The 57,671-nt window shown below is 40.2% G+C and carries 43 protein-coding genes and 1 tRNA gene (2 of these 44 running past the window's edge); 14 read left to right on the top strand and 30 right to left on the bottom strand.

All coding sequences use genetic code 11. The annotated features are described in order from the left end of the window. From ACKWB9_RS05835 to ACKWB9_RS05825, 3 genes are all read right to left on the bottom strand, one after another. A protein-coding gene (locus ACKWB9_RS05835) for a parallel beta-helix domain-containing protein (RefSeq protein WP_414002061.1) crosses the window boundary here: on the bottom strand, positions 1–505 show its 5' end (the start). 1,004 nt of this gene lie to the left of the window's left edge; 505 of the gene's 1,509 nt are visible here — the first part of the coding sequence; it begins with the start codon at positions 503–505; its stop codon lies beyond the left edge, outside the window. Positions 506–526: 21 nt separating this feature from the next. After that, positions 527–1,714, bottom strand: coding sequence for a cytochrome-c peroxidase (locus tag ACKWB9_RS05830; RefSeq protein WP_414002060.1), 1,188 nt, complete (start codon positions 1,712–1,714; stop codon positions 527–529). Positions 1,715–1,874: 160 nt separating this feature from the next. Further along, positions 1,875–2,723 carry a LytR/AlgR family response regulator transcription factor gene (locus ACKWB9_RS05825; RefSeq protein WP_414002059.1) on the bottom strand — a complete coding sequence of 283 codons (849 nt, stop codon included), beginning with the start codon at positions 2,721–2,723 and terminating at the stop codon, positions 1,875–1,877. Between the two features lie 481 nt (positions 2,724–3,204). On the opposite strand from ACKWB9_RS05825, the gene ilvD reads away from it, so the two are divergent. From ilvD to ACKWB9_RS05790, 7 genes are all read left to right on the top strand, one after another. Beyond that, positions 3,205–4,881, top strand: coding sequence for a dihydroxy-acid dehydratase (gene ilvD, locus ACKWB9_RS05820; protein ID WP_414002058.1), 1,677 nt, complete (start codon positions 3,205–3,207; stop codon positions 4,879–4,881). 96 nt (positions 4,882–4,977) lie between these two features. Continuing rightward, positions 4,978–6,711: a biosynthetic-type acetolactate synthase large subunit gene (gene ilvB, locus ACKWB9_RS05815; RefSeq protein ID WP_414002057.1), complete on the top strand. Its 1,734-nt coding sequence runs from the start codon at positions 4,978–4,980 to the stop codon at positions 6,709–6,711. A gap of 55 nt (positions 6,712–6,766) precedes the next feature. Further along, entirely contained in the window at positions 6,767–7,360 is a 594-nt protein-coding gene (locus tag ACKWB9_RS05810; protein WP_414002056.1) for an O-methyltransferase, read from the top strand. Between the two features lie 6 nt (positions 7,361–7,366). Continuing rightward, positions 7,367–7,894 carry an acetolactate synthase small subunit gene (ilvN, locus tag ACKWB9_RS05805; RefSeq protein WP_414002055.1) on the top strand — a complete coding sequence of 176 codons (528 nt, stop codon included), beginning with the start codon at positions 7,367–7,369 and terminating at the stop codon, positions 7,892–7,894. Between the two features lie 38 nt (positions 7,895–7,932). Then, on the top strand, positions 7,933–9,402 hold the full coding sequence (ilvC, locus tag ACKWB9_RS05800; protein WP_414002054.1) for a ketol-acid reductoisomerase: 1,470 nt from the start codon (positions 7,933–7,935) through the stop codon (positions 9,400–9,402). 41 nt (positions 9,403–9,443) lie between these two features. Then, the gene (gene ilvA / locus ACKWB9_RS05795) at positions 9,444–10,694 is read left to right on the top strand and encodes a threonine ammonia-lyase (protein ID WP_414002053.1); all 1,251 of its coding nucleotides are present in this window, start codon (positions 9,444–9,446) and stop codon (positions 10,692–10,694) included. Positions 10,695–10,703: 9 nt separating this feature from the next. After that, complete coding sequence (locus tag ACKWB9_RS05790) at positions 10,704–12,296, top strand: NADP-dependent glyceraldehyde-3-phosphate dehydrogenase (RefSeq protein ID WP_414002052.1); 1,593 nt, start codon at positions 10,704–10,706, stop codon at positions 12,294–12,296. A 9-nt stretch (positions 12,297–12,305) separates the two neighbouring features. On the opposite strand, the gene ACKWB9_RS05785 is transcribed toward ACKWB9_RS05790, so the two are convergent. The 7 genes from ACKWB9_RS05785 to recG form a co-directional block, all read right to left on the bottom strand. Then, the gene (locus ACKWB9_RS05785) at positions 12,306–14,093 is read right to left on the bottom strand and encodes a PAS domain-containing hybrid sensor histidine kinase/response regulator (protein WP_414002051.1); all 1,788 of its coding nucleotides are present in this window, start codon (positions 14,091–14,093) and stop codon (positions 12,306–12,308) included. Further along, on the bottom strand, positions 14,090–15,217 hold the full coding sequence (locus ACKWB9_RS05780) for an FIST signal transduction protein (protein WP_414002050.1): 1,128 nt from the start codon (positions 15,215–15,217) through the stop codon (positions 14,090–14,092). Before ACKWB9_RS05780 ends, ACKWB9_RS05785 begins: the two co-directional genes overlap by 4 nt. 197 nt (positions 15,218–15,414) lie before the next feature. Next, the gene (gene leuB / locus ACKWB9_RS05775; RefSeq protein WP_414002049.1) at positions 15,415–16,470 is read right to left on the bottom strand and encodes a 3-isopropylmalate dehydrogenase; all 1,056 of its coding nucleotides are present in this window, start codon (positions 16,468–16,470) and stop codon (positions 15,415–15,417) included. A 100-nt stretch (positions 16,471–16,570) separates the two neighbouring features. After that, the gene (locus ACKWB9_RS05770) at positions 16,571–18,094 is read right to left on the bottom strand and encodes an alpha-isopropylmalate synthase regulatory domain-containing protein (protein WP_414002048.1); all 1,524 of its coding nucleotides are present in this window, start codon (positions 18,092–18,094) and stop codon (positions 16,571–16,573) included. A gap of 75 nt (positions 18,095–18,169) precedes the next feature. Beyond that, positions 18,170–18,766 carry a 3-isopropylmalate dehydratase small subunit gene (leuD, locus tag ACKWB9_RS05765; protein ID WP_414002047.1) on the bottom strand — a complete coding sequence of 199 codons (597 nt, stop codon included), beginning with the start codon at positions 18,764–18,766 and terminating at the stop codon, positions 18,170–18,172. A gap of 30 nt (positions 18,767–18,796) precedes the next feature. Then, positions 18,797–20,212 (bottom strand): 3-isopropylmalate dehydratase large subunit, encoded by a 1,416-nt coding sequence (gene leuC / locus ACKWB9_RS05760; RefSeq protein WP_414002046.1) that lies wholly within the window; start codon positions 20,210–20,212, stop codon positions 18,797–18,799. A 206-nt stretch (positions 20,213–20,418) separates the two neighbouring features. Continuing rightward, positions 20,419–22,524 (bottom strand): ATP-dependent DNA helicase RecG, encoded by a 2,106-nt coding sequence (gene recG, locus ACKWB9_RS05755; RefSeq protein ID WP_414002045.1) that lies wholly within the window; start codon positions 22,522–22,524, stop codon positions 20,419–20,421. An 81-nt stretch (positions 22,525–22,605) separates the two neighbouring features. On the opposite strand from recG, the gene ACKWB9_RS05750 reads away from it, so the two are divergent. Then, entirely contained in the window at positions 22,606–24,690 is a 2,085-nt protein-coding gene (locus ACKWB9_RS05750; RefSeq protein WP_414002044.1) for a M1 family metallopeptidase, read from the top strand. After that, positions 24,687–25,601: a patatin-like phospholipase family protein gene (locus tag ACKWB9_RS05745; protein ID WP_414002043.1), complete on the top strand. Its 915-nt coding sequence runs from the start codon at positions 24,687–24,689 to the stop codon at positions 25,599–25,601. Before ACKWB9_RS05750 ends, ACKWB9_RS05745 begins: the two co-directional genes overlap by 4 nt. 105 nt (positions 25,602–25,706) lie before the next feature. Here ACKWB9_RS05745 and ACKWB9_RS05740 read toward each other — a convergent pair whose 3' ends face one another. From ACKWB9_RS05740 to ACKWB9_RS05720, 5 genes are all read right to left on the bottom strand, one after another. Continuing rightward, complete coding sequence (locus ACKWB9_RS05740) at positions 25,707–26,225, bottom strand: DUF7935 family protein (RefSeq protein ID WP_414002042.1); 519 nt, start codon at positions 26,223–26,225, stop codon at positions 25,707–25,709. Between the two features lie 97 nt (positions 26,226–26,322). Further along, entirely contained in the window at positions 26,323–27,093 is a 771-nt protein-coding gene (locus ACKWB9_RS05735) for an OmpA family protein (protein ID WP_414002041.1), read from the bottom strand. A 182-nt stretch (positions 27,094–27,275) separates the two neighbouring features. Next, positions 27,276–30,347, bottom strand: coding sequence for a T9SS type B sorting domain-containing protein (locus ACKWB9_RS05730; RefSeq protein WP_414002040.1), 3,072 nt, complete (start codon positions 30,345–30,347; stop codon positions 27,276–27,278). Between the two features lie 188 nt (positions 30,348–30,535). Next, positions 30,536–32,116, bottom strand: a complete 1,581-nt coding sequence (locus tag ACKWB9_RS05725; RefSeq protein WP_414002039.1) for an FMN-binding glutamate synthase family protein — start codon at positions 32,114–32,116, stop codon at positions 30,536–30,538. A gap of 168 nt (positions 32,117–32,284) precedes the next feature. Then, the gene (locus tag ACKWB9_RS05720) at positions 32,285–33,559 is read right to left on the bottom strand and encodes an amidohydrolase (RefSeq protein WP_414002038.1); all 1,275 of its coding nucleotides are present in this window, start codon (positions 33,557–33,559) and stop codon (positions 32,285–32,287) included. Between the two features lie 250 nt (positions 33,560–33,809). Between ACKWB9_RS05720 and ACKWB9_RS05715 the strand changes: the two genes are divergently transcribed. Continuing rightward, positions 33,810–36,137, top strand: a complete 2,328-nt coding sequence (locus ACKWB9_RS05715) for an ATP-dependent helicase (RefSeq protein ID WP_414002037.1) — start codon at positions 33,810–33,812, stop codon at positions 36,135–36,137. Between the two features lie 87 nt (positions 36,138–36,224). Then, a complete protein-coding gene (locus ACKWB9_RS05710) occupies positions 36,225–36,845 on the top strand; it encodes an L-threonylcarbamoyladenylate synthase (protein ID WP_414002036.1) in 621 nt (206 codons plus the stop codon). Between the two features lie 97 nt (positions 36,846–36,942). Here the strand turns inward: ACKWB9_RS05710 and ACKWB9_RS05705 are convergent, their stop codons facing one another. The 3 genes from ACKWB9_RS05705 to ACKWB9_RS05695 all read right to left on the bottom strand — a co-directional run bounded on the left by ACKWB9_RS05705 (position 36,943) and on the right by ACKWB9_RS05695 (position 39,531). Beyond that, positions 36,943–37,803: an OmpA/MotB family protein gene (locus ACKWB9_RS05705; RefSeq protein WP_414002035.1), complete on the bottom strand. Its 861-nt coding sequence runs from the start codon at positions 37,801–37,803 to the stop codon at positions 36,943–36,945. Positions 37,804–37,897: 94 nt separating this feature from the next. After that, the gene (locus ACKWB9_RS05700) at positions 37,898–38,902 is read right to left on the bottom strand and encodes a glycosyltransferase family 2 protein (protein WP_414002034.1); all 1,005 of its coding nucleotides are present in this window, start codon (positions 38,900–38,902) and stop codon (positions 37,898–37,900) included. A gap of 182 nt (positions 38,903–39,084) precedes the next feature. Continuing rightward, positions 39,085–39,531, bottom strand: a complete 447-nt coding sequence (locus tag ACKWB9_RS05695) for a type I restriction enzyme HsdR N-terminal domain-containing protein (protein WP_414002033.1) — start codon at positions 39,529–39,531, stop codon at positions 39,085–39,087. A 26-nt stretch (positions 39,532–39,557) separates the two neighbouring features. Here ACKWB9_RS05695 and holA point away from each other — a divergent pair, with 26 nt between their 5' ends. Then, entirely contained in the window at positions 39,558–40,559 is a 1,002-nt protein-coding gene (gene holA / locus ACKWB9_RS05690; protein ID WP_414002032.1) for a DNA polymerase III subunit delta, read from the top strand. Here the strand turns inward: holA and ACKWB9_RS05685 are convergent, their stop codons facing one another. The 7 genes from ACKWB9_RS05685 to ACKWB9_RS05655 form a co-directional block, all read right to left on the bottom strand. After that, a complete protein-coding gene (locus ACKWB9_RS05685; protein ID WP_414002031.1) occupies positions 40,560–40,937 on the bottom strand; it encodes a DoxX family protein in 378 nt (125 codons plus the stop codon). It lies immediately after the preceding gene. 325 nt (positions 40,938–41,262) lie between these two features. Continuing rightward, positions 41,263–42,126 (bottom strand): hypothetical protein, encoded by an 864-nt coding sequence (locus tag ACKWB9_RS05680; protein WP_414002030.1) that lies wholly within the window; start codon positions 42,124–42,126, stop codon positions 41,263–41,265. A 96-nt stretch (positions 42,127–42,222) separates the two neighbouring features. Beyond that, positions 42,223–44,634 (bottom strand): alpha-ketoacid dehydrogenase subunit alpha/beta, encoded by a 2,412-nt coding sequence (locus ACKWB9_RS05675; protein WP_414002029.1) that lies wholly within the window; start codon positions 44,632–44,634, stop codon positions 42,223–42,225. A 329-nt stretch (positions 44,635–44,963) separates the two neighbouring features. After that, positions 44,964–47,804 carry a gluzincin family metallopeptidase gene (locus ACKWB9_RS05670; RefSeq protein ID WP_414002215.1) on the bottom strand — a complete coding sequence of 947 codons (2,841 nt, stop codon included), beginning with the start codon at positions 47,802–47,804 and terminating at the stop codon, positions 44,964–44,966. A 17-nt stretch (positions 47,805–47,821) separates the two neighbouring features. Further along, positions 47,822–48,508, bottom strand: coding sequence for an LOG family protein (locus tag ACKWB9_RS05665; protein WP_414002028.1), 687 nt, complete (start codon positions 48,506–48,508; stop codon positions 47,822–47,824). A gap of 65 nt (positions 48,509–48,573) precedes the next feature. Further along, positions 48,574–51,411: an excinuclease ABC subunit UvrA gene (gene uvrA / locus ACKWB9_RS05660; protein ID WP_414002027.1), complete on the bottom strand. Its 2,838-nt coding sequence runs from the start codon at positions 51,409–51,411 to the stop codon at positions 48,574–48,576. A 189-nt stretch (positions 51,412–51,600) separates the two neighbouring features. After that, a tRNA-Met gene (locus tag ACKWB9_RS05655) sits at positions 51,601–51,674 on the bottom strand. A gap of 219 nt (positions 51,675–51,893) precedes the next feature. On the opposite strand from ACKWB9_RS05655, the gene ACKWB9_RS05650 reads away from it, so the two are divergent. After that, positions 51,894–52,277 (top strand): START-like domain-containing protein, encoded by a 384-nt coding sequence (locus ACKWB9_RS05650; protein WP_414002026.1) that lies wholly within the window; start codon positions 51,894–51,896, stop codon positions 52,275–52,277. Positions 52,278–52,328: 51 nt separating this feature from the next. Beyond that, on the top strand, positions 52,329–53,177 hold the full coding sequence (locus ACKWB9_RS05645; RefSeq protein WP_414002025.1) for an aminotransferase class IV: 849 nt from the start codon (positions 52,329–52,331) through the stop codon (positions 53,175–53,177). 6 nt (positions 53,178–53,183) lie between these two features. Here ACKWB9_RS05645 and ACKWB9_RS05640 read toward each other — a convergent pair whose 3' ends face one another. From ACKWB9_RS05640 to ACKWB9_RS05620, 5 genes are all read right to left on the bottom strand, one after another. Next, positions 53,184–53,744 carry a YqgE/AlgH family protein gene (locus tag ACKWB9_RS05640; RefSeq protein ID WP_414002024.1) on the bottom strand — a complete coding sequence of 187 codons (561 nt, stop codon included), beginning with the start codon at positions 53,742–53,744 and terminating at the stop codon, positions 53,184–53,186. Between the two features lie 111 nt (positions 53,745–53,855). Next, complete coding sequence (locus tag ACKWB9_RS05635; RefSeq protein WP_414002023.1) at positions 53,856–54,128, bottom strand: HU family DNA-binding protein; 273 nt, start codon at positions 54,126–54,128, stop codon at positions 53,856–53,858. A 176-nt stretch (positions 54,129–54,304) separates the two neighbouring features. Beyond that, positions 54,305–55,252, bottom strand: a complete 948-nt coding sequence (gene fmt / locus ACKWB9_RS05630) for a methionyl-tRNA formyltransferase (protein ID WP_414002022.1) — start codon at positions 55,250–55,252, stop codon at positions 54,305–54,307. Positions 55,253–55,254: 2 nt separating this feature from the next. Further along, positions 55,255–57,153, bottom strand: a complete 1,899-nt coding sequence (locus ACKWB9_RS05625; protein WP_414002021.1) for a RecQ family ATP-dependent DNA helicase — start codon at positions 57,151–57,153, stop codon at positions 55,255–55,257. Beyond that, positions 57,150–57,671: the 3' portion of an AAA family ATPase gene (locus tag ACKWB9_RS05620; RefSeq protein WP_414002020.1), read on the bottom strand. The gene runs 42 nt beyond the window's last position; only the last 522 of its 564 coding nucleotides appear in the window; its start codon lies beyond the right edge, outside the window — the gene reads right to left on this strand; the stop codon is at positions 57,150–57,152. Before ACKWB9_RS05620 ends, ACKWB9_RS05625 begins: the two co-directional genes overlap by 4 nt.

The following is a 57,671-nucleotide window of genomic DNA, read 5'->3' as shown; positions in this document are numbered from 1 at the left end:
CTATGATCCAATTATTGCGGATGATAAAATTGTTACCTGCCTGCCCCATGACACCGTTTCCCTTATAATTGATGATTTTGAAATTTTCAATGAGGATATTATTTCCGGAATAAAGGAATGCGTCATTCAATTTTTTCCCTCCATCCAAGGTAGGCCACTCTCCATTGATTACGACCCCTTGTAGACTAATATTATCCTTGTCAATATATACCGTTTCAGCATAGGTTCCCGGATAGACTCGAATCAAATCCCCAGATTGGGCACTCTTGACAGCCTGTAGGATGGATCCTCCTTTTTTGACTTCAATGATGTTCCCATCAAATGTCGTTTCCTCCACGACATGGGTCGTATCATTTGAAATGCCTACATTCCTGTATTTCATAGTCGATGGCAGGGGTACGGTATCGGTATTTTTGCCAGAAAAGAAGTATTTTCCAATAAATATTCCAATACTCAATAACAGAAATAGTTTAAGAATTTTAATAAATACTGAGTTTTTCTTCATTATACTTTTAGGTTTTAGTTGTTAAACAGATGGCTTTAAACCAGAAGGTAATATTTTCGGTGTTTTAGGGATAAAAGATTCATCGGTCAGGGTTTTTAAAAAATCGACCAGTCGATCGAGCTCATCATCTGAAAGTTCTGGCTCCCAAATGTGCCAATGAATGATTAAATTCTCATCTTCCGGTACGGCATGCCCGCGGCCATCGGTATAGAACTGCACGGTTTCCCGTAAGGTCTTAAATTTCCCTGAATGCATATACGGGGCAGTTTTTTCAATATTTCTAAGACTGGGCACTTTAAAGCCACCTCTTAACGATCGATCGTTAAAAGGGACTTCGGCACCAGGATCCAGTGGAAGTCCATTCGGTTCCGGAGTGCCGATAATGGCAATTTGCTGATTTGTAAAAAGAGGGGGCGTATGGCATTCTGCACATCGTGCCACAAAGGATCGGAAAACGTTCATGCCAGCTATCTCCTTTTGGTTCAATGCTTCGTGGTACCCATGGGCGTAACGATCATATTTACTATTCAATGAGACAAGGGAAGCCTCAAAGGCCGTAATGGCCATATATACTTCTTCTAATTGTATGGGGCGTTGGGCATTTCTTTCGGGAAAGGCCTCCGCAAAAAGGTGCTTATAATTTTCAATAGAGTTTAAGGTGTTGATAAGGTTCTCTGGGGTATTGTTCATTTCATCTTTTGAGAATAAAGGTCCCTTCATTTGCTCTTCTAATGAGCTTGCCCTGCCATCCCAATAGAAAAGCCTTAAATAGGCAACGTTCCATAACGAAGGTGCAGCACGTTTTAATGGGTAGTTGCCCATACCAATACTTGTTGGCAAACCATCACTGAACCCCTTATTTGGATTATGACAAGTAGCACAGGAAATGGTTCCATCACCCGATAGAACAGGATCAAAAAACAAATACCTGCCCAAGTCGATTTTTTGTGGTGAAAACCCATCCCTTACCTTTGGAAGCCCAGTTTTTAACCCGCCAACACCCGGATTATTGGATGTGCTATATTGCATATACAGGTTTTGGGCAATACATTCATTTTGGGTATTCAGCATAAACCCGGGAGGGCAGTTACCGTTTAATTTCGGGATATTTTCATATAATACATCGTCTTGTATGGGATAGGCAAAAAGGAGAACACATAACAAAAGTCCTGAGATGCTCGATTTTAAAATGACGTTCCTTTTGACCATGATATAGATTGATTGTCCTAAACGCTATAATTTTTACTGGTGTTCTATCGAACTCTTTTAGTGAATAGCAGGATATCGATTACCAAGGCAATTAATATAAAATTGAAGTGTGAATGCCGGGTCTTTGGGCAGTTTGTGATAAAACGTTCCTATTTTGTGACTAATGGGACGTTTTTAACGTAAGTGCTTTTTCAAAACTATTCTTATAACTTGAAGAAACGGGCAGTTCGTCTGTGGTAATGTGATTAAGATTCACCATGTATCCTTTTCGTGTTCTTTTAAAAGATGAAATGTGTTTTTTATTGATGATATATGACCTGTGAATACGTATAATATCCGTATCCCTTATTAGGGTTCCCATTTCCTTTAAACTCATACGAACCAGTTCTTTAGACAATTTTTCGCCATGTAGGTAATAAATATCCAAATAGTTTCCCGAAGATTTAACATAGAGTAATTGGCGATACTCAATGGCCATGGTTATCTTATCGTTTTCCCCTTTTAAGATCATTAACTTATGACCTTCATTTGTGGAAGTCCCCACGGTATGATGTTCAATTTCCTTATAGGCCAATAGTTTATGTCTAAAGCTGAAATACCAAAAAAATACTATATAAGGAATAATAAGTATTAAGCTTATTTTACTGTATGCATCAAAGTATTCATAAAGTTTTTCGCCTGGGGTTTCCATGATAGGACTGTACATGAAATAATACCCGAACGAAACCAACGCTATTTCAAAAAGGCACCATAACAATAAACTGTATACTTTAAATTCTTTAAAGTTGAAGGCATAACGCAACACGAACTGACTCAACAAAAGAACCATACTGCCATAAAATATAAATTCGTGGTAATATTGTTTCGCCCAGTTATCAAGATTAAAAGGATTGTATAGCGATAGGAAAAATAGAGAATAGATAGCAATACATGCCACCAACAAGAGCTTATTCTTAGCGGTGTTCAGAAAGGGAACGGGTTGATTGAACATAGTGGTCGTTCGCTTCATTTAAAATATTATATAGCACTAGATAATGCCCAAACCTATCGGTGAGACAAATTATCAAATAGGCCTAAAGTAATCAAAAAAAGTAATGTGCCATTTAAAAGGTTTAATTTGGATATTTTTTGATGCCAGATTTTGTATATACAAACATTTTGATTAGAATTGTACCGATGAAAGTCAAGAACAACATATTCAATGTGGTCATTATTGTTCCTAATAGGGAATGATATAGATTTTTCATCGATTTAAAAAACCTGTATCCGACCCGTCCGATACAGGTTTTTTTATGCAATTCCGTTCTACGGACGTTTATTGAATATGATATAAGAAGAATGATTAAATAATTGATTATTAATGATTTGTGTTATTTTTTAAATAAATGACTTTGTATCTGTGGATTATGTTAAAATCCATAGGGTATTTAAACTTTTATCTTTGATTAAGAACCATTGCAAAATGAACATTTACGTATACTAGAACACACATGGAATTGAACAAGCACAGTAAGAATGTAACCCAAGATCCAACACAACCTGCGGCACAGGCCATGCTCCATGCCATTGGTTTAACGGAAGATGATTTAAAGAAACCCTTAATTGGTATAGGTAGTACGGGTTATGAAGGCAATCCTTGTAATATGCACCTTAACGATTTGGCGCAGGAAGTAAAAAAAGGAGTGAACGATGGCGGTGCGATAGGCTTGGTTTTCAATACCATTGGGGTGAGCGATGGAATTTCAATGGGAACGTATGGTATGCGTTATTCCTTACCATCCCGTGATATTATTGCAGATTCCATGGAGACCGTTGTACAGGCCATGAATTATGATGGCTTGGTAACCGTGGTAGGTTGCGATAAAAATATGCCGGGGGCATTAATGGCCATGATCAGGTTGAACAGGCCATCCGTGTTGGTATATGGTGGAACCATTGCCTCCGGGTGTTTCAAGGATAAAAAATTGGATGTAGTTTCCGCTTTTGAGGCATGGGGGGAAAAAGTAGCGGGAACCATGAACGAGGAAGATTATAAAGGGGTTATTCAAAACGCATGTCCCGGTGCGGGTGCCTGTGGCGGAATGTACACGGCCAATACCATGGCATCGGCTATTGAAGCTTTGGGCATGGCCATGCCGTACAATTCCTCAAATCCGGCAATAGGAAAACCAAAGCAGGAAGATGCCATTCGCTCCGGTAAGGCACTGCAGCATTTGTTGGAGAACGATATTAAACCAAGCGATATTATTACGAAAAGATCTTTGGAGAATGCGGTACGTTTATTAACGCTCTTGGGAGGTTCCACCAATGCCGTACTTCACTTTTTGGCCATAGCCAAAGCGGCCGAGATTGAGTTTACATTGGACGATTTTCAAAAAATAAGCGATTCCACGCCATTTTTAGCGGATTTAAAACCAAGTGGGAAATACTTGATGGAAGACTTGCACCGTGCCGGAGGAACCCCTGCGGTCATGAAATTTATGTTGGATAACGGGATGCTCCATGGTGATTGTCTTACCATAACGGGAAAAACAGTTGCCGAAAACCTGGCAGATCTACCCGCTTTAAAAGAAGGGCAACAGATTGTAAAACCATTGGACGCCCCTATAAAGGAAACCGGCCACCTTCGTATTCTTTATGGAAATTTAGCGGAAAAAGGAGCCGTGGCCAAGATTACGGGAAAAGAAGGATTGTATTTTTCAGGTCCTGCCAAAGTATATGATGATGAGTTTTTGGCCAATGCCGGAATAGGAAAAGGCGAAGTTAAAAAAGGGGATGTAGTGGTTATTCGATATGAAGGGCCCAAAGGTGGACCGGGGATGCCCGAAATGTTGAAACCAACGGCGGCGATTATGGGTGCCGGTCTGGGAAAAGATGTAGCCCTGATAACGGATGGACGTTTTTCGGGCGGAACACACGGCTTTGTTGTAGGCCACGTTTGTCCCGAAGCCCAGGAAGGCGGGTTGATAGGACTTGTAAAAGACGGGGATGTAATTACCATTGACGCAGAAAAGAATCAGATTTCAGTAGACCTGACGGCCGCTGAAATTTCCAAAAGAAAAGCCAGTTGGAAACAGCCGGATTTAAAAGTAAGGAAAGGAAGCTTGTATAAATATGCAAAAACGGTTTCACCCGCTTCAGAAGGTTGTGTTACCGATGAATTTTAAAATATAAATTATGGATTATTCCTTTGAGGCAATGTTCTTGACCTGCCTAAAGGGGACCAAAGGGTGTTTTTTTTAAACCTCTTAAATCTTGGAAAGATGGAAACAGTAAAAGAGAAACAAACAGGGAACGATACGAAATCGACCATTAAAATTTCCGGTGCGGAAGCGATTATACATTGTTTGCTCGCGGAAGGCGTGGATTTACTCTATGGCTATCCGGGAGGTGCCATTATGCCGGTCTATGACGAATTGTATAAATTTCAGGATAGGTTAACACATATTTTAACCCGCCATGAACAAGGTGCTACACATGCTGCACAGGGATATGCACGGATTTCCGGAAGGGTAGGGGTGGCGATGGCAACTTCGGGTCCCGGCGCCACAAACTTGGTTACGGGCTTGGCGGATGCGCAAATAGACTCTACCCCCATGGTGTGTATCACAGGTCAGGTACCCAGGCACTTATTGGGATCCGATGCTTTTCAAGAAACCGATATTATTGGGATTTCCACTCCGGTCACCAAATGGAACTATCAAGTAACCAAAGCCTCGGAAATTCCGGAAATCATGGCCAAGGCGTTTTATATTGCCAAATCCGGTCGTCCCGGTCCCGTATTGGTCGATATTACCAAAAATGCCCAATTTGACGAATTTGAGTTTTCCTATAAAAAATGCACGGGAGTACGAAGTTACAAACCGGCCTCCAAGCCAGATTTGAATGCTATTGAAGCTGCCGCAGAACTGATCAATGCCGCCAAAAAACCATTCATCGTTTGGGGCCAGGGCGTTATTTTAGGCAAAGCTGAAGAAGAACTGAAGACGCTTGTTGAAAAAGCGGGCATCCCGGCGGCCTGGACCATTATGGGAGCCTCGGCATTGGATACGGACCATCCGTTGAACGTGGGGATGGTGGGTATGCACGGAAACTATGGCCCTAATTTACTTACCAATGAATGTGATGTGCTTATTGCCATAGGAATGCGTTTTGATGACCGTGTTACGGGAAGATTGGAAGATTACGCCAAACAGGCCAAAGTAATCCACTTTGAAATAGACCCGGCAGAAATCGATAAAAATGTAAAGACGGATGTAGCGGTACTGGGCAATTCCAAAGAGACATTGGGGCTTTTATTGCCACATATCAATACAAACACCCATAAAGAGTGGCATGATGTATTCAAGGAAAAATACAGGATAGAATTTGATACGGTTATCGAGAATGATATCCACCCGACCAAGGAAGGATTGACCATGGGGGAAGTTATCGAAGAGATAAATATAGCCTCTCAACATAAAGCGGCCATAGTTACGGATGTTGGACAACATCAAATGATTGCCTGTAGGTATGCGAAGTTCAAGGAAACAAAGAGTAATATAACCTCAGGAGGTCTGGGAACCATGGGATTTGCGCTTCCGGCGGCCATTGGTGCCAAAATGGGGGCGATGGATCGGGAAGTTGTGGCCATTATAGGTGATGGGGGCTACCAGATGACCATTCAGGAGCTGGGCGTAATATTTCAACATAATGTTCCGGTAAAAATTGTAGTATTGAACAATGATCATTTAGGAATGGTGCGCCAATGGCAGGAATTGTTCTTTGATAGAAGGTACGCCTCTACGGTAATGGTAAACCCAGATTTTGTAAAGATTGCGGAAGGGTATCATATAGAGGCCAAGCGTGTAAGTGAACGTAAAGATTTAAAGGCGGCTGTTCAGGAAATGATCGCTTCGGACAAGCCGTATTTCCTGGAGGTAAAAGTGGAGAAAGAAGATAATGTATTCCCAATGATTCCGTCGGGGGCCGCAGTTTCTGAAATTCGGTTGAAATAATAATAACGGATAGATTTCATCGGATGTCAAAAACCAGATACGTATATAAAATACAATGAAAGATTCAAACATTCAGGATATTCCAAAAATCCACGGGGAAATTCAGCGTAAGTCCAAAGAGATAGGGTTTGCCATGCCTTCGGATTTATATATCGGTGCTTTTCTAAAGACGTTGATGGGTTCAAAACCCGGTGGCCGTTTTTTGGAATTGGGAACAGGTATAGGATTGAGCCTTTCATGGATGATCGATGGGATGGATATGGACTCTAAATTAGTGACCATTGATAATGATCCTGAACTCGTTGAAATTGCACGGCACTATTTTGGAACGGATAGTAGATTGGAAATTATTTGTCAGGATGGGGCAGAGTGGATTCACGATTATCAGGGGAATAAGTTCGATTTGATATTTGCCGATGCCTGGCCGGGTAAATATAGTCATATAGACAGGGTTTTGGATTTGGTCAAGGTAGGCGGGTTTTATGTAATCGACGATATGAACACGCAACCTAATTGGCCGGATGGCCATGAGCATAATGTAAATAGATTGATTGCATATTTAGAACAAAGGGAAGATTTTAGCTTAACCAAAATGAATTGGTCCACAGGAGTAATCTTAGCCGTAAAAAACAGTAAAAAGTTTAGATAGGAACACATGGAAAAACAATGGTTTACCATATCGGTATATTCCGAAAATAACGTAGGGTTATTGAATAGGATATCGGGGATATTCTTAAAAAGACATATCAATATCGAGAGTTTGAACGTCTCAAAATCGGAAATCGACGGAGTTTCAAAATTTACGATCGTAGTCAATACGACGAAAAAATGGGTCCGTAATATCGTGGGTCAAATTGAAAAACAGATCGAGGTCATAAAGGCGTTTTATCATGAAGATGATGAGACCATTTATCAAGAATCCGCCTTGTTTAAAATAGCATCGGACCTGTTGTTCGATGAAAGACAGATTCAAAATATCATAAAGGAAAGTAACTCGCAGATCGTAACCGTGGCCAGGGAGTTTTTTGTATTGGCCAAAACGGGAAGAAGGCATGAAGTGGACGAAATGTACGAACAGTTAAAACCCTTTGGGATCATGCAATTTGTTCGCTCCGGCCGTATTTCGGTCACAAAGGAAGAAATGCGGATAACCGCTATGCTCAAGGAATTTCAACAGAATTAAAAATCAAATTCAATAATTTAAATTAAAGAGAATACACAATGGCAAATTATTTTAATACACTATCATTAAGAGATCAATTGACACAACTTGGGAAATGTAGGTTTATGGAGTCCTCGGAATTCTCAGATGGTGTAACTGCCTTAAAAGGAAAGAAAATAGTTATTGTGGGCTGTGGGGCCCAAGGTCTTAACCAGGGGTTGAACATGCGCGATTCCGGTCTTGATATAGCTTACGCCCTGCGTGATGCGGCTATCCAGGAGAAGAGACAATCCTATATAAACGCTTCGGAGAACGGATTTACGGTGGGGAATTATGAAGAATTGATCCCATCTGCAGACGTGGTCATCAACCTTACACCGGACAAACAGCACACTGCGGTTGTAGGAGCGGTTATGCCTTTAATGAAAAAAGGGGCGACCTTATCCTATTCCCACGGATTCAATATTGTTGAAGAAGGGACTCAGATCCGCAAGGATTTGACCGTTATCATGGTAGCGCCAAAAAGCCCGGGATCGGAAGTACGGGAGGAATATAAAAGAGGTTTTGGAGTGCCTACATTGATTGCGGTACATCCGGAGAACGACCCTGAAGGAAAAGGGCTGGAACAGGCCAAAGCCTATGCCGTGGGTACGGGCGGCCATAGGGCCGGAGTTTTGGAATCCTCTTTTGTAGCGGAGGTGAAATCGGATTTAATGGGCGAGCAGACCATTCTTTGTGGACTGTTGCAAACAGGTTCCATCCTTTGTTTTGATAAGATGATAGAAAAGGGAATGGATGCGGGTTACGCTTCCAAATTGATCCAATATGGATGGGAAACCATTACGGAAGGAATGAAATATGGCGGAATCACGAATATGATGGATCGTTTATCCAATCCTGCAAAAATAAAGGCTTTTGACCTGTCCGAAGAGTTAAAGGACATTATGCGCCCGTTGTTCCAAAAACATATGGATGATATTATGACAGGTCATTTCTCCAAGACCATGATGGAAGATTGGGCCAATGATGATAAAAACTTATTGACCTGGCGTGCCGCTACGGGAGAAACCGCTTTTGAAAAAACTCCGGCAGGAGATGATACGATAAGCGAACAGGAATATTATGATAATGGGGTTTTAATGATTGCCATGGTCCGTGCCGGTGTAGAATTGGCGTATGAATCCATGACCGAATCCGGAATCATCGGGGAATCTGCTTATTATGAATCTCTGCATGAGACACCATTGATCGCAAATACCATTGCCAGAAAAAAATTATTCGAGATGAACCGTGTAATTTCCGATACTGCGGAATATGGTTGTTACTTGTTTGACCATGCCTGTAAACCGTTATTGGCAGATTTCATGAAAAAGATAGACACGGATGTTATTGGTAAAGCCTACGGGGAAGGAAACCATGTTGATAATGCCAAGCTCATTGCTGTGAACAAAACATTGCGGGAGCATGATGTTGAAGTTGTTGGGGCCAGATTGCGTGAGTCCATGACAGCGATGAAACCAATCGTATAAAACCTAAAATTTACCCCATGTAAACCAGGTAAGTTCATTCAATGGAATACTTTCCCAAGGTAGAGGATATTAAAGAAGCGGCGTTGACCATTCGGCAAATAGCGGATGTAACGCCGCTTATGCCGAGTATTCGCCTTTCCAAACAATATGATGCCAATATTTTTCTAAAAAGGGAAGATCTACATAGGGTAAGGTCATATAAGATCCGAGGGGCTTTCAATAAAATAAATTCACTTTCAGAAGCGGAAAGGCGTCAAGGGGTCGTATGTGCAAGTGCCGGTAATCATGCCCAGGGAGTGGCATTTGCCTGTAATCGTTTGGGGATAAAGACGACCGTATTCATGCCGACCGTTACGCCCAAACAAAAAGTGGAACAGACAAAGATGTTTGGGGAGCATTGGACGAATGTAATTTTAGAAGGAGATACTTTTGATGATTCTTTTGCAGCGGCAACACATTACTGCACAAAAGAAAAAAAAACTTTTATTCACCCGTTTGACGACCCAAAAGTTATTGAAGGGCAGGCAACAATAGGATTGGAATTAATGGAACAATCCAATGAACCCTTGGATTATGTGTTCGTTGCAGTGGGCGGAGGCGGACTTGCTTCAGGTCTAATAGGGGTTTTTAGCGCATTGTCACCACAAACAAAAATAATAGGTATAGAACCAGAAGGAGCCCCTTCCATGAAAACATCAATTGAAAATAAGCGGAACACTCTACTTCCGACCGTTGATAGGTTTATAGACGGTGCGGCCGTGAAACGGGTAGGAGACCTTACGTTTTCGATCTGCAGGAACAACCTTTATAAAATGGTCACTGTCCCGGAAGGTAAGGTATGCCAGACCATATTGGACCTGTATAATAGAGATGCCATTGTTGTAGAACCGGCGGGAGCCTTGAGTATTTCTGTTTTGGACGAGTTTTCCAATGAAATAAAAGGAAAGAATATAGCCTGCATTATAGGGGGGAGCAATAATGATATTACCCGAACGGCGGAAATTAAGGAAAGGGCCTTACTTTACGGAAAGCTAAAACATTATTTTATCGTTCGGTTTCCGCAACGTCCCGGGGCGCTAAAAGAATTTGTTGCGGAGATACTGGGGCCTACGGACGATATTACCCATTTTGAGTATTCTAAAAAATCCAGTAAAGAAAACGCCCCGGCCGTTGTGGGAATAGAATTAAAACATCCCACAGATCTTGAACCGCTGATACAAAGAATGAAGTCCAATAATTTTTTTGGCGATTATTTAAATGATAAACCAGATCTGTTTCAGTATCTGATATAAACATTGATTATGGAAAAAACAAGCACAATGATACCTGAGGAGTTTCAAATAAAAAATACCATAGATCAGAAACATTACTTGATAAACGGTGAATTAAAAGAATGGAACGGAAAGACTACGGAAGTTTTTTCTACTATTTCGGCAACTCCCGAGTATAAACCCACGTTATTGGGAAGTATCCCGGATATGGGTGAAGAGGAAGCCTTGAGTGCCTTGGAGGCCGCATCGAAGGCCTACGACAAGGGACAGGGTGTCTGGCCCACGATGAAAGTAAAGGATCGGATAGCCTGTATGGAAACTTTTGTCCAAAAAATGAAAGAAAAACGGGATGAGGTCGTAAAGTTCTTAATGTGGGAAATAGGTAAATCCCTTTCGGATTCACAAAAAGAGTTTGACAGAACGGTAGAGTATATCTATGATACCATTGAGGAATACAAAGATTTGGACAGGAACAGTGCCAAGTTTCAAAAACATCAAGGCGTATATGCCCATATTCGTCGTGGCCCTTTGGGTGTGGTACTTTGTTTAGGACCTTACAACTATCCGCTCAATGAAACCTTTGCTCTATTGATTCCGGCCATTATCATGGGGAATACCACTGTTTTTAAACCGGCCAAGCATGGGGTTTTATTGATTACTCCGCTTTTAGAGGCTTTTCGGAACAGTTTTCCCAAGGGTGTTGTAAATGTATTGTTCGGTAGGGGCAGGGCAGTGGCGGCACCTATTATGAAGACGGGAAAAGTTGATGTTTTGGCATTGATCGGCAATAGTAAGTCCGCAAACGCCCTACAGGACCAGCATCCCAAAAGTAATCGGCTTCGTTTGGTGTTGGGACTGGAAGCAAAAAACCCGGCCATTATTTTGCCTGATGCCGATTTAGATCTGACCATAGATGAAGTAATCGCGGGTACTACCTCATTTAACGGACAGCGTTGTACCGCTTTGAAAATAGTTTATGTACATGAGGATGTTAAAACTGAATTTTTAAGGCGTTTCTCTAAAAAAGTGGATGCCTTAAAATTTGGTAACCCCTGGGAAGACGGAGTTAAACTTACACCCCTTCCGGAACCTGGAAAACCCGCATATATTCAGGAGTTACTGGACGATGCGTTGACTAAGGGAGCTAAAATCCAAAATAAGAAGGGAGGACAACGCTCGGACAATTATGTTTGGCCGGCGGTTTTATACCCTGTTTCCAAAGAGATGCGCGTTTATCGGGAAGAGCAATTTGGACCTATAATCCCGGTGGTTTCTTTTACCGATATTTCCGAACCCTTGGATGATATGGCAGCATCAAATTATGGGCAACAGGTGAGTCTTTTTGGAAAGGATGTGTACAGCCTATCCCCCTTGATCGATACTTTGGCGAATTTGGTATGTCGTGTAAACTTGAACAGTTCCTGCCAACGAGGCCCCGATGTATATCCATTTACTGGAAGGAAAGATTCTGCCCAGGCAACGCTTAGCGTGCATGATGCCCTGCGTTCTTTTAGTGTCCGGACTTTTGTGGCCTTTAAGGATAATGAATTGAACAATGAGACCATTGAACAATTGTTGGAGGCTAAAGTGAGTAACTTTCTAAGTACGGACTATATCCTATAATCGCTTATTTTAAGCTACATGTTTATTTGGGTCCAGTTTACGGGTTCGGACGATGTCCTTTAACTTTTGATGAAGTTTATCCGGATCGAACGGCTTGCAGATCAACCCGTCCATTTTGTATTTTTTTATTTCATTTTTGATATCTGCCCCGGTAGAAGCGGAAAGTGCATAAATGGGCGTGTCCCTATTCATGGAATCATCCGATTCCTTTATTAGTTTGCAAGAATCGAACCCGTTCATTACTGGCATCTGTAAATCCATTAATACCAGGTCATAAAGGCTATTCTTTGCCATTTCAACCGCTATTTTACCGTTTTCCGCTATTTCAAAATCAATACCCCATTTGATCAAGAATTTTCTAATGACCATGATATTGATTTTATTATCCTCGGCAATTAATACTTTAACACCGTTTAGGCCTTCATTGGCGGGGATTTTTTCCAGGACTACATCATCTTCATGAATATTGGAAGTGGTGCTATTTCCTTTTTTGAGTTGCAGGACAAAACTGAAGGTAGCACCCTTTCCTTTTTCGCTTTCCAACTTTAGGTCACTCCCCATTATCTCCAATAACTGTTTACAGATTGCCAGCCCTAACCCTGTACCGCCATATTTTCTGGTCGTATCGGAATTTGCTTGGGCAAAGGAATTGAAAATCTTCTTTTGTTTTTCTTTTGGGATACCTATTCCCGTGTCTTTTACATTGACTTCAAGCAGGCATGAATCATTGGTTTCGGTTATAATTTCCAGGTCTAAGGTTACTTTGCCCTGTTCCGTAAACTTAATGGCATTGCCCACTAAGTTTGTTAATATTTGCGAGAGCCTTACGCTGTCACCGATCAACATTTCAGGAAGTGAATTGTCTTTTTTGATGGAAAAGCGTATGTTCTTCGCTTTTGCCTTGTTATTGAAAATACTCTGAATACTATTGAGCAAATGGGTCATGTTGAACTCCGTCTCCTCTAAATCCAAGGCCCCGGAGGTAATTTTATTGAAATCCAGAATATCATTGACCAAGCCTAATAAATGCTCCGAAGAATATTTTAAGGTCTGCAAATTTTCCAGTTGCTCCGGTTTGGGGTTTTCCATGAGCAATAAATGACTAATGCCGATTACGGCATTTAATGGAGTCCTGATTTCATGGGACATGGTGGACAGGAAATCATCTTTGGCCTTACTGGCGGACATTGCTTTTTCCTTGGCCTTGACAAGTTCAAATTCCGTTTTCTTTATATTGGATATATCAACTATAGTTCCGATATAACCTTCGAAAACCCCTTTTTCCGTTTGAATCCCCTTAATAGAAACATCCACCCATTTTTTTTCTCCGGTAGCTGTTGCTGTGTGGATTACATTACTAAATCCGCTGTTTATGGAACAATCTTTATTTGCATCCAATAATTTTTTTAAACATTCCCCTTTGGTAGTGTTTAAATATTGATAGAAAGGTTTGCCCAGGCAATCGTCTATTTTATGCCCGAAAAGTTTTTCCCAAGCGGGGTTTAGATATTTCCAGTTTCCTTCTAAATCTATTTCAAAAATAACGTCCTTAATATTTTCGGCTACTTTGGCTAACCTACTGGATACCGCATCAAACTTGGATACTAATTGTTTATTGGCCAGATATAACTCTTGTGAACTCTTTTCCAAGGTTGTCTCGGCCTGGTACAGATCATTGTCAAATGACACATAGGCATTATTGATTTGTTCTAAAAATGGGAGTAACCTGGTATGGGTATCACCATCTAGATCAATTTTTTTAAGTTGTCTTTGTAATAATCTATGGTACTTTTTCATTCTGCCAAGGTAGTAACGGTCATTGTTTGATTATGGAGTTCACATGCCGAAAATTTATCAAAGGGTGCAATCTCACCATATGAATAAAACCCGGTAGTGTATATGTTTTCACCTAATTGTTCGTTCACAGCTTCCACTTCCTCTTCCACCAATTGCTTCAATACGAGCCTTCTTCCCACACAGCTTATTAGAAAGGCCAATTGCTGTTTATTTTCTGTACCTTTTTTGCAGGTAATCGCAGATTGTTCCGCCCCATTGATGATACGGTCAATATTGGCTTTCATTAAACGTACGTAGGAACCTTCTGGAATATTTCCGGCAAAGGTTAAGCTGTTGTCCTCTTCGTTGATCCCGAGTATGGTCCTTACTACAGGGGTTTCCTGGTTTTTATCGCGCATGCTCAATGGAAACAATAATCCAGAACCGGGAAGGTCTTTGGCCTTGTCTCCCAAATAAGATTTATAAAGTTCCAATGCGGGTTCGCCATCCAATTCATAAAGCACGTTTTTATCCGATTTGGTCACCAAACGCTCTATACCAAAACTATCCCAGCCACCTTTGGAAGCAAAACCTATTTTTAAGTCATCACCATATAACCCCAATGCCACTACTTTTTTAGAGGCTATTTCATCATTATATACAATAAATGTATTGCCAAAATCCGCTCCGTCACCGGCCAATCCTCCGGTAATACTAACAGATTTATTTAAGTTGTTGTGCAATCCACTTACCAGTTCCGCACCATTGACCACCAATCCGTCGCTTAAAACAAAAATGTGTCTTAAATTATCGGCTTTTAGTTCGTTACTGATTTTTTCACCTGTCGTAAAGCTATTCATTTGGTATTCTTCCAAATCTATTGTAGTAAGCTTTAGTGTTGTTCTTTCAAATTTTACGGCAGTCAGTGCAATGGAATTGTCCAAAACTTCATTGCCCAATATTTCTCCGGCCGTAGAACATCCAATAGATAGTGTGTCCGGGAATTTTGCATTGAGTTTGGCTATAAACTTTTCAGTGTCAGGATATGAAGGTGATATGAAAAGAAAAAAGACATCGGGTTTAAAATCTATTTTTAAATCTGATAATTGTTCGGTCTCGGTGTATTGATTTTGATGTATTTTCATTGAATTAAATTATGGGATAATTCTTACATAACGTAAATGCTTACCGATTTCTTATATCATTTGAAATAATTTATTGGTTTCTAGTCTATTATTACTGAATTGATCAATTAAAAAAGCCGCTGAACCAAGTTCAGCGGCTTTTTGTTATTTTGATATTAACTCCCCTTTATAGAGTGAAAGGGAAAGCGGGTGGGATTTTATATATGCTTTGCCAACCAATCCCCGACTTCACTGGTTTTATAAGCTTTGCCACCTTCTGCCAAGTCTTCGGTAACAATGCCTTCAGCCAAAGATTTGTTAACAACGTCACGTATAACTTGGGCTTCATCCATTAAATTAAGGTCTTCGAATAACATGGCAGCGGAAAGAACCGTTGCCAAGGGGTTGGCTATATCTTTGCCCGCTGCTTGGGGGTAGGAACCGTGTATGGGTTCGTAAAGGGAAACGGTACTCCCAACGGATGAGGAAGGCATTAATCCCATGGATCCCGAGATAACGGAAGCTTCATCCGTTAATATATCCCCAAAAAGGTTGGCCGTAATCATTACATCGTAAGCACTGGGCCATTGTACCAATCGCATGGCAACGGCATCAACAAATTCATAGGAAACTTCAACGTCTGGATATTCCTTTTCCATGGCCTGTACGGTCTCTCTCCATAAACGGGAAGATTCCAGTACGTTGGCCTTATCCACGCAGCACAATTTTTTGGAACGTTTCAGGGCCATTTCAAACCCTTTTCTTGCCAAACGTTCTATTTCAAAACGTTGATAGGTCATGGTATCAAAAGCCGTATTTCCATTATCTTTTCGGTCGCGCTCACCAAAATAGACACCTCCCGTTAATTCCCGTAAAATAATCAGGTCCGTACCTTCGATTCGTTCCCTTTTCAAAGGGGATTTATCAATTAAGGAAGGGAAGGTAAATGTTGGTCTTACGTTGGCAAAAAGACCAAGTTTTTGTCGCATTTTTAATAATCCCTGTTCCGGACGTACTTTTGCGGACGGGTCATTATCAAAACGAGGGTGGCCTATGGCCCCGAATAGCACGGCATCTGCATTTGCACATATTTCATGGGTTTCATCTGGATAAGGCTCTCCAACGGCATCAATGGCAGCAGCCCCTGTCAATGCCGGCTTCCATGTTATTTCATGCTCGTATTTTGTAGCAATGGCATTACAAACTTTTACGGCTTGATCTATTACTTCCGGTCCTATACCGTCTCCGGCTAAAAGGGCTATGTTTAATTTCATATTTTTAATCACTTTTCGCTAATCGCCATTCGCTTAGCACTATTGTTAGTTGATTTAATTCCGGCAATTGCGCAAGGCGATAAGCGCACGGCCTATATTTTTATATCATATTCAACATTTTCTCTGTCGCTTTGATAGCGGACACCGTCTGATCGGAATCCAAACCTCTGGAAGTAAATTCCTTTCCATCGGCCTCCCAGGTTATTATGGTTTCACAGAGCGCATCGGAATTACTTCCGGGTGGAATACGTACAATATAATCCACCAATTTAGGTAGGGCTATTTTTTTGGATTCATATACTTTTCTCAAAGCATTCATAAAGGCATCGTATTGTCCGTCTCCCTGGGCATTGGCCTCATGGAGCTTTCCATCGATTTCGACCGAAAGGGTAGTGGAAGGCATTAACCCTTTGGCATGGGTAAGTACATAGGATTTTACAAATACCTTTTGTTTGTGGGTATCCGTATCCAATACGTCTGAAATAATAAAAGGAAGGTCGTCTTTGGTCACCCGCTCTTTTTTATCACCGAGCTCTATAATTCTGGCCGTAACTTTTTTGAGTTCCTCATTGTTTAAGGTGAGTCCCAATTCCTGCAAATTTTTTTGGATATTTGCCTTCCCGGACATTTTTCCTAAGGCATATTTACGCTTACGCCCAAATCTTTCCGGTAATATGTTGTTGAAATACAGATTTTTCTTATTGTCTCCATCTGCATGTATTCCTGCCGTTTGTGTAAAAACATTATCTCCCACAATGGGCTTGTTCGGGGGAATGCCGAAACCGGTAAAGGCGGAAACCAATTTACTTACTTTATAAAGCGAGGGTTCATTGATGCCGATTTCAACATCGGTCAGAAAATCATTGATGACGGCCACGGCACTGGCCATAGGTGCGTTGCCTGCCCGCTCTCCCATACCATTAACGGTTAGATGTAATCCGTGACAACCCGCTTTGACCGCTTCCATAACATTGGAGACTCCCAAGTCATAGTCATTGTGTCCATGAAAATCGAAATGTAAGTCTGGGTAACGTTTTACAATTTCCGAAATAAACTCGTAAGTTTCGGTATAGGTCAGAATGCCCAGGGTATCCGGTAATAAAATACGTTTTATAGGCTGGGTGGACAGAAAATCAAGGAATTGAAACACATATTCCTTGGAGTTTCGCATTCCGTTGCTCCAATCCTCCAGATAGACATTGTTGATAATGCCTTTTTCGGTCGCCGTTTTAAAAACATCCGCAATTTCCGTAAAATGTTGTTGGGATGTTTTTTTGAGTTGGTGCTTTAAATGGTTCAAAGAACCTTTGGTCAGCAGGTTTTGGGATTTTGCGCCTGCTTTTTCCATCCATTTAAGAGAAACGCCTCCATCTACAAAAGTCAATACTTCAATGCGTTCCAAATAATCTTTTTCCGCTGCCCAATCCGTAATCTGTTGCACTGCTTTCAATTCTCCTTCGGAAACCCGGGCAGAGGCAACTTCAATACGATCCACTTGTAATTCCTCTAACAGTAATTTTGCCAAAGTAAGTTTTTCGGACGCAGAAAATGATACCCCTGAGGTTTGTTCACCATCCCTAAGGGTGGTATCCATTATTTCCAACTTTCTTTTTTGTGTTCCCATTTGGAAAAATGAGGCTGCAAATTACATCCTCTCCTTATCACCCTTTATAAAGGGAGAATTCGTTACGAATTTGTTTTATAGTGGTGTGTTTTTGGCAAAGGATTGGATATCTTCCTTAATATTCAACAAGTAGTCAATATCGTCAAAACCGTTCGTCATATTGTTCTTTTTATAGTCGTTAATGTCAAACGACTCGCTTTCGCCCGTCACCACTAAAGTTATTTTTTGTTCTGGCAGATTTATTTCCAGTTCGGTATTTGGATCGGCCTCTATTGCGGTAAAGATCTTTTGAAGAAATTCTGCACTCACCTGTACCGGCAATACACCAATATTTAAGCAATTACCTCTAAAAATATCGGCAAAAAAGCTGGAAACCACACATCTGAAACCATAATCGTAAACGGCCCATGCGGCATGCTCACGAGAGGAACCGGAACCAAAGTTTTTACCACCTACCAAAATTTTACCACGGTAAACGGGATTGTTCAATACAAAATCTTCTTTAGGCGTATTATCTTGATTATATCGCCAATCCCTAAATAAATTGTCGCCAAAACCCTTACGCTCCGTAGCTTTTAAGAAACGTGCGGGAATAATTTGATCCGTATCCACATTTTCTATAGGCAATGGAACTGCTGTTGATGTTAGTATATTGAATTTATCGTATGCCATTTTCTCTTAGTTATGCGTTATTAGTTAGCGTTAAGCCGTTTCAAGCTCCATAAGTTCCCGGGGATCGGTTACTTTTCCGGTAACGGCGGCGGCGGCGGCCACTAACGGACTTGCCAATAATGTTCTGGACCCGGGACCTTGTCTTCCTTCAAAATTCCGGTTAGAGGTGCTCACTGCCAGTTTTCCGGGAGGAATTTTGTCTTCGTTCATGGCCAGACATGCGGAACATCCGGGTTCACGAAGTTCAAATCCGGCATCGGTCAAAATATCCAATAGCCCTTCTTCTTTAATTGCCTTTTCCACTTTATGGGAACCCGGAACCAACCAAGCGGTTACATTATCCGCTTTTTTCCTTCCTTTCACTATGGAGGTAAAAGCCCTAAAATCTTCAATTCTACCATTGGTGCAACTTCCCAGGAAAACAAAATCAATGGATTTGCCCATCATACTTTCACCTTCATTGAAATCCATATACTTAAGGGATTTTTGATATGTGGAAGCACCACCTTGTACCGAACTTGCTTTGGGGATATCATTTGAAATTCCCATACCCATACCAGGATTGGTACCATACGTGATCATGGGCTCTATTAAAGAACCATCAAAGGTCAATTCTTTGTCAAACACGGCATCATCATCTGTGTACAATGTTTGCCAGTAATCCATAGCTTTATCCCAATTGGCTTCTTTGGGCGTAAATTCGCGGCCTTTGATATATTCAAAGGTTTTCTCGTCCGGTGCGATCATCCCGCCACGGGCACCCATTTCAATACTCAGATTACAAACGGTCATACGGCCTTCCATGGACATATTCCTGAATATCTCACCGGCATATTCCACAAAATAACCGGTAGCGCCGGAAGTGGTTAACTTGGATATAATAAAAAGAGCGACATCTTTGGGCGTTACCCCATTGGCCAAGGACCCATTAATATTAATGCGCATTCTTTTAGGTTTTGGCTGCATAATGCATTGGGTGGCCAATACCATTTCTACCTCAGAAGTTCCTATACCGAATGCAATGGCACCAAAAGCCCCATGTGTGGAGGTATGTGAATCTCCACAGACAATGGTTGCCCCGGGCTGTGTAATTCCATATTCGGGCCCCACTACGTGTACGATCCCGTTTTTCTCATGGCCCAATCCCCAATACGAGATTCCATGGGCTTTTGAATTTTCTTCCAATGCTTTAAGCTGATTAGCGGATAAAGGATCTTGGACCGGTAAATGTTGGTTTATGGTCGGGGTATTGTGATCCGCCGTAGCAAAAGTACGCTGGTTGTACAGCACGCCAATACCTCTGTTCTTTAGCCCCAAAAAAGCTACCGGACTTGTTACTTCATGTATCATATGACGGTCTATGAACAATACGTCCGGACCGTTTTTTATTTGATGTACTACATGGGAATCCCACACTTTATCAAACAAGGTTTTTCTTGAACTCATAATCTTCATATTCTAACGTACAAAGCTACGGAATGTATTGTTTTTTGGAAATAATTGCCGATGTAAATTACGATGTTCAACAAAGTGCTTCCGCTTTGTGAGAAAACCATAGGATTCCTTGGGTTTTAGTAGATGATCATGGGAAAGGGCCGTCAGATTTCCCTGAACCGAGGATGGGGTCTTGAGAAAATATTTATGGATTTTTATTAGCTGATATAATTCCAGATGTTCTTGTATTTGATCAGTTGTGCATAGGCATGCCTCATGGCTAAATTTTCAGGTTTTTCCAGGGAAGGATCGTCTTTTAAAAGCTGCATGGCATAGTACCTGGCCGATTTTAAAATTTCATTATCCTTTACAATATCCGCGATCTTAAGGTTTAAGATACCACTTTGTTGGGTGCCCATAATATCTCCCGGCCCCCGTAGTTTTAGATCCACTTCCGCAATTTCAAACCCGTCGTTGGTACGTACCATGGTTTCCAAACGGGTCTTGGCCTCATTGGATAGTTTATGGCTTGTCATCAAAATACAAAAACTTTGATCGGCACCGCGGCCTACTCGCCCTCGCAACTGATGCAATTGGGACAGCCCAAAACGTTCTGCGCTTTCAATGATCATAACGGAGGCGTTGGGTACGTTTACACCTACTTCGATTACCGTAGTGGCCACCATAATTTGTGTTTTTCCGGAAACAAATCGTTCCATCTCATAATCCTTATCCGGAGGTTTCATCTTACCGTGTACGATGGATATTTGGAATTCTGGTTGGGGAAAGTCACGGGCAATACTTTCATAACCATCCATTAAATCCTTATAATCCAGTGCTTCGGATTCTTGGATGAGCGGATAAACAATATAGATTTGCCGTCCTTTTTTGATTTCATCTCTAATAAACCCGAATACCTTTAAACGATTGCCATCATATCTATGGACGGTCTTAATGGGCTTTCGTCCTGGTGGAAGTTCATCGATGACCGAAATATCCAAATCCCCGTACAAACTCATGGCCAGGGTTCTTGGGATGGGCGTCGCGGTCATGACCAATATATGGGGGGGATAGTCATTCTTGTGCCAGAGTTTAGATCGTTGTGCCACTCCAAACCTGTGTTGTTCGTCAATGATGGCCAGTCCTAAATTTTTAAACTTTACCTTATCCTCCAAAAGGGCATGGGTGCCGATCAAAATATGCAATGTTCCATCCTCCAATTGTTCGTGAATAGGTTTTCGTGCCGATTTTTTAACGGAACCTGTCAATAATTTGCAGCTTACCCCGGTACCTTCCAGTAATTTTGAAATACCTTGATAATGTTGGTTGGCCAGGATTTCCGTAGGTGCCATAAGGCAGGCTTGAAAACTGTTGTCCATGGCCAATAGCATGGTCATAACGGCAACAATGGTTTTTCCCGATCCTACATCGCCCTGTAATAAACGGTTCATTTGGGCATTGCTTCCCAAGTCCGCCCGTATTTCTTTAATGACCCGTTTTTGTGCGCCCGTTAATTCAAAAGGCAGATGGTTTGCATAAAAGGCATTAAAAAGTGTACCTACCTGATCAAAGTTAAATCCTTTTATTTTTTGTTTGTGCAGCATGTTTTTGGCAATAAGCTGCAATTGAATATAGAACAGTTCCTCAAATTTGAGTCGAAACCGTGCTTTTGCCAGCAGTTCCTGGTTTTTGGGAAAATGTATGTTAAAAAGAGACTCGTTTTTAGGGAGTAATTTCAATTCATACGATAATTTGTCGGATAGGGTTTCTTGGAACTTCCCCTTGGTCTCCAAAAAAAGTTGTTGCATCAATTTGCCGATGACCCTATTGGTAATTCCCTTATTGCCCAGTTTTTCGGTCGATGGATAAACGGGCTGCATACCCACTTTTAAATTTTTTTCATGTTCCGTAAGAAGCTCCATTTCCGGATGGGGCATGGAAAACATGCCGCTATACCAATTCGTCCGCCCAAAAACTACGTAAGGTATATTGAGTTTTAAATTTTCCCTGATCCATTTTTGACTCCGGAACCAAACCAATTCCATTTCTCCGGTATCGTCCACGAACTTGGCTACGAGCCGTGATCCCCTTTTCTGTGCTACGGTCTTTAAATGGACTATCTTTCCGATTACCTGTACATCCGCATTGCTCTTTTGCAGTTCATTGATTTTGTGGTATTTGGTCTTATCTATATATCTATTTGGAAAGAGATTGAGTAAATCTTGATATACATGAATACCCAATTCCGATTGCAAGGTTTCCGCCCTATTAGGGCCAACACCTTTTAAATATGCTATTGGAGTTTGAAGGAAACCGGGATTCATTTGACTAAATTAGAACTTAAGACCTTGACCTGCAATAAACGAAAAGCCTAAATTTGGCCTAAGATCTGTATTGTCTTATTTATGGTAAGAATTGTGTTTCTTTTTTTTATTTTGGGTTTTTTGGGCCATGCACAACATCAGGATAAAGTGGATTTTAAACGTGCTACGGTAATGGTTACACCAAGTTTTCAGGAAAAAAGCATTAGTGGAACCGTATGCTATGAATTTGATGTACTGGCGAATATAGATTCCATTTTTTTGGATGCGAGATATATGGATTTCTCAAAGGTCAAAATCGATGGAAAAAAAATAAAGTTTCAATATGATAACAGAAAGATTGTTTTAAAACGGAATTTTAAAAAAGGACGATCCCATAAGCTACAATTGGAATATCGTTGTACCCCAAAGCAAACCGTTTATTTTGTTGAAGAGGATGATGAAGCGGCAGGAAACGAGCAGATCTGGACGCAGGGCCAGGGGAAATATACAAGTCACTGGTTGCCCAGTTTTGATGATATGAACGAGAAAGTGGAATTTGACCTGAGCATTCAGGCGCGTAGATCAAAAAGATCGGTTACCAATGGTAAACTTGTTGGTTTTACTAAAGGACCCGTTGGAGGCCCTATATTTATGTACGATATGAAGCGGCCAATGAGCAGCTACCTGCTGGCTTTCGTCATTGGTAATTATGATATACAAGAACGGGTTTCCAAAAGTGGGATTCCCATTGAAAATTACTATTACCCCAAAGACAGTGCAAAAGTTGAACCTACTTATCGTCATACCAAAGAGATCTTTGATTTTTTGGAAACCGAAATAGGGGTTCCTTATCCCTGGCAGAACTACAAACAGGTTCCGGTACACGATTTTTTGTACGCCGGCATGGAAAACACTACGGCCACTATTTTTTCGGATAGTTATATGATAGATTCCACTGCTTTTGCGGATAAGAATTATGTAAATGTGAATGCCCATGAATTGGCACACCAGTGGTTTGGTAATTTAGTAACGGAAAAAAACGGGGCATACCATTGGTTGCATGAAGGTTTTGCAACGTATTATGCATATTTGGCGGAAAAGGAAACTTTTGGCGAAGACCATTTTTACTGGAAATTGTATAATTCCGCCAAAGCCTTGCAACGTAGGTCGGAAAGGGGAGAGGGGCAACGCCTTTTAGACCCTAGGGCAAACAGTCTTACCTTTTATGAAAAAGGAGCTTTGGCGTTATTTATGCTTCAGGATTTGGTGGGTGGGGCTAATTTTAAGGTGGGTATTAAGACCTACCTCGATACCCATCGATTTAAAAATGTAACGGTCCCTGATTTTTTACAGGCTATGGAACGTGCGAGTACTAAAGACCTGTCCAGTTTTAAAAAACAATGGTTGGAAAACGATCGGTTTCCATGGGAATCCGTTAAGGAAAAACTAAAGAAAGAATCAAGATCCTTGCGCCTGTTGTTTGAAATGGAAGCCGAATTGCAACAGCAGCAAAATGATACCATAGATTATGAAACGTATTGGAATGCAACGACTTCCGTTCATTTGAAGCGGGATATCATTGAAAAATACCATAAGTTATTGCCCAAAACGATTATTGATAAGGCATTTGAAACGGATACCGTTCAAATTCGTCAGGCTCTATCCATAAGTTTGGATTCCATTACCACAGGTATAAAATCACGGTTTGAATCACTTTTGAGGGACAAAAGTTATGTTACCCAAGAAAACACGTTGTTAAAGTTATGGTTGAATTTTCCCCATGAACAAAATAGGTATTTGGATGCGACCAAAACCATTGTTGGTCTTCCCAATAAAAATGTGAGATTGTTGTGGTTAACTTTGGCCCTGGTGACCCCGGATTATGACCAAGACCAAAAACAGGCTTATCTTGAAGAATTAATGGGATATACCCGATCGATCCATAACCCGGAGGTTCGAAAAACAGCATTTCAGTATCTTTCGGAAATCCGGGCAGTGCAGGGCAATGCACTGATGGAATTGATAAAAACAACAAACCATCATTCCTGGCAGTTTCGGAACTTTGCCCGGCAATTGTTGGATGCCCAACTGAAAATTAAATCGCAAAAAACCCATATCTTAAATATTGCAAAGCAACTAAAAATGGATGATTTACGTTATCTTAAAACTAAAATTGATTTACCATGAGGGCATTGGTCATTTCTGGAGGTGGGAGCAAGGGAGCCTTTGCAGGTGGTGTCGCACAGTTCCTAATAGAAGAATCCGGTAAAAAATACGATCTTTTTGTAGGCACTTCCACAGGCAGTCTTTTGATTTCCCATCTGGCTCTTGAAAAGCTGGATAAAATCAAGAACATTTATTCCAACGTCAATCAGAAAAGTATATTTAATAATTGCCCTTTTGTAATAAAGAAAAAATATGGAATAGATGAGATTTCTATCAATCATTGGAACGTTCTCAAAAATTTCATCTCGGGAAAAAAGACCTTTGGGGAAAGCGAGAACCTTAGAAAACTAATTCGGAACAGTGTCACTATAGAAGAATTTAACGAGCTCAAAAAAAGTACTAAGGACGTTGTTGTTACGGTATCCAATTTAACCTTGAATCAGGTAGAATATAAATCGATCAACGATTGTACTTATGATGAGTTCTGTGATTGGATCTGGATATCGTCCAATTACACCCCGTTTATGAGCTTGGTGCGTAAAAATGGGTGTGAATATGCCGATGGGGGTCTGGGAAGTATCGTTCCCATTGAGGAAGCCGTTAAAAGGGGCGCCACGGAAATAGATGTGATCGTATTGCATACCGAGGTAAATTACTTAAACCGAATGCCTTCCAGAAATCCTTTTGAACTTATTACCACCATGATGAGTTTTATTTTGGACCGCATAGAATTTCAGAATATCCGGATCGGAAAATTGGTGGCCAATCAAAAAAATGCCATTATCAACCTCTTTTATACCCCGACTATTCTCACTACCAATTCCTTGGTATTCGATAAGGCCAAGATGACCCTTTGGTGGAAACGGGGTTATTTATATGCCAAAAATAAAAATGAGGAAACCAATCCTATTGAACCTAATGAGCATGAGTGAAATATTGGTGTTCAATCGGCAGTAGCAGTGTCCAGTTGGTAGTTTGGAAATTGACCAATTTACGAACGATTTTTTGTTTGTATTTGATATTTGATTTCGAATTTATTACCACAATTCCCCGACTTCTTTTTTTACATAAGAAAGTGCGGTGGCAGAAGGGGATGCCTTTTCCATGGTTTCGTTAAGGATATCCTCCCGTAGCTTATCCGCCGAATCCGTATCGCTCATGGCCGCTTTACGGATCATCTGTATGGTGGCGCTTTTGGCCGCTTTGATAATATTCCAACATTCATCCGTCATATAGATTTGTTGCGTTAGATTATGGTCAAATTCCGTTTCTATGGTTTTGGTCAATAGGTTTTCGTAGGCCGTTTTATCCTTTGATTTTGGAGCAACACGCACGACCAAGCTAGGAATAGCGATCCGTTCTAAAAACAATACCATGCGTTCATAAGCCTGTAAACGAACGGGAAGTGTATCTTTTTGGGAATCTTTATGCAATAAAAAACGTCTGCGCCCTTCCTCATTATTGGTATGCATCCTAAAAAAATAAAAAGCAATGGCTCCGGTGACAATAGAAGGTAATAGATAAGCAAAAAGTTGAAAAATTTGATCTGAACTCATTCGTAGTAGTTTAGCGTGTTCGGTTATAGATTTATGCTACTAAAACGACCAATTTCTTCAATTATTATAATGGTTGATCGGTGAAATACATATTTTTTTAATTCCTTATGTCATCCTTGGCCTTGGTGTAAAACGCTTTATAATCTGGATGAATTTTTACCTGTAACGATTCTTTAAACCCACCATCCGAGCCTTTGGCGGTTATTCTGCTTCCATTGATGCCATGTGCTTTAATAAGTGTGGCCGCAACCGTTCCTGCTTGGCCAAGGGCTACGTCCAATTCTCCCGTAATATTCATCCCCTCAACGGTGATTAAAGCATTGGGATTGGCGTTTAAGACCTTCGCCAGATTGGTCAACCATATTTTTGAGGGTTCCAGTAAATCGGTTCCCAATCCATCCGCAAAAAAGAAATCCAATTTTTCGGATACGATGACCACTCCGTCCGCAACGCTTACTTTTGTATTTTCCCCCAACGTTTGCTTGGCATTGGTCAAAATAGTTACGGCCGTTGAATCATTACCCGCAACAGCGTTTACAATACCCTTTAATTGTGCTTCCTTTCGTTCCAGAGCAGCTAGGGTCTTATTGATATTTTTAGAGTTTTGGCTAGAAAGTGCCGCAAAATTATTTAGGTTTTTAAGTAGGGTAGCGTTTGCGTCCTGAAGTTCCGTAACCTGTTTTTGCAATTCTACGGACTTTAATTCCGCTATCTTTTCACCTTGTTGCGCATTGGAAATTACCTTTCTTATGGAGTCTAATTGAAATTTGAGGTTCTGATTTTGCGTAATCAATTCACTTTTCTTTTGTGAATGTAATACGTTGCCGATAGAAAGAATAATGCAGACAATTGGTATGATATGCTTCATTTAATCCGTATAATTGGTTATTTTAAGAAAGACAAAAATAGAATTCTTCTCCAAATATACGTAATCCCAAATACCCTTTACCTTGGATAAGATACCATTTTTTTGATATGCTATTCATGACGATTTATTCCAAGGAATTTATAAACTATTGAAGCATATATAATAACGGTATGGATTACTGATTAACGTATTAAGCTAAAATGTCCTTTAAATATACGCACCTTGCCGTTTTGATCAATGAACCTTCCTACAAACCAGTAATCCGATGCCGGTAATCTTGCATTATTGTAGGTACCGTTCCAACCAATGCCTTTGGGATCCAGTGAAACCAATAACTTTCCGTATCTATCAAAAATACGAATGCTTGAAGATGGTGAAACGTTATCGTTAACCCCCTTCGCTTGCCAAGTATCATTATAACCGTCATTGTTAGGGGTGAAAAATTTAGGGAATCCCAGTACGTTAATTTCCAGCTCGGAGACACCGCATCCGTTTTTGTCCCGAACATATAAGGTATGTGTTCCAGCAATGACATTATTGAAAAAAGGTTCATCTTGATACGGTCCAAAGAAGGAATCCAACGCAAATTCATAATCACCGGGTCCCAGTCTATTATTTTCCGTATGAATGGTTATGGTATTGTTCTCTGAAAAATCCTTAATGGAAATATCGGTGTCATTTATTTCGGCCACACCAGATGCTACAACGTTAAATATTGAAGGAAAGGAGTCACAACCAAAACTTGATGTTGCTATTACGGTATAGACACCCGCTGACGTTATATTAACGGTCGGGTCATTGCCTATAACGGTTCCATTTTCATCTGTCCATTCATAGGTATATGTACCTTCTGGATTAAAAGTCCGTAACGTAATGGGAGAACCGTCAATACAGTAGACGGCCGTTGGTGCTACTTCAAACACCGGTTTAGGATATACCGTCAATATTAAGTGACCCCCTATTCCAAAACAATCACCCGTGTCATTTTCGACCCTTATGTATAGCGTTTGTGAAAAGGGTACTTCATTGCTATAATTTGTTTGATCTATTATTTCATTCTGCTCCAATTGTGCATCGGAAAGATTCCGATAATAATGGACACTTAGGTTTTGCCCTGTTGGAAATTGTGCTATAAATTGATTGGAAGCTTGTGTAAGGTCAAATGTCCGATATCCATCTATCGTATCATCATCACAATCTGCAAGTTCCTGTGTATAACCTATAGGGAAGGACGTTGTGGACACTTCCAAATTTATGGTAGCCACCCTATGGCAGCCGTTAGCATTTTCTATACGTGCAAATACCGTATTTCCCATAGCATTATTATATGGGACGGGGGATATGGCGGTACCGTTATTTGTATCCGCATCACTGAACGAGGAATGATAAGTAATCGTAAAGTTTCCGTTATTGTTCGTAATTAAATCATTTGCTTCGTTCAAATTGTAATCTGTAAAACCGTCCGGAACACCGTCTTCATCACAGTTTTTGAACACTATGGGGGATCGGACCACAGGAAGTTCCATGACCTCAACGTCAAAAGTAACATCGGTATGGCATACCGGATCGAGATTATTGGATATCCGAACATAAATAGTCTGTCTACCTACAACTGTATTTACAAAGGCATTAGGGGTAGGGATACGATCGGTATAGGTGGCTTCCGTAAAATAACCGAAACTATAATCGGAGGCGGACTTTCCATTTAAAAGGATCGTTTCATTTTGTGTGAGGTCAAATGTTTCCGATCCGTTGGTATCGTTTCCGTCAATGAATAAATTATCGCACTGTCTCAGATTAGGTATATCTATGGGTAATGGAGGTGTTACGGTCTCGAAGATATTCACTTGTACAGGTAGTCTGGGAAAACTCTCGCACCCGTTTATGGTCTGTGTGGCATAGTATGTTGCAGTGGCCAATACATCGGAAGTGGGTAAGGGAGTTCCATCTGCGTCCGATGCGTACCATTTTATATCGGTTCCCACAATGGTCAAATCTGCGATTGTTCCGTTATCAATATCGCAAAATGTCTGTAGCGTATTTGTACTTACAAGCATGTCGGTAGGGCCAACCGTTAGACCGGCAATATTGGAAGTGCTTATGCAACCAGAGGGTCGGGTCACCAATACCCTATAATTACGACCGGTATATGCCACGGGAGGATTTACAATGGTTAAGGCGTCCGTACCTGAACCGCTATAAACGCCCCCATCTATAATATCGGAAAAAATACCATTGCCAACATCTTCTTGCCATTGATATGTTAAACCATTGCCCGTTGTTTCTACGGTAAACACCGCATCGTCTGGAGAGCAAATGGCTAAGGTTGCTGGTTGTTGGGTTATGGTCCGTGAAAAGCTTGCTCCGTATTTGATGGATAAGTAATCTACTATTTGCGATGTTTCACAGGTTGTCAATAGCCTATTGTACACGATAAATTCGGCTAGATAAAAATCCCCGGCACCATCATCCCCGTCCCAACCAATGTTTAATGAAGGCTGTTGATCGGAGGGATCCGTGGTATCCGTAAAAGTGGTAACTATATTACTTCCAAATCGTACTAAAGAGGCATTGTTGGGACCAGAATTGACTCCTCCACTTACTTCGCCATCATATACAATGGACAATAAGTGCGTTCTGTTTGCCACGGCGGAGCCGGCAATTACAGCACCCCGATCTCCGGGTCCCAATCCGGCAATACCATCGTTAACGGTATCTCCAAAATCAGAATGACGTAGATAGAAGAACCGATCCCAATTGAGATTGTCTATTCCCCAAAGTGCATTATCGGTATTAGAGATATCCCTTTGCCGATAAACGACAAAAACGGAAATATCCGGATTTGCATTGGGCCTTATATCCAGATTGGCTATATTATATATGTCTCCTGAGGTGGGATTGTTACTGGCAAACTCCATTACGGGCCGGCCATTGATCTGTAATGCGGGAAGGGACCTAAAAGATGCGGGACCCTGTCCGTTCAAGACGGTTGCATTATTATTTAAACCGGATTTGTCCCGCCAGATGTCAATAGTGCTTCCATCTGGAGGAGTTGTGCCATTTCCGTTTGGATCACCGGCATCCAACCACAGTTGTACATCCGCAATATCCGTGGGAGCGTTTATGGATTGCGCATAGCTATTATTGGTTGGGATAAACAAAAGACCTAAAAGAAATAATATAGGGCAATGTGCTTTACTGCGAATCTGGGGGAAGATTTTCATTATGGCCATAGGCTCTTTTAATAAAGCCACCCTTAAATTTAAAGCGACCTTTTTTAGGAAATTATAACGACATGGTTTCAAATATATGTTTTGAAACCGGAACCGGAATTCTTGCCCTAAAATAAGACAGTATATTAAAAGAGGCTACAAAAGGTCGTTTTTTTGCACTTCTTCTGGATATTATGCCAATGAAACAACCATTTTGCCCTAATATTCCATTAAACTTTGCTTTCTTTCTGTTTACCCAATGAACCCAAATACATACAATCTTTTATTTCCTGAACCCCGTTAAAGTCAACTTTCATTTTATGGTAACCATAGATAGAGGCCAGACTTCTGTTCAAATCGTTATCGTCCACATTTACCTGAATATCGTCCATGGTAAATTGGCACGGATGTTCATAACCTGCAGCATGGGTGATTTCTAAAAATTCTTTTCTGAAAGTTCTAAAATACTGGGCCAAACGAGCAGATTTTAAGGGGATATTGATACCGTTTTGAAGCCATTTTTTTTGCGTAGCGATTCCTGTTGGACATCTGTTCGTGTGACATACTTGGGCCTGAATACAACCAATGCTCATCATGGCCTCCCTGGCTACATTTATACAGTCAACGCCCATAGCAAATGCCATAGCGGCTTTGGCCGGGAAACCAAGCTTGCCACTTCCTACAAAAACGATTCTATCCGTTAACTTTCGATCTAAAAATACTTTGTACAAGCTTGAGAATCCATAGACCCAGGGCAGTGACACATGATCCGCAAAACTTGGCGGTGCCGCTCCAGTTCCACCTTCGCCACCATCAATGGTTATAAAATCCGGTCCCTTGCCGGTTTTGACCATAAGATCGGCAAGCTCCTCCCATTGGTCCAATTTACCAATGGCCCCTTTTATACCTACTGGAAGTCCGGTCTCTTCGGCAATATTTTCGATCAATTTCAATAGTTCGGGAATGGAACTAAATGCCCTATGTGTGACAGGGGAGAGGACATCTTTTCCTATTTCCACACCTCTTATTTCCGCAAGTTCGGGGGTAATCTTGGCACCAGGTAATACACCGCCTTTTCCCGGTTTTGCACCTTGTGATAATTTTATTTCAATAGCTTTGATACAAGGGTTTTCCGCTGTTAATTTTTTCATCTTTTCCATAGAAAAATCCCCATTTGCCGTTCTTACCCCAAAATATCCCGTACCAAAATGAAAAATAACGTCCCCGCCCTGTTTATGATAGGGCGAAAGTCCACCCTCACCGGTATTATGATAGGCCCCTGCTTTGGCAACGCCCTTGTTCATGGCTTCTACGGCAGTTGCCGATAAGGAACCAAAACTCATAGCGGAAACATTGATAATACTTGCCGGCCTGTATGGTCTTTTACGCTGGTTATAGGCTCCCATGACCTTGGCACACGGTAAAAAGCAAGGATCTTCCTGATTGGGGTGATCATTGTTCATAGTAAAGGCCATCATACTGTTTTTGATAAAAACATGCTGATGTGCATATAGATCTCTGTCCGATCCAAAACCTTCGTAATTATTTTCCTTTTTGGCGGAAGCATATATCCATCCGCGTTCTATTCTGTTAAAAGGAAGTTCTTCCCTGTTGTTCGCCACAAAATATTGGCGCATTTCCGGGCCTATACTTTCCAACCAATACCGTAAATGCCCAACTATGGGAAAATTGTGCTTTATGGTATGCCGTTTTTGAATAAATACATCCCAAAAGGCCACCAGGGCAAAAAAGATAAGGATATAGGCCCACCAAGGAACAGTGTTCAATGAGTTTAAAATGGTATCAGTCATAAATATTCATGTTCAAAAAAATAGAATCAAATAAAGTTTGAAAAATTCCTAGAGGTTCCTCCGATTTTTATTTTTGCCAACTGCCAACTGCCAACTGCCAACTGCCAACTGCCAACTGCCAACTGCCAACTGCCAACTGCCAACTGCCAACTGCCAACTGTTCATTGTTCACTGTTCAAGGTAATCCAAGCTCATTTCCGTTAACGTCCTTACACCAAGAAGGAGTCCGCTATCATCAATTTTAAAATCAGGGGTATGGTGTGGAAAAGAGTCGGTATTTCCCGGGGTCATTCCTCCCAGAAAAAAGAAAAACCCGGGAGCTTCTTTTTGAAAATAGGAGAAATCCTCTGCACCCGTAACGGCTTTTTGGGTTTGGACATTTGCAACACCCGCCACACGCTGTATTGTTGGCAGCATTTGATGCACCAAATCGGGGTCGTTATAGGTGATTTCCGTCATGTCCTTTATCTCACAGGTAGCTTCGCCACCATATGCCTTGGCAATAGTAGATACCATTTCTACCATTCTTTTGTTCAATTTCTCCTTCATATCATAATCCAAGGTACGAACGGTGCCGATCATTTCAGCATCTTCGGGAATGATATTAAACCGATTGCCGCTTTTAATTTTACCGACTGTAATTACTGCCGCCTCATTGGTCAATTTGGTTTCCCTGCTTATGATCGTTTGTAGTCCATCAATAATTTTTGCACTGATCAATATGGGATCTACACCGGACCATGGTTGTGAACCGTGACTCTGTTTTCCTTTCACTTTTATTACGAAACGCTGAGCTGCGGCCATAGTCCCCCCAGATTTATAGCGAATAATACCAACGGGCGTTTGTGAATTGATGTGTAGTCCAAAAATGGCATCTACCTTTGGGTTTTCCATCACCCCTTCCTTTACCATTAAAAGAGCACCGCCTTCCTCGCCCGGTGGAGGGCCCTCTTCTGAAGGTTGAAAAATAAATTTTACCGTACCGTTTATCTTATCCTTGTTTTTGGAAAGCACTTCTGCCACACCCATGAGTATGGCCGTATGTGTGTCATGGCCGCATGCATGCATTACCCCGACTTTTTCTCCCAAAAATTCCGAGGTCACGGTAGACTTAAAAGAGAGGTCGTTCCGTTCCGTGACGGGAAGGGCATCGATATCGGCACGTAGGGCCACTACTTTTCCCGGGTTATCACCTTTTAGCAATCCCACGACTCCGGTATGTGCTACACCGGTCCGTACCGCTATTCCCAATGATCTTAAATGTTTTGCGATTTTTTCCGCCGTTCTGAATTCCCGATTCCCTAATTCCGGGTGCTGATGGATATCCCTTCTCCAATCAATGACCTTGTTCTCAATTTTTGCATAATCTTTTTCCAGGTCGGAATCTTGGGCATTGCCTACCAATGAGATACCTAAAGTTGTGAGCAGTAATAATTTTTTCATCTTTAAACAGGATATGTTCTTTTAAATTTAGGCGTAAATCAATAATAAACATTTCAGTAAAGCCAACTTATTTTGTTTTGATCTATTTTTCGTTGTTCGTCTGTAATCCTAAAATTACGAATAGGGTATGCGCAAAAGGTTAAATATATTCAAATTGGAAGAAAATATCGCCTATTGTTTATAATTCTAAAAAATAGCACTTTCTATATGGCCGTATAATGGCTAAATTCACACTTTAAAAGAAAATACATTGAGTACTTTTATAGATGAGTTGAACGATGCCCAAAAAGCCCCTGTGTTACATAAGGATGGCCCTTTAATGGTCATTGCAGGTGCGGGGTCGGGAAAGACAAGGGTGCTTACTTATAGGATCGCCTATTTGATGGAGCAAGGTGTGGATTCCTTTAATATATTGGCACTGACCTTTACCAATAAGGCGGCCCGGGAAATGAAAAAGCGTATTGCCGGAATCGTTGGAAATTCCGAGGCCAAAAACCTATGGATGGGAACCTTTCATTCCGTTTTTGCCAAATTGCTTCGGTTTGACGGGGATAAGTTGGGCTATCCGAGCAACTTCACCATTTATGATACACAAGATTCCCAGCGTTTAATAGCTTCCATTATAAAGGAAATGGGACTGGACAAGGATATTTATAAGTACAAACAGGTACAAAACCGCATTTCGTCCTTTAAAAATAGTCTGATCACCGTTAAGGCCTATTTTAACGATCCGGATTTAATGGAAGCGGATGCCATGGCCAAGCGGCCAAGAATTGGGGAGATTTATCAAAATTATGTGGATCGCTGTTTTAAGGCGGGCGCTATGGATTTTGATGACCTCTTGTTACGGACCAATGAACTGCTTACCCGTTTTCCGGATGTATTGATGAAATACCAAGATCGCTTCCGATATATTTTGGTGGATGAGTATCAAGATACCAATCATTCACAATATTTGATCGTAAAGGCGTTGGCCGACCGATTTCAAAATATTTGTGTTGTGGGCGATGATGCACAGAGTATTTATTCCTTTCGTGGAGCGAATATCAGCAATATCCTGAATTTTCAGCGCGATTATGAGAATGTGGGGATGTATCGACTGGAACAAAACTACCGATCTACCAAGAATATTGTAAATGCCGCCAATTCCATTATTGCCAAGAATAAGAATCAGTTGGAGAAAAAGGTTTGGACCGCCAATGATGATGGTGCGGCCATTAAGATCCATAGGAGTATTACCGATGCCGAGGAAGGTAGGTTCGTGGCAGGTTCCATTTGGGAACACAGAATGCAAAACCAACTTTCCAATGGTGAATTTGCAGTATTGTATCGAACAAATTCCCAATCCAGGGCCATTGAAGATGCTTTGCGTAAAAGGGATATTCCATACCGTATTTATGGGGGACTTTCCTTTTATCAAAGAAAGGAGATCAAAGACGTACTTTCCTATCTACGATTGGTCATTAACCCAAAAGATGAGGAGGCCCTAAAGCGTATTATCAACTTTCCGGGCAGGGGAATTGGGCAAACTACGATTGCTAAGTTGGTAGTTGCCGCCAATCATTATGACCGTTCGGTTTTTGAAGTGATGGAGAATATTTCGAAAATCGATCTTAAGATCAACGCGGGCACCAAACGAAAATTGGAGGATTTTGTGACCATGATCAAAAGTTTCCAGATCATGAACCAAGGGACGGATGCCTTTACCCTGGCCGAGCATGTTTCCAAAAAAACCGGTATTCTTTTGGAATTCAAAAAAGATGGCACCCCGGAGGGTATTGCCCGTATGGAAAATATAGAGGAGCTTTTAAATGGTATCAAGGATTTTGTAGAAGGCCAAAAAGAATTGGCCGATGCTACGGGAAGCCTTGTTGAATTTTTGGAAGATGTAGCATTGGCTACGGATTTGGACAAAGATACCGGAGATGATGATCGGGTAGCGTTAATGACCATACATTTGGCCAAGGGATTGGAATTTCCTTTTGTGTATATCGTGGGGATGGAAGAAGACTTGTTTCCCTCTGCCATGAGCATGAACACAAGAAGTGAATTGGAGGAAGAACGAAGACTTTTTTATGTGGCCCTTACCCGTGCCGAAAAACAGGCGTTCCTGACCTACACTCAAAACAGGTACCGTTGGGGTAAATTGATCGATGCGGAACCCAGTCGGTTCTTAGAGGAAATAGATGAACAATATGTAGAGAACCTGACTCCCGTAGATGGCGGATACCGTTACAAATCGCTTATAAATGCCGATATTTTTGGGGAGGTGGACAAAAGTAGATTGAGACAGGACAAACCTAAGAACGGTACACCGCCCAGTGTTGGAAAACCTAAGGAGAACCAACTGAAAAGATTACGGAAAATTAAACCACAATTGGCCGAGCCTGTTGGAAATACCAATATGATCGACCCCAATTTAGCCGAAGGCTCTATCGTAGACCATACACGTTTTGGACGTGGTAAAGTACTCAAGATCGAAGGTGCGGGAAATGATAAAAAAGCGGAGATTAGATTTGAGAAAGGTGATGTGAAAAAGTTGTTGCTGCGGTTTGCGAAATTGGAAGTGGTGGGGTAGTCTATGAGTTTAAAATGGTTTATTTGTAACCTAAAAGGTTGCCTCCTTGAGGAGATTTTGGAGGCAATAGATCAAAACCTGTCTGAAATGGCCGAATTTGTTAAAATATACGAGGATAATCCCAATTCCAGGGAAATCAATAGGGTAGTGGAGGTTTTACGGAAAGGTGGATTGGTCATTTATCCTACGGATACTGTTTATGGTCTAGGTTGTGATATTACCAATACCAGGGCTTTGGAAAGAATAGCCCGTATAAAGGGCATAAAGGTCTCAAAGGCCAATTGGTCGTTTATTTGTGCGGATTTAAGTAATTTGTCCGACTATGTCCGTCAAATAGATACCGCTACTTTTAAAGTTTTAAAAAGAGCCTTACCAGGCCCTTACACCTTTATTCTTCCGGGCAATAACAATTTGCCCAAAGAGTTTAAAAAGAAAAAAACGGTAGGTATCCGTGTACCGGACAATGCAATTGCCAAGGCTTTGGTAGAAGGTTTGGGAAATCCGATCATTTCAACTTCCATTAGGGATGATGATGACGTATTGGAATATACTACAGATCCCGAACTTATTTATGAAAAATGGGACAATCTGGTCGATGTTGTCATAGATGGTGGTTATGGCGATAATGTGGCCTCTACTATAATCGACCTTTCCACGGGTTATCCCGAAGTAGTTCGAGAGGGGAAGGGAAGCCTGGACATTATTTGATTAATAGCTGATAGGTTTTTAAAACCCAATAGAGAATTCTTCAAAGCATAAAAAAAGCGACCATTATAGGCCGCTTTTATACTATTATCAGAAAGAATTACTTTCCACCGTTAATGGCCGGATCTTTCATTCCTTCTTCGATCATACTATAGAACTGATCAATTTTTGGAAGCACTACAATACGTGTTCTTCTGTTTTTGGATTTTTCGGTTTGGGATACAGGAACATATTCCGCTCTTCCCGCAGCTGTCATACGTTTTGGATCTACGCCAAAATCTTTCTGTAAGATCCTTACCACGGCCGTAGCACGTTTAACACTTAAATCCCAGTTGTCCAATAATGCACCATTTCTTTTATAAGGAACATCATCCGTATGGCCTTCTACCATAAACTCGAAATCCGGTTTGTTGTTCACCACTTTCGCCACTTTTCCTAAAACATCTTTAGCTTTTCTGGTAACATTATAACTACCACTGCTGAATAGCAGTTTGTCCGAAATGGAAACAAAAACAACACCTTTTTCTACACTTATTTCAATATCCTCATCATCCAAGTTGCCCAAAACCCCTTTTAAGCTCTGTACCAAAGAAAGGTTTACGGAATCCCTTCTGGTAATGGCGTCGTTCAACTTACGTATGGTCAGGTCCTTTTCCTGAAGGCTCTCTAAGGATTTTTCCAGATTTTCGGCACCTTTAGTGGTCAAGGTCGTTAAATCACCCATATTATTGATCAACTCTTGATTATTGGCTTTCAAGAAGGCATTCTGGTCTTCTAAAGTCTGAAGCCTTGCGGATGCCGTTGCCTTTTCTTCGAGACAGTCGTTTAATTTTACCGTAGCGGAATTCAACAAATCCTGTGTTTCTTTCTGTTTTGCCTCAAGATCGGCATATTTCTTCTGTGATACACAAGAAGATAATAAAAGGGTTATCCCTAAACATCCTAAAATGATTTTTTTCATAATTGCGAACTATATTAAATGTTTGTTATTTACTTGTTTTTATTAAGCGAAATCAAAATTATAGAATTTGCATTTTCTTAATAGATCAACATAGTTAATCTTTTACTAAAATGTTAAAGTTTTTCACTTGATGTACAAAATAAGACCATACAATGGACTTTGTTGCATAATACTTTAATAAAAATTTAGTTTTTTCCCTTTTCTTGTACATTTTCCCGAATTTTCGATAAAAACCAAGATGAGCTCGTAAAATAGCAAAACAATGCTTGAAACGAAATTGAAGAATAAAGCGCAATGCCGCAATACCATCCAATAAAAGGCGAACAAAAATAATGGGAAATGCTTTTTTTCTGGGCAGGTTCTTGGTGATGGAAAAAAGGGAATTCCTAAAATTGAGATAGGTTTTTTTCGGATTCATATTACTCAATGTGGAACCGCCTAAATGATATACTTTGGAATGACCGATATAATAAATTTTATACCCGTTGTTTTTTGCCCTCCAGCAAAAATCCACTTCTTCCTGATGTGCAAAGTAATCGGCATCAAAACCTTTTAGCTCCCTAAAAACGTTGGTTCTTATAAACATACACGCTCCCGTGGCCCAGAAAATTTCTTTAATATCGTTATATTGACCTGTATCTTTTTCGAGGGATTGAAATATTCTTCCCCTACAGAATGGATAACCCAATTTATCGATAAAACCGCCTGCGGCCCCTGCATATTCAAAATGGTCCCTTTTTAATAAATCCAGGATTTTAGGCTGTATTATGGCTACTTCGGGCATTTCTTGGAATGCCTTTAGAATGGGATCCAGCCAACCCTCGGTTACCTCCACGTCTGAATTTAACAAACAACATATATCGGCATCTACCTGTTCCAGAGCATCATTATATCCTTTGGCAAAACCTCCATTGACCGTATTCCGGATTATTTTAACATTTGGATAGTTCTTTTGTAAAAACAAAATGGAATCATCCGTTGAAGCATTGTCCGCTACATAAATATCCGCTGCTGCAGAAAATTGGACAACCGAAGGCAAGAAGCGCTCCAACAACACCTCTCCGTTCCAATTTAAGATAACAATGGCTATTTTAGGCATTGGTCTTTAGCGTCTAAATAAAAAATGCTTTGTGTTCTAAAAGTTGACAAAAATAAAGGAATATTTATGAAGTGTTACTTTGTTTATTATGAATAATACTCGATCATTGGGTCACGAGATTTTTTTAAGGCGGAATAATTTTATCCAAATAGATTCCAGGTATAAATTGACAGAGAGGGCGGTTAACGACGGAATTGAGGAATATCCTTTAAGAAAAGATATTTTTCCCCGGTGTTGGATACCTGGCAATAATAATGTTCCATTCCATTGGTAACCATAAGAAAATCGGCATTCAACCCTAAATTATATCTGGCAATTTGATCAAAGACACCTTGGGTTATTTTTACACTTGGAGATTTACATTCTACCAAAAGCTTAATGCTGCCATCGGTATTAAAAATTACAATGTCATAACGTTTTTTGAGACCGTTAATGTCAATTTGTTTTTCAACATTAATGATACTCTTGGGATATCCCTTATCCTGTATCAGATAACATAAAACATGTTGCCGTACCCATTCTTCTGGAGTCAATACCACAAACTTTTTCCTTATCCCATCAAAAATGAGGGTCTTATTTTGATTATTTTTGAACCTGAAGGTATAGTCGGGAAAGCTAAGCGCTATCATAATACAAATTTGATGATTTTTTCTGAATGGATGAAGCACGACAAATAGTCAATACGATTAAAAAAGGGGATATAAGGCCTATTTATTTTCTTTTTGGGGAAGAACCTTATTTTATTGATAAAATATCGGATTTTATTGCGAACCAAGTGCTTACGGAAGAGGAAAAAGGGTTTAACCAAATGGTACTGTATGGAAAAGATGTCAGTATTGATGATTTGGTAAGCAATGCAAAAAGATATCCAATGATGTCCGAAAGACAGGTAGTCATTGTTAAGGAAGCACAACATTTATCAAGGACCATCGAACAATTGTCCAGTTACGTAGAAAACCCGCAAGAGACTACGGTACTGGTGATTTGTTATAAATATAAAAAGCTTGACAAGCGAAAAAAGCTGTTCAAGATCATCCAAAAAAACGGAGTGCTTTTTGAAAGTAAGAAACTTTATGAAAACCAGGTTTCCGAATGGTTGCGAAAGAACCTGCTTTCCAGTGGATATTCCATATCACATAAGGCGGCCATATTGTTGGTAGAATATTTGGGAACGGATTTGAGCCGGATCAACAATGAATTGGAGAAATTAAAATTGGTCTTGCCCAAGCAAACGGAGATAATCCCCCGGCATATAGAGGAACATATTGGGATAAGTAAGGATTACAATAATTTTGAACTGAAAAAGGCCATTGGCGAAAGAAATGTATTAAAAGCCACAAAAATTATAACCTATTTTGCACAGAACCCCAAAGACAACCCGTTTGTTCTTACGGTTACACTCTTACATTCATTTTTTAGCCAGCTGTTACAATACCATGGTCTAAAGGACCATTCACCAAAAAATGTGGCCAGTACACTGCGGATCAATCCATATTTTGTCAACGAATTTCAGACAGCCGCCAAAAATTATCCCATGAAAAAAGTAAGCAAGATCGTTTCCTCACTTCGTGAAATGGACCTAAAAGGAAAAGGGGTGGGTACCAATAATCAACATCAGGCCGACCTCTTAAAAGAACTTTTGATCAAAATTCTTTAACTACCTCCTGTCGATACTAAATTTACCTGGGCCAAGTAAAGCTATAGTCGTAAAGGCCACCAGATACATGAACGCTTTCTCCTTGGTTCCGAACGGATCCTGCGCATGTACCATAAGCACTGCCACTAACATAGTAACTGCCGTAGGTATAGCCGCCCAACGGGTCTTATAGCCCAGAATGATCAAGATGGGACAAACAAACTCACCGATTACGGCTAAAAAAAGTGAAGGGGCTTCACCGATACCGAGCGGATTACCAAACTCAAAATTTCCGGAAATCAAATTTTGGAATTTAGGAAAACCATGGGTCAACATCATTGCAGAAAAGCCAATTCTAAAAAAGGCCAATCCAATGTCTTTTAGTAGGGGATTTTTCATTTTTATTTTAATTAGTTGACCTAAAAATATTGTTTTTTTCGGGTAATAACCAAAATCCATTGAAGTTTCCTATTGATTGGAGCATCATTTTACTTGTATCATGATTCCAAAAATGCTGCCTTGGAACCAATTGATCGTAATGAAAAGTCAAATCAAAAGTGCAACGGGGTTAACCTTCTAAGGTTTATACTGTTATCGGTTTTGTGTATGGCTTGTTGCGGAAAATCAGCTATGATTTTCCGCCGTAACCGAAAGATAGTGAATTGTAATGAATTCCGATTAGGAATTCAGCCGTAATGAGCTATACACGTTGTTGGCAAATCGTTTATTTTAATTCACTCGACAATTTATTTATTGATTCAATTACTTTTTTCAACTTCAAAGGTGCTTTAGAGTAAGAATATTTTTTTAATTCATATTGTTCAACCACATTGGTGATAACCAAAGATGTGATTCTTGAGCACAATAATGTCACAGTCGAAAATGAACTTTCGCATTGAGAATTATCATTTACCGCAGATTTTAATTGACGAATGCTTATATATTCCGAGTGAATATGATTTGAATACAAAGAATGAGTTCTTGATATGTTACCAATTTTTATTAATGGATATATTTCGTCCAATTTAATTAATCTTGCATATGATGGATTTATAAATCTTTTTCTTTTAGAAAAAGGTACTCTTTTGAATTCATCCAACTTTCTGATTTTCCTTAATTCTTCAGCCAGTTCATTCCTCATTTTTTTAATCGGTTCAAAATCCTTTGGATGCTTTTTAGTCAGCTCAATTTGTTTCCTCAATCCTTGTACTTTATATACATATGCTCTTATTTCTTTAGAATATTCAGAGTCGACAAAAAATATGTAAGATAAATTAATGAATGTTTCAATTTGAAGTCTTGCAATAGAGTAAACAGCTGTTAGGTCATTAATTTTTAGTTGCTTATCCCGAATTTCAATTAATTTCCCACTTGTAAGGGTCAAAAGTGTTTCATTATGAAATATTATTTGAAATAGCAATTTTTCAAAAAGTTCTGCATCCTCAAATTTTATTCTATTATCATATAAATCTTGAGTACATTCTATAAGAAGGGAATTTAATTCAGTAAGAATTACTTTTTGATTAGACAAAGACAAGTCATTAACTAATAGTAAGGCTTCTATGCTTGTTCTTTGTTGTTCGTTCATAAATGTTTGCCAACTAAATCGATATAAAAAACAACTCTAAAATCCCCGTAATGAAGAACTGCCTTATCGAGGATGTAAAATCAATGAAACTACATGTTACCTTAAATGAGGATAATCTTCAGGATTGGATTCATGTATTATCGCATAGACTTTTTCAAAAACATCCTCTGCGTTAGGTTTTGAAAAATAGTCGCCATCCGTTCCGTAAGCAGGCCTATGCGCTTTTGCGCTCAATGTTTGGGGAGCACTGTCCAAATATTTATAAGCACCTTGTTTTTCTACTACCTCATTAAGGAGGTAAGCGGAACACCCTCCCGGTACGTCCTCATCTATTACCAATAAACGATTGGTTTTTTGAACGCTTTTAACGGTGTCGTTATTTATATCGAAGGGCAATAGGGTCTGTGCGTCCACAACTTCGGCATCAATACCAACGGCCAGAAGTTCTTTGGCCGCTTGCTCAACGATCCTGAGCGTAGATCCATAAGATAGCAATGTAATGTCTGAACCTTCTTTTACTGTTTCCACTACTCCAATGGGGGTGCAAAACTCTCCTAAATTGCTGGGCTTTGGCTCTTTTAACCGATATCCGTTGAGGCTTTCGATTACCAATGCGGGTTCATCACTTTTCATCAAGGTATTGTAAAAACCTGCAGCTTGGGTCATATTACGGGGTGCTAAAATATACATGCCCCTAAGCAGATGGATAAGCCCTCCCATTTCCGATCCGGAATGCCAGATCCCTTCTAAACGGTGTCCTCTTGTACGCACGATCAGCGGAGCTTTTTGTTTGCCATACGTACGGTAAAGCAAACTGGCCAGATCATCTGTAAGTGTGGCTATGGCATAAAAGATATAATCCAAATATTGAATCTCGGCTATAGGTCGGAGCCCTCTTAACGCCATACCGATACCTTGACCAATAATTGTAGTTTCACGTATACCCGTATCGGCCACACGGAGTTCCCCATATTTTTCCTGAAGTCCTTCCAATCCTTGATTTACATCCCCTATTGTACCGGTATCTTCACCAAAAACCAAGGCATTGGGGTATTTATCAAAAAGTTGATCAAAGTTATCCCGTAGAATGACCCTGCCGTCTACCTTTTCGGTCTCACCAATGTACTTGGGAGGTACGGCATCTATCTGGGTGGCTTTATTATATTGTTCACTATACAGGTGACTGCTAAATTTGGGCTGCGTTTCGGATAAGAATGTATTTGTCCACTGGGCAAGGGCATTTTTTTCGGGTGAAGATTCGCCCAATGTATACCGTAAAGATTTTCTTGCGGCTACGGCCAAATCCTTTTTACCTGGTTCATCTATGGCAATAAGATCGTTCTTTATTTTAGTCAAAAAACTTTTGTTGGGACTTTTGGAGGCAATATTTTCCAATAACCCCACTAAATTTTTCTTTGTCTCTAAATGTTCTTCCAAGAATTCTGTCCATGCCTCTTTTTTGGCTTCCCTTACGTTTCTGCGTATTTGTTTTTCCAGGTCGTCCAATTCTTCATTTGTGGCAATACCGGATGCTATGATCCACTCCTTAAATCGTTTGTTGCAATCATTGTCACGTTCCCAGGCCAATCGTTCATCATTCTTGTACCTTTCGTGGGAACCAGAGGTAGAATGCCCTTGGGGTTGTGTAAGTTCTATTACGTGGATAAGAACGGGAACATGGTCTTGGCGTGCCATATCGGACGCATTTTCATAGGCGTGCATCAAAGCGGTATAGTCCCAACCTTTTACCTTTAAGATTTCAAAACCCTTCTCTTTATCGTTTCTTTGAAACCCCGACAATATTTTTGAAATGTCTTCTTTTGTAGTGTGGTACTTGGCCGGTACGGAAATGCCGTATTCATCGTCCCATATACTTATGACCATGGGTACCTGCAATACCCCTGCGGCATTAATGGTCTCCCAAAACATCCCCTCGCTCGTGCTGGCGTTTCCTATGGTACCCCAAGCCACTTCATTTCCATCAACGGAAAATTTGGAACTATCCAGATTTTCCAAATTCCTATAAATTTTGGAGGCTTGGGCGAGACCCAATAGGCGGGGCATTTGACCCGCCGTACAAGAAATATCGGAACTGCTATTCTTTTGCTTGGTCAAGTCTTTCCACGTCCCATCCGGATTTAGGCTGTAGGTTACAAAATGTCCACCCATTTGCCTTCCGGCGCTCATGGGTTCCTTTTCAATATTTGTGGTGGCATACAGACCGTGAAAAAAATCTTTCGGGCCTAAAAGGCCCAGGGCCATCATGAAGGTCTGATCTCTATAGTAACCACTTCTAAAGTCTCCATTTTTAAAGGATTTGGCCATTGCCAACTGTGGTAGTTCCTTGCCATCCCCGAATATACCGAATTTGGCTTTTCCGGTGAGTACTTCCTTTCTTCCCAACAAGCTGCACGTCCTGCTTTGAAATGCAATTTTATAATCACTTATAATTTGAGTTTTAAAATCCTCAAAAGAAATATCATTGCTCGTTTTGGAAGATACGTCCATATATTTCTGGCGTTTCTGCAAAAATACCGAAACAAAAGCATTTTAGCAATAGCGAAGAGTCTTAAATATTTAAATATTTGATAATATTAAGATGTATGAATTATTGAATATGTATTATTTGATTATTTTTTATATAAAATTTTGAGAATACGATAAATAAGAAATTTATTGAAACCAATTATCCCCGAGGCAAACCTTAGAGGTATTTAATAGAGAACCTATCGAGGACGTCTTGTTCCTTTATCGAAAGTATTAGAGTGGTTTCTACTTCCTCATAATTGAAGTACAATAGAAAACCTAGGGACACTTGCCCAAAGGAATTCTTTCGATTAAAACCATTTTCTGGTAAAGAGTCCCGTTAAGGTTTTTGGACTGACCGTGATAACAAAACGTATTCTTTCCCCATAATTGGGTTGGACGATTTCCCATCCATTATTCGAGTATAAAGGAAAGTAAAGTTCAAAATAATCGGTAACCAGATTCAATCTGATACCCGAATCATACACAAATTTTTCGCGAAGCCCCTTATTTTTCACAAGCCCTGCATCTCCATAAAGCTCGATCCATTTCCACAGATTAAAACTTGCATTTACCGTTGTTAACCAATTATTGGAAAAACGGTAACGTTCGTCCAAAAACGATTTAAAACCACCTTCGGCAATAATGATCTGTTGACTATATATACCTGAGTCTTCCGACCTTCCCAAATAACCATAATCAAAAAGGTAATCGGTCGGTCGGTCCAAGGCAAAGCTAAAGAAGTCGGAATTGGTCTTGTTGCTTAGAAATTTCCCCGCAAAGAACCGTAAATTGAGCTGCCTGTTGTTGTCAAACAATTTACGATATTCATATTCAAATGAAAGTTTACTAAAATTACCCGCCAACTGAAAATCCGCGAACCAAGATTTATAATTTAGAATGTTATTGTCTCTGTTGACGTAACGTGCGTTAAAAACACTATAATCCGGATTTTCCGGATCATTGGCCAGATTTTGTAAGCTGTCATCAAAATCCCTGAAAATATTGATATATCTAAAAGAAAGGAATTGTCGTTTATTTGATATTAAATCATCGGGACGCCATCCAAAACTCAGTGAGGGGGTTACAGAAATTACCCTGGAATTTACATTAAAATGTGATGTAGAACCTCCTAAACTGTAATTCGCCACATATAGTCCGCTTTTACTCAGGTATTTTCGATAGCTAAACCTGCCATAGCCTACAAATGCTTTTTCCCTAAAGGAATAGGAGGGTGCAAAATCATAAACAAAGGGTCTTTCCAATAAGGTTTTGTTATAAAGCCTTAATCCGGGTGTCCATCCATCATAAATATTGAAATTCAATACGGGAACATAAAACACCTGATTGTAATAGGGGTTTTCAGAATCCTTGAAGAAAGTAAAGCTTAATTTTTTGTTACTGGAAAGGAATCCTCCCAGGGATTTCCAATTATCACGTTGATTGAATTCGGGAATTTTATGATCGTAATTCAAGACCAGCTTATCTTCATTGTTGTTCGGAATATTGAATGTTTTTAGCATTTTTATATCCTTAAACCAGTATTTTGAAATTACCGAATCTTTTTTAAGACCGAATATGGAAATAGGAACATTGGTGCCTTCCTTGTTCTTGATGGTGACTTTTAACGAATCCTCGGATTTCTCCACTTTTTTTATTTTGAAATCTATTTTTCGGTCCGTAGATATATAATCCTTAAAAAACCAGTCGATGTCCTTGCGGGTGGATCTTTTGAGGATAGATTCAAAATCCAATATTTTCACGGTATTTAATTGATAATATGTAAAGAAGGCCTTAATACTTTCATCTACCTTATCCTTACCAATATAATCCGCTAGATAGGCCAACCCCAAACCTGCCTTGTATTTATTGGCTATTTTTTGATTGAATTTTATTAGTGAGTCGTTCGGCGTATTCAACGCTTGATCTAAATTTTTTCTAGCGGTAAGGTTGTATAAAAACGGGTATTGTTCATTAAAGCCCATTTTTGCGAGGTTAAAGCTCCGTACTCCCCAAATACGGGATAATTTGCCCAGTAATTTTTGATCGGGATAATTCTGTTCTACATAGGCGATCATTAAATAATTGGCAATGGCACTGTTCAGCCATTGCTCTTTTCTTGGATCCAAAAACATAGTTTCCCTCAAAATAGTACTTAGGGCCGTCTTCAAGAATTTCATTTCATATTGAAACTTCTGATCGTAGGGTCTAATAAAAGAGGGCAATTGATTGAGTCCGTAAAGTGGATTTTTTTGATAGTCCATTTCACTGACCACAAGTTTTGAATGGGGATATTTGCCAAGGTTAACAGCTATAAAATCCGTTATCTTGGCTATGGATATTCCTTGACTTATGGGATCATATCTTGGTGCGGAGATATCCGTAACCACTGTCATTTGGGAAGTAACGTGTTTGGTAAACGTATTTTTCGATTGGAGAATGAGTTCGGCACTTTTCCGCTTATTGCCTTTTAAAGTGATGGATTGACCATTTGGAAATTCGAGGGCATTGGCCTTGTCAAAATTAGAAACTAATGAAAGGCTGTCCGGATACTCAAAGTTTATGACGGTTTGGGTCATGTTGGTATACAGGTCTTCAAGGTTTTTGTTGGAATACAAATGCCATTTGCCGTTGTAAACGGCAGGGGTCAAATACCAATCTTTTAGATAATAATTGCCTTTATTATCATACCCGTAAGAGGTAAACTTATTTGGCGGTAATTTTACCTTATAGGTGATAAAAAGTTTAGTGGATGTTTTAGGGGCCAATGGCTCGTTCAGCCTGATTTTAAGAATGTCTTTTCCTGTGCTTCGTTCCCATTGTAACCCTTTATATTTATTATCTACGGCACTGACGATAGTGGTATATCCACGTTCGCTTTTTTTGGCAAGGTGTAGGCTTTTTTTAAATTCTTGTGCAAAACGCTTGGCCAACCCCGTATTTTTATTGGAATAAGCATGCGCCCAATCGTTAAAATATAATATTCCCAATGAGTAAGGGGAATTGTTATAATAAACGAACTCTTGTTGTATGTCCAACTCTTTGGTGTACTCGTTTAAGCTTACGGTAAGTTCAGTTTTATATTGGGAACGAACAGGTAGGGTCGTTACTAAGAACAACCAAGAAAAGATGACTATTTTATGAAATGGGATAGCGCGCAAACCTGAAACTAAAAATTAGGACTCATGGAATGTCCTTTGTAGAATGTATCGATAATTTGGATTACTTCTTCCGGCGTATCCACCAGTTGTATCAGGTCAAGATCGGAAGCACTGATCGTTTTTGCGGTCAACATGGTATTTTTTATCCAATCCAACAGTCCGGTCCAGTATTGGGTACCGACCAATACAATAGGAAATTTTCCTATTTTTTCGGTTTGGATGAGCGTTATGGCCTCAAAGAGTTCATCAAGGGTGCCAAAGCCGCCGGGCATTACTACAAAACCTTGAGAGTATTTAACGAACATCACCTTTCGAACGAAGAAGTAATCGAAATCAAGGCTCTTATCATCATCAATATATGGATTATCATGCTGTTCAAAAGGGAGGTCTATATTAAGCCCTACGGACGTTCCTCCGGCTTTATTGGCACCACGATTACCCGCTTCCATGATTCCCGGTCCTCCACCTGTAATTACACCGTAACCTGATTCTGCCAATTTTTGGGAAACCGCTACAGCTAGCTCATAGTATTCTTCCCCGGGTTTAGTCCTCGCCGAGCCGAATACCGAAACACACGGGCCTATTTGGCTCATTCGCTCAAAACCGTTTACAAACTCTCCCATTATCTTAAAAATGGCCCAGGAATCGTTGGTCTTTATTTCGTTCCAACCCTTATGATGTTTTTCCGATCTCATATTTTTTGGTTTCTATTGCTTTTGGTTTGAAAGAACCTAAAGTGTTAAACGTGAAATTTTTTGAACTATTTTAAGTTTAATTCTCTCTTCAAAAACGATGCCGTATAACTTTTTTTATCCTTACACACTTGTTCCGGTGTTCCTTTGGCCACTAATTGCCCTCCGGATTTTCCTCCTTCATACCCTATATCTATAATGTAATCTACCATTTTGATCACATCCATATTGTGTTCAATGACCAAAACCGTATTTCCTTTGTCCGCCAATTTGTTCAAAACTTCCATTAAAACCCGAATATCTTCAAAGTGTAGCCCCGTGGTAGGTTCGTCCAAAATATAAAAAGTGTTGCCCGTATCCCTTTTAGACAGTTCCGTGGCCAATTTTATCCGCTGTGCCTCACCTCCCGAAAGGGTCGTTGATTGTTGCCCCAGAGAAATATAGCCCAGCCCCACATCCTGGATGGTCTTTAGCTTCCGATATATTTTGGGAATAAATTCAAAAAATGCTACGGCTTCGTTTATAGTCATTTCCAATACATCCGAAATGGATTTTCCCTTGTACCGTATTTCCAACGTTTCCCTATTGAAACGTTTTCCGTTACAGGTTTCGCATTCTACATACACATCGGGCAGAAAATTCATTTCAATAACACGCAATCCTCCACCCTGGCAGGTTTCACATCGGCCGCCTTTTACGTTAAAACTAAACCTACCGGGTTTATACCCTCTAATAGCTGCTTCCGGTGTTTTGGTGAATAAGGCGCGTATTTCACTAAAGACACCCGTGTATGTTGCCGGGTTGGAACGTGGAGTTCTTCCAATGGGAGATTGGTTAATATCGATTACCTTATCTGCATGTTCCAACCCCTTTATTTTTTTATAGGGCATCGGTTTTTTCACACCGTTAAAATAATGGGCGTTCATAATAGGGTAGAGGGTCTCATTGATCAGGGTGGATTTACCGCTCCCGGATACCCCCGTAACCCCGATCATTTTTCCCAATGGAAACTCGACCGTAATATTCTTTAGATTGTTTCCTGTACAACCGGAAAGTACAATGCTCTTACCATTGCCTTTTCTTCGCTTTTTTGGTACCGCTATTTCCCTGGCCCCGGTAATATAATCCGCTGTAAGGGTATGATGATCTTTAAGTTCTTTGGGAGAACCTTCGGAAATAATTTCCCCTCCATGACGGCCCGCCTTTGGGCCAATATCGATAACATGGTCCGCCCGTTCTATCATATCCCTGTCGTGTTCTACTACGATGACAGAGTTTCCAATATCCCGTAATGATTCCAAGGATTTTATGAGTCTGGTATTATCCCTTTGATGCAATCCAATACTGGGTTCGTCCAAAATATAAAGTACGCCCACCAATTGGGAACCTATTTGTGTTGCCAGCCGTATGCGCTGCGCTTCGCCACCCGACAGGGATTTGGAGCTTCTGTTCAAGGAAAGGTAATCCAATCCAACATCTAAAAGAAACTTGACCCTTGTTCGTATTTCTTTAATGATCTCTTCGCCTATTTTTAATTGATTGCCACTCAATCGCTTTTCGAGCTTTTCAAAAAATTCGGCCAATTCCGCAATATCCAAATCGGCCAGATTCGCAATATTCCTATCCGCAATTTTAAAATACAGGGATTCTTTTTTTAGGCGAGCACCTTCACAGGTCGGGCAAAGAATTTTATCCATATAATCCTTGGCCCACCTTTTAATGGAAGTAGATTCCGCGTTCCCATATTGGTTTTTAATAAAATTCGCGATCCCTTCGTAATCAATTTTGTAATTGCGTTTGATTCCCAAGGATTTGGAATCTACCTCAAAACTTTCCTTTCCTCCATGCAAAAGTACCTGCATGGCTTCATCTGGGATGGCCGTTATGGCATCTGTCAACTCAAAATCATAACGTTGTGCAATAGTTTCGATCTGTTTGAAAGCCCAGGATTTTTTATATTCTCCCAAAGGCGCTATCCCTCCGTTTTTTATGGATAGTTTTTTATCGGGGAAAATCTTTTGTTCGTTAACCTCGTACACATGCCCCAATCCGTTACAATGGGAACACATGCCTTTTGGGGAATTGAACGAAAAGGTATTGGGTTCCGGAGTGGGATAGGAAATCCCCGTGGATGGGCACATTAAATCCCTGCTAAAATATCTGGGTTCTGCCGAACCTTCCTCTAAAACCATGAGTACGTTGTTACCGCTATACATGGCCGTATTAATGGTTTCGGCCAAGCGTTTATGAAGGTCCTCGTTTTCAACGATCTTAAGGCGATCGATTACAATTTCTATATCGTGGGTCTTATAGCGGTCCACTTTCATTCCCTTTGCGATATCCGTAACTTCCCCATCTACCCGGACCTTGACAAAACCTTGTTTTCCAATTTGCTCAAAGAGTTCCCTGTAATGTCCTTTTCTGGATTTGATGATGGGTGCTAAGACATTTATTTTTTTGTTCCGATAGGAATCAATGATCAGGTTTTTGATTTGCTCATCGCTATAGCTCACCATTTTTTCCCCGGTATTATAACTGTGCGCATCTGCAACCCGGGCGAAAAGAAGCCTTAGAAAATCATATATTTCCGTTATGGTGCCAACGGTAGATCTGGGGGATTTGGAAGTGGTTTTTTGCTCAATGGCGATTACGGGGGAAAGACCGTCTATTTTATCGACATCGGGCCGTTCCAGTCCTCCCAAAAATTGGCGGGCATAGGCGGAAAAGGTTTCAATATATCGGCGTTGCCCTTCGGCATAGATCGTATCAAAGGCCAGGGAGGATTTTCCACTGCCGGAGAGTCCTGTAATTACGACCAGTTTTTCCCTTGGAATGGTAACATCAATATTTTTTAGGTTATGGACACGTGCTCCTTTAACCTCAATATTTTCTTCGTAATTGATCATGTGGTCATAGCAAAGTTGCAAAAATACGACTTTGAGGGCTAACTAAGAATCGGGATTAGTTTATGGATTTGTAATAACGCCCTAAAATTGGATGGAACGTTTAATCTCAATGCTCTCTTTTCAAATAAGACCTTGGCTATTTTGTACAGAAGCAAAAAACCCAAGATCAAAATCCTGGGTTTTTGTTTGTAGCGAGAGAGGGACTTGAACCCTCGGCCTCCGGGTTATGAATCCGACGCTCTAACCAGCTGAGCTACCTCGCCATAATGTATGTTTCGTCTTAAATCCTAACCTTTGGACTTATACTCAATTATAATTACCTAACTTGTGGTAACTATGCCCATCCATAGCGGATTTTAAAACGGCTGCAAATATAAAGTTTAATTTTCTGTCCGTCAACAATAGCTTCTTAAAAATAATAACGGGCTTTTATTTTTTTATCATTTAGAAATATATATATTGTCCGGCATAAAGCTTCATGTATGGACGACAAGATAAAATTTGAAATAGAGTTTGTAATACAATCTTCACCACAACTGTTATATCAGTATTTGGCAACCCCGTCTGGACTGTCCGAATGGTTTGCGGATAATGTAAATTCAAGAGGGGAGAAGTTTTTGTTTATATGGGACGGTACGGAAGAAGAGGCCAAAATGCTCAAAAAGAAAACGGATGAGTTTGTTCGGTTCACATGGGTCGAAAATGAGGACGATTCTTATTTTGAAATGAAAATTATCGTGGATGAAATAACAAAGGACGTTTCCTTGTTCATTACGGACTTTGCCGAGGAGGATGAAATGGACGAGGCAAAAATGCTCTGGGAAAATCAGGTGTCCGACCTGAAACAAGTATTGGGATCAAAATAAAATAACGGTATTTGCAGTATCTTTGGGCCTTAATTTTTTAAGGCTTTTTTTATGGTCAATTATAATGGTAAGCTGGTTCCCAAAGGGTCTAAATACTTAAATCAGGACAATAGGGGACTTAAATATGGGGATTCTCTTTTTGAAGCCATACGGGTAGTTAATGGACACGTCTATTTTTTAGAGGACCATTATTTAAGGCTTATGGCCGCTATGCGTATTCTCCGTATGGAAATCCCCATGCATTTTACCATGGAGTTCTTTAAGGGGGAAATTAACAAGACCATTACTGAAAACACGGCCCCAAGTAATGCTTTTAGGGTTCGTTTTACGGTGTTTAGAAACGATGGTGGCCTATATGAACCAAATACAAATACCATTTCATATATTATAGAGTTGGCGCCATTAGAACATCAATTTTATACATTATCCGAAAATGCCTATGAAGTGGAACTCTATAAGGATTTTTATGTGAACAATGACATGCTGTCCAATTTGAAGACCAATAATCGCATAATCAATGTAGTGGGCAGTATCTTCTCCAGGGAAAACGGTTACGATAATTGCTTGCTTTTAAATCGAGAAAAACAAGTGGTGGAGGCTCTTAACGGGAACATCTTTTTAGTTTCGGGAACCACTATAAAGACCCCACCATTAAAAGACGGGTGTCTTGACGGAATTCTCAGAAAGAAATTGATGGGTGTATTGGACAGGCTTGATGCTTATGAATGTATTGAGGCAAGTATTTCTCCTTTTGAACTTCAAAAGGCCGATGAGCTTTTTATAACCAATACCATTAGCGGCATTATTCCCGTAACTAAATACAGAAAAAAGGATTTTAGTACAAAAGTAAGTGCGGAACTGATCGGGAAATTAAATGCCGCGGCAAGAATTGCGGTCTAATGGAATTTAGTTAAGACCGGGATTTTCTGGTGCATTGGACCACAATAGGTAATCACCGCCCAGTTCGACCATTTTTTCCTTCCAAATGGCGACCGATGATTTTTTTATGATCCGGCTCTCGTATTTATTCTTGACCACGATCCAAGACTTGGAAGATAATTCCTGATCCAATTGCAAAGAGGACCAACCTGAGTATCCCAAAAAGAAACGGATATCGTCTTCGGAAATAATTTTTTTATTGATAAGTGCCACGGTTTTGTCAAAATTACCGCCCCAGTATATTCCATCCGAAATTTCGATACTATTATCGATTAGGTGGGGAACCTTATGGATAAAATAGAGATTATCCTGTTCTACGGGCCCACCATTATAGACCTGGAAAGGAATCAGGATTTCTGTGACAAGATCGTTGATCTGGTATTCCAAAGGTTTGTTCAATATAAACCCTACGGAACCTTCTTCATTGTGTTCGGCCAATAATACTACGGACCTGTTGAAGGAAACATCACCTGTTAAAGAGGGTTCTGCAATCAATAGCGTCCCTTTTTTGGGTTTTAGTTTAACCATTGGTTCTTGGGCTTATATGCTCTAAAATAAGACAATTCCTATAAAAAGCAAAAATCAGGGAATAAAAAAAGCGCTTAAGAAAGCGCTTTTAAAATACTTTGACTGTATGGATTAGTTTACCGCTTTGCCCAAATCGGCACCAGCTTTAAACTTAACCACGTTCTTAGCAGCAATTTGGATAGTTTTTCCAGTTGATGGATTTCTACCTTCCCTTGCATTTCTTTTAGAAACGGACCATGATCCGAAACCTACCAATGAAACACGGTTTCCGCCTTTGAGTGACTTTTCTACATTTCCTAAGAAAGATTCCAATGACTTTTTTGCGGCTGCTTTAGTGATGCCAGCGTCGGCTGCCATTGCATCGATCAATTCTGTTTTGTTCATAATGTGATTAAATTAATTGTTATTAATATAATTTTATACCTAGAACAAATTTATACGGATTTGCGGCCAACGCAAGTAAAATGCCGGGAAATCCCCTATTTTGTTGATAACTCAAGAGGTTTGTTGATAAAGTAAGTCTTTTTTTACGTTTCTCCCAGCCCAATAGGAATGGGGGCTTAGCCTACATAGGCATTTTTTGATAATTTAAGGCCATTGAGAACATCTTTGGTAAACATCCTTCTTTTTCCCTGAAGTTGTATCTCCAAGAGATTGATATATCCACCTTTTACCGCTACTTTTATTTCCGATTTATTAAAAACGAGTTGTCCTGTCCGAAGGCTATGGGATTCATTACTGATCTCTGCCCGATATATTTTCATGGTCAATTGCTCATCGCCATTATATAAGGTCGTCCATGCCGTAGGGTAAGGGCATAACCCCCTAATAAAGTCATAAATACGTACTTTGGACAAATTCCAATTGATCTTACAGGTATCCTTATGGATTTTATGAGCTGGTTTTAGGTCGATAGCATTGTTTTGAACGGTAGTTTCCAGATGTCCCGTTTTTATACGTTCTACCGTTTTTAATACGATATCCGCCCCTAAAAGCATAAGCTTGTTATGCAAAGTGCCTGCACTGTCTTCAGGGAGAATGGGTATTTCTTCTTGCAGGATCATAGCGCCCGTATCTATTTTATCATCGATAAAAAAGGTAGTGACGCCGGTTGTTTTTTCTCCGTTTATAATGGCCCAATTGATCGGTGCGGCCCCCCGGTATTCCGGTAGGAGGGAAGCATGAAGGTTAAATGTTCCGTATTCCGGCATTTGCCATACGATTTTGGGTAGCATCCTAAAGGCGACCACAATATGTAAATTGGCCTTTAGATCTTCCAATTCCTTGATAAAATCAGGATGCTTTAGATTGGTAGGCTGCAAAATGGGCAATTGTTGCTCAAGAGCATATTTTTTAACGGCGGACAAGTTCAATTTCCTACCTCTGCCGGCAGGTCTGTCCGGAGCCGTAATTACTCCAACAATGGTATGGCCATTTTCCAATAAAGCATCTAAAATGCCCACTGCAAAATCTGGAGTCCCCATAAATACTATTCGTAAATCGTTCATTTTTAAACTAATTGGTATTGGTTTTTTTGATTTATTTGAATTGTGCCTTCTTCCAACAGTTCCTTGACCGCCATTAAAATAGACTTTTCATCGTGTTCAAGATGCGCTATAAACCCTCTTGATGAGCAGGGTGCCGCTTGTAAAAATCGGCTTATCTCGATTTTTGCTTGTCGTATTGTTGCGCTATTATCCATATTTTGAATACAAACATCGCAAATACCACAGGCCAAAGTGCCTTCTTCCCCGAAATATTTTAATAATTGTTGGCTTCTACATTTTTTTACGTTAGTTACAAAACCCAACATTTGGGATACTTGCGTTTCCTTTATTTTATTTTGTTGCTTGACCCTGTGCGCAAAAGGATTGACCGTACGATCATCTTCCCTGGGTACAAGAAAAGTCAGTTCCAGATCATTATGCGCTTTTTTGTAAATGATAATCCCGTCCTTTGCCAATTGCTCAAGTATCTGGGTTACCCTATTTTCTGAAAGACCTAGTTTTTTGGAAAGCAAAAAGGTGTTGATGGTAGTCTCAAATTCAAAAACCCCGCCGTATGTTCTTAACAGGGTCTTGACCATAGTTTCTATGGGTTTATTTTTTTGTAAATAGTTTTTTATATTTTCCTTGTTCGTAACAAATTGAACACTTGATTTTTTAGAAAAAGATTCGGAAAGTGCAATGACCGAATTTCGATCCAAAATTTGCATTGTGTTATAGCTTATCAAAGGGTTTAACTTATAGGTAGAACAGAAAGCATTGAAATTCAATTGAAATTTTTCCCCATAACCTTCCCCATAAGCTATCTGAAAATAATTACAGAGCTTTTTATAGACCAATTTAATGAAAGTCACATCTGGAAGAACACTTAAAAATTGTTTTTTTACCTGTAACTCATCCGTTTCATTGGTTAACAGAATGGCTTCTGCAGGTTGTCCGTTTCTACCTGCCCTACCGGCCTCCTGATAATAATTCTCCAGGCTATCAGGTATTTGGTAATGGACTACCAATCCAACATCCGCTTTGTCTATCCCCATTCCAAAGGCGTTGGTAGCGACCATAATTTTCATTTCATTGTTTAGCCATTGGTTTAATCTGTTTTTTTTATCGATTTCAGAAATACCACCATGAAAAAAAGTAGCCGAAATCCTGTGGGTATTTAAATAGTTTGCCAATTCTTCCGATAATTTTCGGGTGCGGACATAGACGATACCGCTTGTCTTGATCCGAGTACAATATCGTTTTAATTGATACTTTTTATCTTCATGAACCTGAACTTTGAACGAAATATTCTGTCTTGAAAAAGAATCTTTAACGACCAAGGGTACGCGTAATTCCAGTGCATCAACAATATCATTGGAAACCTTGGCGGTCGCTGTGGCGGTCAATGCCATTATAGGAATATTGGGATGTAGTTGTCTAAGGGTATTGCATTCTAAATAAGCTGGCCTAAAATCATGTCCCCATTGGGAAATACAATGCGCTTCGTCCACAACAAAAAGATTTACCGGCATCTGTTCTATCCGTTGTTGCACCAATTCTTGCTTCAGCCGTTCCGGAGATAGGTATAAAAACTTGTAATTGCCGTAGATGCAATTGTCCAAAATGTGGTCGATTTCCTCAAATCGTAAGCTTCCCGTTAATCCTACGGCTTTAATTCCCAGTTTTTTAAGATTTTCTACCTGATCTTGAATAAGGGCTATTAAAGGGGAAACAACAATGCATATCCCTTCATTGAGCAATGACGGTACCTGAAAACATATAGATTTGCCCCCGCCTGTTGGTAAAAGCCCTAAAACATCTTTTCCATCAAGAACCGAATCGATTATGGTGGATTGGGAACCCTTAAATTTAGTGTGGCCCCAATAGTGTTGTAGAATGTTTATGGGGGTACTGCCGTTCATGAGCTTAATATTGCATTTTTTACAAAGTCTAGCCGTTCTTGAACCGTGCCCGTTGGAACTTCAACGGGGGTATAACCAAATAATCTATATTTAGATTCTAATATACGGTGTATGGCCATCGCTTCTTCATAATTCTCCAACCGTTCGTTATCCTTAACATAGATATCTTTCCAAGGAGGTAACATTAGTACCCTGTCATAACGGTTTCGTTTGCAGGGCTCTATGAAATCATTTTGATAGGGTTGCTTAAAATAATCCATATAAGCCAGTACATCCGGCATTCCCCGATCAAAAAAAACAACGGGCCGATCAAGGAGATTCGCTTCACGATAATGTTTCAACCGTTCTTTCAACAATTGTTTATTAAAGGTATAAGGGTCGTTTACAAAGGCCAGGGGATTGGTTGTCATCACTTCTTTATTCCCTCCTTTTTTTGCTTCTGAGGTCATACTCCGTATAACCTCATGGAAACAAAGGAAACCAGAATCTTCAAGTGATCGTACGAGTGATGTTTTTCC

Source organism: Maribacter spongiae (genome assembly GCF_047345125.1).
Lineage (GTDB): Bacteria > Bacteroidota > Bacteroidia > Flavobacteriales > Flavobacteriaceae > Maribacter.
This window is presented reverse-complemented; position numbering and strand designations above follow the sequence as displayed.

Bases quoted from the DNA above. Each gene is read 5' to 3' on its own strand.
- ACKWB9_RS05830 (WP_414002060.1), bottom strand. From the start codon at position 1,714: ATGGTCAAAAGGAACGTCATTTTAAAATCGAGCATCTCAGGACTTTTG.
- ACKWB9_RS05825 (WP_414002059.1), bottom strand. From the start codon at position 2,723: ATGAAGCGAACGACCACTATGTTCAATCAACCCGTTCCCTTTCTGAAC.
- ilvD (WP_414002058.1), top strand. From the start codon at position 3,205: ATGGAATTGAACAAGCACAGTAAGAATGTAACCCAAGATCCAACACAA.
- ilvB (WP_414002057.1), top strand. From the start codon at position 4,978: ATGGAAACAGTAAAAGAGAAACAAACAGGGAACGATACGAAATCGACC.
- ACKWB9_RS05810 (WP_414002056.1), top strand. From the start codon at position 6,767: ATGAAAGATTCAAACATTCAGGATATTCCAAAAATCCACGGGGAAATT.
- ilvN (WP_414002055.1), top strand. From the start codon at position 7,367: ATGGAAAAACAATGGTTTACCATATCGGTATATTCCGAAAATAACGTA.
- ilvC (WP_414002054.1), top strand. From the start codon at position 7,933: ATGGCAAATTATTTTAATACACTATCATTAAGAGATCAATTGACACAA.
- ilvA (WP_414002053.1), top strand. From the start codon at position 9,444: ATGGAATACTTTCCCAAGGTAGAGGATATTAAAGAAGCGGCGTTGACC.
- ACKWB9_RS05790 (WP_414002052.1), top strand. From the start codon at position 10,704: ATGGAAAAAACAAGCACAATGATACCTGAGGAGTTTCAAATAAAAAAT.
- ACKWB9_RS05785 (WP_414002051.1), bottom strand. From the start codon at position 14,093: ATGAAAAAGTACCATAGATTATTACAAAGACAACTTAAAAAAATTGAT.
- ACKWB9_RS05780 (WP_414002050.1), bottom strand. From the start codon at position 15,217: ATGAAAATACATCAAAATCAATACACCGAGACCGAACAATTATCAGAT.
- leuB (WP_414002049.1), bottom strand. From the start codon at position 16,470: ATGAAATTAAACATAGCCCTTTTAGCCGGAGACGGTATAGGACCGGAA.
- ACKWB9_RS05770 (WP_414002048.1), bottom strand. From the start codon at position 18,094: ATGGGAACACAAAAAAGAAAGTTGGAAATAATGGATACCACCCTTAGG.
- leuD (WP_414002047.1), bottom strand. From the start codon at position 18,766: ATGGCATACGATAAATTCAATATACTAACATCAACAGCAGTTCCATTG.
- leuC (WP_414002046.1), bottom strand. From the start codon at position 20,212: ATGAGTTCAAGAAAAACCTTGTTTGATAAAGTGTGGGATTCCCATGTA.
- recG (WP_414002045.1), bottom strand. From the start codon at position 22,524: ATGAATCCCGGTTTCCTTCAAACTCCAATAGCATATTTAAAAGGTGTT.
- ACKWB9_RS05750 (WP_414002044.1), top strand. From the start codon at position 22,606: ATGGTAAGAATTGTGTTTCTTTTTTTTATTTTGGGTTTTTTGGGCCAT.
- ACKWB9_RS05745 (WP_414002043.1), top strand. From the start codon at position 24,687: ATGAGGGCATTGGTCATTTCTGGAGGTGGGAGCAAGGGAGCCTTTGCA.
- ACKWB9_RS05740 (WP_414002042.1), bottom strand. From the start codon at position 26,225: ATGAGTTCAGATCAAATTTTTCAACTTTTTGCTTATCTATTACCTTCT.
- ACKWB9_RS05735 (WP_414002041.1), bottom strand. From the start codon at position 27,093: ATGAAGCATATCATACCAATTGTCTGCATTATTCTTTCTATCGGCAAC.
- ACKWB9_RS05725 (WP_414002039.1), bottom strand. From the start codon at position 32,116: ATGACTGATACCATTTTAAACTCATTGAACACTGTTCCTTGGTGGGCC.
- ACKWB9_RS05720 (WP_414002038.1), bottom strand. From the start codon at position 33,559: ATGAAAAAATTATTACTGCTCACAACTTTAGGTATCTCATTGGTAGGC.
- ACKWB9_RS05710 (WP_414002036.1), top strand. From the start codon at position 36,225: ATGGCCGAATTTGTTAAAATATACGAGGATAATCCCAATTCCAGGGAA.
- ACKWB9_RS05705 (WP_414002035.1), bottom strand. From the start codon at position 37,803: ATGAAAAAAATCATTTTAGGATGTTTAGGGATAACCCTTTTATTATCT.
- ACKWB9_RS05700 (WP_414002034.1), bottom strand. From the start codon at position 38,902: ATGCCTAAAATAGCCATTGTTATCTTAAATTGGAACGGAGAGGTGTTG.
- ACKWB9_RS05695 (WP_414002033.1), bottom strand. From the start codon at position 39,531: ATGATAGCGCTTAGCTTTCCCGACTATACCTTCAGGTTCAAAAATAAT.
- holA (WP_414002032.1), top strand. From the start codon at position 39,558: ATGGATGAAGCACGACAAATAGTCAATACGATTAAAAAAGGGGATATA.
- ACKWB9_RS05685 (WP_414002031.1), bottom strand. From the start codon at position 40,937: ATGAAAAATCCCCTACTAAAAGACATTGGATTGGCCTTTTTTAGAATT.
- ACKWB9_RS05680 (WP_414002030.1), bottom strand. From the start codon at position 42,126: ATGAACGAACAACAAAGAACAAGCATAGAAGCCTTACTATTAGTTAAT.
- ACKWB9_RS05675 (WP_414002029.1), bottom strand. From the start codon at position 44,634: ATGGACGTATCTTCCAAAACGAGCAATGATATTTCTTTTGAGGATTTT.
- ACKWB9_RS05665 (WP_414002028.1), bottom strand. From the start codon at position 48,508: ATGAGATCGGAAAAACATCATAAGGGTTGGAACGAAATAAAGACCAAC.
- uvrA (WP_414002027.1), bottom strand. From the start codon at position 51,411: ATGATCAATTACGAAGAAAATATTGAGGTTAAAGGAGCACGTGTCCAT.
- ACKWB9_RS05650 (WP_414002026.1), top strand. From the start codon at position 51,894: ATGGACGACAAGATAAAATTTGAAATAGAGTTTGTAATACAATCTTCA.
- ACKWB9_RS05645 (WP_414002025.1), top strand. From the start codon at position 52,329: ATGGTCAATTATAATGGTAAGCTGGTTCCCAAAGGGTCTAAATACTTA.
- ACKWB9_RS05640 (WP_414002024.1), bottom strand. From the start codon at position 53,744: ATGGTTAAACTAAAACCCAAAAAAGGGACGCTATTGATTGCAGAACCC.
- ACKWB9_RS05635 (WP_414002023.1), bottom strand. From the start codon at position 54,128: ATGAACAAAACAGAATTGATCGATGCAATGGCAGCCGACGCTGGCATC.
- fmt (WP_414002022.1), bottom strand. From the start codon at position 55,252: ATGAACGATTTACGAATAGTATTTATGGGGACTCCAGATTTTGCAGTG.
- ACKWB9_RS05625 (WP_414002021.1), bottom strand. From the start codon at position 57,153: ATGAACGGCAGTACCCCCATAAACATTCTACAACACTATTGGGGCCAC.